General features: G+C 38.9%; 48 protein-coding genes, 4 tRNA genes, 2 rRNA genes and 1 pseudogene (1 of these 55 cut by a window edge). 25 read left to right on the forward strand and 30 right to left on the reverse strand.

The genetic code is table 11. The features are described 5' to 3' along the window. Window positions 1-27: 27 nt before the first annotated feature. The gene (ftsZ, locus tag J5F42_RS06000; protein WP_039092074.1) at window positions 28-1,185 is read left to right on the forward strand and encodes a cell division protein FtsZ; all 1,158 of its coding nucleotides are present in this window, start codon (window positions 28-30) and stop codon (window positions 1,183-1,185) included. A gap of 692 nt (window positions 1,186-1,877) precedes the next feature. Here the strand turns inward: ftsZ and J5F42_RS06005 are convergent. The 7 genes from J5F42_RS06005 to J5F42_RS06035 form a co-directional block, all read right to left on the reverse strand. Further along, window positions 1,878-2,405, reverse strand: coding sequence for a hypothetical protein (locus tag J5F42_RS06005; RefSeq protein WP_232262319.1), 528 nt, complete (start codon window positions 2,403-2,405; stop codon window positions 1,878-1,880). Beyond that, window positions 2,387-2,755, reverse strand: a complete 369-nt coding sequence (locus tag J5F42_RS06010; RefSeq protein ID WP_097699910.1) for a hypothetical protein — start codon at window positions 2,753-2,755, stop codon at window positions 2,387-2,389. Before J5F42_RS06010 ends, J5F42_RS06005 begins: the two co-directional genes overlap by 19 nt. Before the next feature lie 71 nt (window positions 2,756-2,826). Next, window positions 2,827-3,033, reverse strand: a complete 207-nt coding sequence (locus J5F42_RS06015; RefSeq protein ID WP_198973128.1) for a hypothetical protein — start codon at window positions 3,031-3,033, stop codon at window positions 2,827-2,829. Window positions 3,034-3,085: 52 nt separating this feature from the next. Further along, window positions 3,086-3,910: a small-conductance mechanosensitive channel MscS gene (gene mscS, locus J5F42_RS06020; RefSeq protein WP_078271622.1), complete on the reverse strand. Its 825-nt coding sequence runs from the start codon at window positions 3,908-3,910 to the stop codon at window positions 3,086-3,088. A 140-nt stretch (window positions 3,911-4,050) separates the two neighbouring features. After that, window positions 4,051-4,245, reverse strand: coding sequence for a hypothetical protein (locus J5F42_RS06025; protein ID WP_120957542.1), 195 nt, complete (start codon window positions 4,243-4,245; stop codon window positions 4,051-4,053). Between the two features lie 165 nt (window positions 4,246-4,410). Further along, window positions 4,411-4,528, reverse strand: a 5S ribosomal RNA gene (rrf, locus tag J5F42_RS06030). A 236-nt stretch (window positions 4,529-4,764) separates the two neighbouring features. Continuing rightward, window positions 4,765-7,651 (reverse strand): 23S ribosomal RNA (locus tag J5F42_RS06035). A 753-nt stretch (window positions 7,652-8,404) separates the two neighbouring features. Between J5F42_RS06035 and J5F42_RS06040 the strand changes: the two genes are divergently transcribed. The 7 genes and pseudogenes from J5F42_RS06040 to J5F42_RS06070 all read left to right on the forward strand — a co-directional run bounded on the left by J5F42_RS06040 (window position 8,405) and on the right by J5F42_RS06070 (window position 15,254). Beyond that, entirely contained in the window at window positions 8,405-8,566 is a 162-nt protein-coding gene (locus J5F42_RS06040) for a hypothetical protein (RefSeq protein WP_283491229.1), read from the forward strand. 188 nt (window positions 8,567-8,754) lie between these two features. Beyond that, a complete protein-coding gene (locus J5F42_RS06045; protein WP_283491230.1) occupies window positions 8,755-10,488 on the forward strand; it encodes a DUF262 domain-containing protein in 1,734 nt (577 codons plus the stop codon). A gap of 41 nt (window positions 10,489-10,529) precedes the next feature. Further along, window positions 10,530-11,783, forward strand: a complete 1,254-nt coding sequence (locus tag J5F42_RS06050) for a single-stranded-DNA-specific exonuclease RecJ (RefSeq protein WP_283491231.1) — start codon at window positions 10,530-10,532, stop codon at window positions 11,781-11,783. Between the two features lie 44 nt (window positions 11,784-11,827). After that, a pseudogene (locus J5F42_RS06055) lies at window positions 11,828-13,694 on the forward strand (hypothetical protein). A 109-nt stretch (window positions 13,695-13,803) separates the two neighbouring features. Beyond that, a complete protein-coding gene (locus J5F42_RS06060) occupies window positions 13,804-14,703 on the forward strand; it encodes a hypothetical protein (protein WP_283491232.1) in 900 nt (299 codons plus the stop codon). Window positions 14,704-14,848: 145 nt separating this feature from the next. After that, on the forward strand, window positions 14,849-15,067 hold the full coding sequence (locus tag J5F42_RS06065) for a type II toxin-antitoxin system HicB family antitoxin (RefSeq protein WP_000906664.1): 219 nt from the start codon (window positions 14,849-14,851) through the stop codon (window positions 15,065-15,067). Then, complete coding sequence (locus J5F42_RS06070) at window positions 15,060-15,254, forward strand: type II toxin-antitoxin system HicA family toxin (protein ID WP_001114660.1); 195 nt, start codon at window positions 15,060-15,062, stop codon at window positions 15,252-15,254. Before J5F42_RS06065 ends, J5F42_RS06070 begins: the two co-directional genes overlap by 8 nt. A gap of 73 nt (window positions 15,255-15,327) precedes the next feature. On the opposite strand, the gene speA is transcribed toward J5F42_RS06070, so the two are convergent. Genes speA through metG form a run of 6 tightly spaced genes read right to left on the reverse strand, consistent with a single transcriptional unit; the run spans window position 15,328 to window position 22,546 of the window. Beyond that, window positions 15,328-17,175 carry an arginine decarboxylase gene (gene speA, locus J5F42_RS06075; protein ID WP_001158589.1) on the reverse strand — a complete coding sequence of 616 codons (1,848 nt, stop codon included), beginning with the start codon at window positions 17,173-17,175 and terminating at the stop codon, window positions 15,328-15,330. Window positions 17,176-17,188: 13 nt separating this feature from the next. Continuing rightward, window positions 17,189-18,358 (reverse strand): glycosyltransferase family 4 protein, encoded by a 1,170-nt coding sequence (locus J5F42_RS06080; RefSeq protein WP_283491233.1) that lies wholly within the window; start codon window positions 18,356-18,358, stop codon window positions 17,189-17,191. Window positions 18,359-18,362: 4 nt separating this feature from the next. Further along, window positions 18,363-18,791: a hotdog domain-containing protein gene (locus J5F42_RS06085; RefSeq protein ID WP_180452698.1), complete on the reverse strand. Its 429-nt coding sequence runs from the start codon at window positions 18,789-18,791 to the stop codon at window positions 18,363-18,365. A gap of 14 nt (window positions 18,792-18,805) precedes the next feature. After that, window positions 18,806-19,591 (reverse strand): tRNA 5-methoxyuridine(34)/uridine 5-oxyacetic acid(34) synthase CmoB, encoded by a 786-nt coding sequence (cmoB, locus tag J5F42_RS06090; RefSeq protein ID WP_283491234.1) that lies wholly within the window; start codon window positions 19,589-19,591, stop codon window positions 18,806-18,808. Between the two features lie 3 nt (window positions 19,592-19,594). Beyond that, window positions 19,595-20,602: a ferrochelatase gene (locus J5F42_RS06095; protein WP_283491235.1), complete on the reverse strand. Its 1,008-nt coding sequence runs from the start codon at window positions 20,600-20,602 to the stop codon at window positions 19,595-19,597. After that, entirely contained in the window at window positions 20,603-22,546 is a 1,944-nt protein-coding gene (gene metG, locus J5F42_RS06100) for a methionine--tRNA ligase (protein WP_283491236.1), read from the reverse strand. It lies immediately after the preceding gene. Between the two features lie 168 nt (window positions 22,547-22,714). Here metG and cfaS point away from each other — a divergent pair, with 168 nt between their 5' ends. Continuing rightward, on the forward strand, window positions 22,715-23,884 hold the full coding sequence (cfaS, locus tag J5F42_RS06105; protein WP_000623800.1) for a cyclopropane fatty acid synthase: 1,170 nt from the start codon (window positions 22,715-22,717) through the stop codon (window positions 23,882-23,884). A 9-nt stretch (window positions 23,885-23,893) separates the two neighbouring features. On the opposite strand, the gene J5F42_RS06110 is transcribed toward cfaS, so the two are convergent. The 12 genes from J5F42_RS06110 to J5F42_RS06165 form a co-directional block, all read right to left on the reverse strand. Continuing rightward, a complete protein-coding gene (locus J5F42_RS06110; protein WP_283491237.1) occupies window positions 23,894-25,765 on the reverse strand; it encodes a mechanosensitive ion channel family protein in 1,872 nt (623 codons plus the stop codon). 589 nt (window positions 25,766-26,354) lie between these two features. Then, a tRNA-Arg gene (locus J5F42_RS06115) sits at window positions 26,355-26,431 on the reverse strand. Window positions 26,432-26,453: 22 nt separating this feature from the next. Further along, window positions 26,454-26,530, reverse strand: a tRNA-Arg gene (locus tag J5F42_RS06120). Between the two features lie 59 nt (window positions 26,531-26,589). Next, window positions 26,590-26,666 (reverse strand) — tRNA-His (locus J5F42_RS06125). 67 nt (window positions 26,667-26,733) lie between these two features. Further along, window positions 26,734-26,811 (reverse strand) — tRNA-Pro (locus J5F42_RS06130). A 184-nt stretch (window positions 26,812-26,995) separates the two neighbouring features. Beyond that, a complete protein-coding gene (hpaA2, locus tag J5F42_RS06135) occupies window positions 26,996-27,745 on the reverse strand; it encodes an HpaA2 protein (protein WP_283491238.1) in 750 nt (249 codons plus the stop codon). Between the two features lie 85 nt (window positions 27,746-27,830). After that, window positions 27,831-29,357 (reverse strand): glutamine-hydrolyzing GMP synthase, encoded by a 1,527-nt coding sequence (guaA, locus tag J5F42_RS06140; RefSeq protein ID WP_283491239.1) that lies wholly within the window; start codon window positions 29,355-29,357, stop codon window positions 27,831-27,833. A 10-nt stretch (window positions 29,358-29,367) separates the two neighbouring features. After that, the gene (locus J5F42_RS06145; RefSeq protein ID WP_097556136.1) at window positions 29,368-29,856 is read right to left on the reverse strand and encodes a hypothetical protein; all 489 of its coding nucleotides are present in this window, start codon (window positions 29,854-29,856) and stop codon (window positions 29,368-29,370) included. Window positions 29,857-30,017: 161 nt separating this feature from the next. Then, a complete protein-coding gene (locus J5F42_RS06150; protein WP_097699415.1) occupies window positions 30,018-32,408 on the reverse strand; it encodes a molybdopterin guanine dinucleotide-containing S/N-oxide reductase in 2,391 nt (796 codons plus the stop codon). Between the two features lie 104 nt (window positions 32,409-32,512). Then, a complete protein-coding gene (locus J5F42_RS06155; RefSeq protein WP_033588022.1) occupies window positions 32,513-33,103 on the reverse strand; it encodes a DUF3972 domain-containing protein in 591 nt (196 codons plus the stop codon). 25 nt (window positions 33,104-33,128) lie between these two features. Next, on the reverse strand, window positions 33,129-34,451 hold the full coding sequence (locus tag J5F42_RS06160) for an aminotransferase class V-fold PLP-dependent enzyme (RefSeq protein ID WP_097699414.1): 1,323 nt from the start codon (window positions 34,449-34,451) through the stop codon (window positions 33,129-33,131). Window positions 34,452-34,469: 18 nt separating this feature from the next. Then, entirely contained in the window at window positions 34,470-34,784 is a 315-nt protein-coding gene (locus J5F42_RS06165) for a histidine triad nucleotide-binding protein (protein ID WP_001100329.1), read from the reverse strand. 80 nt (window positions 34,785-34,864) lie between these two features. Between J5F42_RS06165 and pheS the strand changes: the two genes are divergently transcribed. From pheS to cheW, 13 genes are all read left to right on the forward strand, one after another. Further along, window positions 34,865-35,851 carry a phenylalanine--tRNA ligase subunit alpha gene (gene pheS, locus J5F42_RS06170; RefSeq protein ID WP_000557061.1) on the forward strand — a complete coding sequence of 329 codons (987 nt, stop codon included), beginning with the start codon at window positions 34,865-34,867 and terminating at the stop codon, window positions 35,849-35,851. After that, the gene (pheT, locus tag J5F42_RS06175; protein WP_283491240.1) at window positions 35,851-38,145 is read left to right on the forward strand and encodes a phenylalanine--tRNA ligase subunit beta; all 2,295 of its coding nucleotides are present in this window, start codon (window positions 35,851-35,853) and stop codon (window positions 38,143-38,145) included. Before pheS ends, pheT begins: the two co-directional genes overlap by 1 nt. Window positions 38,146-38,169: 24 nt before the next feature. After that, window positions 38,170-39,459 carry a 3-phosphoshikimate 1-carboxyvinyltransferase gene (gene aroA / locus J5F42_RS06180; protein WP_097699412.1) on the forward strand — a complete coding sequence of 430 codons (1,290 nt, stop codon included), beginning with the start codon at window positions 38,170-38,172 and terminating at the stop codon, window positions 39,457-39,459. Continuing rightward, window positions 39,449-40,273 carry a 4-hydroxy-3-methylbut-2-enyl diphosphate reductase gene (locus J5F42_RS06185; RefSeq protein ID WP_000403575.1) on the forward strand — a complete coding sequence of 275 codons (825 nt, stop codon included), beginning with the start codon at window positions 39,449-39,451 and terminating at the stop codon, window positions 40,271-40,273. The genes aroA and J5F42_RS06185 overlap by 11 nt, the downstream gene beginning before the upstream one ends. Before the next feature lie 120 nt (window positions 40,274-40,393). Beyond that, window positions 40,394-42,064, forward strand: a complete 1,671-nt coding sequence (locus tag J5F42_RS06190) for a 30S ribosomal protein S1 (protein ID WP_097699411.1) — start codon at window positions 40,394-40,396, stop codon at window positions 42,062-42,064. Between the two features lie 28 nt (window positions 42,065-42,092). Continuing rightward, entirely contained in the window at window positions 42,093-42,623 is a 531-nt protein-coding gene (locus J5F42_RS06195) for a hypothetical protein (RefSeq protein ID WP_097699410.1), read from the forward strand. Between the two features lie 15 nt (window positions 42,624-42,638). Continuing rightward, window positions 42,639-44,213: a phosphoglycerate dehydrogenase gene (gene serA, locus J5F42_RS06200; protein ID WP_097699409.1), complete on the forward strand. Its 1,575-nt coding sequence runs from the start codon at window positions 42,639-42,641 to the stop codon at window positions 44,211-44,213. Window positions 44,214-44,222: 9 nt separating this feature from the next. Continuing rightward, window positions 44,223-46,073 (forward strand): menaquinone biosynthesis decarboxylase, encoded by a 1,851-nt coding sequence (locus J5F42_RS06205; protein ID WP_283491241.1) that lies wholly within the window; start codon window positions 44,223-44,225, stop codon window positions 46,071-46,073. A gap of 22 nt (window positions 46,074-46,095) precedes the next feature. After that, entirely contained in the window at window positions 46,096-46,764 is a 669-nt protein-coding gene (locus J5F42_RS06210; protein ID WP_283491242.1) for a YggS family pyridoxal phosphate-dependent enzyme, read from the forward strand. A 1-nt stretch (window position 46,765) separates the two neighbouring features. Continuing rightward, a complete protein-coding gene (locus tag J5F42_RS06215) occupies window positions 46,766-47,524 on the forward strand; it encodes a UDP-2,3-diacylglucosamine diphosphatase (protein WP_283491243.1) in 759 nt (252 codons plus the stop codon). Window positions 47,525-47,528: 4 nt separating this feature from the next. Continuing rightward, window positions 47,529-48,467, forward strand: a complete 939-nt coding sequence (cheV3, locus tag J5F42_RS06220; protein ID WP_283491244.1) for a chemotaxis protein CheV3 — start codon at window positions 47,529-47,531, stop codon at window positions 48,465-48,467. Between the two features lie 56 nt (window positions 48,468-48,523). Further along, window positions 48,524-50,944: a chemotaxis histidine kinase/response regulator CheAY2 gene (gene cheAY2 / locus J5F42_RS06225; RefSeq protein ID WP_097699404.1), complete on the forward strand. Its 2,421-nt coding sequence runs from the start codon at window positions 48,524-48,526 to the stop codon at window positions 50,942-50,944. Then, window positions 50,941-51,438, forward strand: coding sequence for a chemotaxis protein CheW (gene cheW / locus J5F42_RS06230; RefSeq protein WP_000070759.1), 498 nt, complete (start codon window positions 50,941-50,943; stop codon window positions 51,436-51,438). The genes cheAY2 and cheW overlap by 4 nt, the downstream gene beginning before the upstream one ends. A 257-nt stretch (window positions 51,439-51,695) precedes the next feature. On the opposite strand, the gene tpx is transcribed toward cheW, so the two are convergent. Beyond that, window positions 51,696-52,196, reverse strand: coding sequence for a thiol peroxidase (tpx, locus tag J5F42_RS06235; RefSeq protein ID WP_001174691.1), 501 nt, complete (start codon window positions 52,194-52,196; stop codon window positions 51,696-51,698). A 222-nt stretch (window positions 52,197-52,418) separates the two neighbouring features. Here tpx and sodB point away from each other — a divergent pair, with 222 nt between their 5' ends. Beyond that, on the forward strand, window positions 52,419-53,060 hold the full coding sequence (sodB, locus tag J5F42_RS06240) for a superoxide dismutase [Fe] (RefSeq protein ID WP_000494630.1): 642 nt from the start codon (window positions 52,419-52,421) through the stop codon (window positions 53,058-53,060). Window positions 53,061-53,114: 54 nt separating this feature from the next. Next, a complete protein-coding gene (cmoA, locus tag J5F42_RS06245; protein WP_283491245.1) occupies window positions 53,115-53,846 on the forward strand; it encodes a carboxy-S-adenosyl-L-methionine synthase CmoA in 732 nt (243 codons plus the stop codon). 33 nt (window positions 53,847-53,879) lie between these two features. On the opposite strand, the gene J5F42_RS06250 is transcribed toward cmoA, so the two are convergent. From J5F42_RS06250 to zapB, 3 genes are read right to left on the reverse strand one after another with little or no spacing between them, the layout of a single operon-like run. Next, the gene (locus J5F42_RS06250; RefSeq protein WP_283491246.1) at window positions 53,880-55,739 is read right to left on the reverse strand and encodes a primosomal protein N'; all 1,860 of its coding nucleotides are present in this window, start codon (window positions 55,737-55,739) and stop codon (window positions 53,880-53,882) included. Then, entirely contained in the window at window positions 55,724-55,960 is a 237-nt protein-coding gene (locus J5F42_RS06255) for a hypothetical protein (RefSeq protein ID WP_000051174.1), read from the reverse strand. Before J5F42_RS06255 ends, J5F42_RS06250 begins: the two co-directional genes overlap by 16 nt. A gap of 12 nt (window positions 55,961-55,972) precedes the next feature. After that, window positions 55,973-56,200, reverse strand: a complete 228-nt coding sequence (gene zapB, locus J5F42_RS06260; protein WP_001191194.1) for a cell division protein ZapB — start codon at window positions 56,198-56,200, stop codon at window positions 55,973-55,975. Window positions 56,201-56,402: 202 nt separating this feature from the next. Between zapB and J5F42_RS06265 the strand changes: the two genes are divergently transcribed. After that, window positions 56,403-57,149, forward strand: coding sequence for an SPOR domain-containing protein (locus tag J5F42_RS06265; RefSeq protein WP_283491247.1), 747 nt, complete (start codon window positions 56,403-56,405; stop codon window positions 57,147-57,149). A gap of 39 nt (window positions 57,150-57,188) precedes the next feature. Here the strand turns inward: J5F42_RS06265 and J5F42_RS06270 are convergent, their stop codons facing one another. Further along, window positions 57,189-57,671, reverse strand: partial view of a hypothetical protein gene (locus J5F42_RS06270; RefSeq protein ID WP_115018773.1) — the 3' portion only. Its footprint extends 42 nt past the window's final position; only the last 483 of its 525 coding nucleotides appear in the window; its start codon lies beyond the right edge, outside the window; it ends in the stop codon at window positions 57,189-57,191.

Here is a 57,671-nt window from a genome sequence, read left to right on the forward strand (position 1 = left end):
AAATCGTATCTCAAGGGGAATGTGGCTATGGTTCATCAATCAGAGATGGAAAATTATAATATCGGTCAAGCGAGCATTGAAGAAGTAAGCGATCCAGCTTATAAAGGGGCTAAGATTGTCGTCATCGGTGTTGGAGGTGGGGGGTCTAACATGATTAAACACCTGGTTGAATACGGCGTGCATCAAGATGTTACCCCCATTGCAACGAACACTGATGGCCAACATCTCAAAAACAATCCCGCTCCGGTTAAAATCCTTTTAGGCAAAGAATCCACTGGAGGTTTAGGCGCTGGGGGGATTCCTGATATTGGTAGGAAAGCCGCTGAAGAAAGCGCTAATGAAATTAGAGAAGCGATTAAAGACGCCAAATTAGTCATTGTCTCTACAGGGCTTGGAGGAGGGACTGGGACTGGAGCCACCCCTACTATCGTTAAAATCGCAAAAGAAGTGGGAGCGCTCACGATTGCTATCGTTACTAAGCCTTTCAAATACGAAGGATCTCAAAAAAGCAAGAAAGCCGAAGAGGGGTTAAAGGAATTGGAGCAATCTAGCGATTCTATTTTGGTTATCCCTAATGATAAAATTCTTTTGACCATGAAAAAAAACGCCAGCACTAAAGAATGCTATAAGGAAGTTGATGATGTCTTGGTTAGGGCTGTGAGTGGCATTTCTACGATCATCACTAAACCCGGTGATATTAATGTTGATTTTTCCGATTTAAAAAGCGCTCTTGGTTTTAAAGGCTTTGCGTTAATGGGTATTGGTGAGGCCACTGGCGAAGAATCCGCTAAATTAGCAGTGGAAAATGCGATCCAATCGCCTCTTCTTGATGACGCTTCTATTGATGGGGCTAAGAGCATTATTGTCTTTTTTGAACACCACCCTGATTATCCTATGTATGCTTATTCTCAAGCTTGCATATCTATTCAAGAACGAGCCAATCAAGATGTTGATGTTAAGTTTGGTCAACACACGAGCGAGAGTATCCCCATTGATCATGTGCGCGTTACTATCATTGCAACCGGTGCTGAAAGAAACAGCGGTGGAGTGGGTTTGGAATCTATCGCTACGCCCTCTCAGCCTGTGGTGAAACAAACAAGAAAAGTGGGTAATAGCGATTTTTTAAGAATCCCCACTGAAGAAGAACTATCCACACCCACAGCCATAAGGATCCAGCAAGATTAATTGCAAATCTCGCTTTCCCCCCTATTTTTATAGGGCTATAATAAAGCGGTTTGTTGGGTTTGCTCTCATTTATTTTTTTAGAATAAAATTAAGAAGCTTTGATTTTAAAACTTTGATTTTTCGTTATGCTGATTTTTAGAGCGTTTAGAGAGATTTTAAAGCGCTTAAAGGGGAATATCCCAAAGCACCCCCTAGTCAATAAAACGCTAGAAACTCATTTGGCAAAAACCAAGAGCTTTCATGCTTGCGTAAATTCATAAACTCCGTTATAGATTTGGGAAGTCAATACATTTTTAATTTGATTGAGTTCTGCATTCTTAAGGGCTGATTGAGAAACTTCAATGACTAGATGATTGAACGCTTCACCGCTTTATCAATCTCAAAGATAAAATCATATAAGTGGTGTCTTTAATCAAAGCATAAACTAGGTCTATGTTTTCTGTTTGTCTTATCGCTAATAAGGTGTCGTGGGATAGTTTCGCGTTCACATTGATGAACTGATTGAGTAGGTCTTGTTTGTTAATGGAACAATACCCAGCGTTAGTATCAAATTGATTAGTTTTAAGGGGTTTGGGTTTGTATGTGTTATCTAGAACGCTATCCATAGTAAAGGAAGCGTTCAAGTCGTAGGAGTATCCAGGAACCCACTTGCTCCAATTTTCCCAACCACCCCTAGTTCCTCTTATTTTTCTCTATCCGTTCTCTATCAAATTGGCTTTTAATTTAGCAAGAACACTGTTAGCGGTAATGTCTTTTTGTTCGGTTACCTTATAAGTTCTTGCTATACTTTCATAGGTAGAGAACCCAAACCTAGCGGATTTAGATTTATCATCTCTTTTGATTTTATCTTTTTTAGTTTCGCTGTAGCTGTGTTTAGCAACGCTACGCATAAACTCCGTGAAAGCAATCAAAAAGTCAGGGTTTGACTGACCATTAGGTAAGGCTTCATCAGTGATAGAGTTCCTAAATTTAGGGTCTTTTAATTCAGCAAAGGGTTCTCTAAGTCTTGTTTTTTCCCCATCAAGCATCAAGTAGGGGTAAGGGGTAGTGCATATTAAAGTGAATACAGCCCCACGCTTATCTTTAGGGCTGTTGATAATAATGCTGTCTTGGTTGAACTCCCTACCCAAATTCACTATGATGTCTTTGAACTGATTTTTATTATGGAATGGTTTGAGTTCAAAACAAATGAAGCTAGTTTCTATGTTAGCTTGTGGCATACCTGCTTCTCTGTATAACCTTTAACAATTTTGTATCCTATGTAGCCCTTGTATAGGTCTAGCTTTTTTCTCAACCACTTGGTTCTTTTTTCGTTATCAGTGTTAGTGAGCATAAAGGGTTTTAAAAGGGCTTCAACTTCCTCTTTTTTCTCGCTCTCTGTTGTCGCATTCAGTTCTAAAATCTTGGTGGCTTCTTTTAATCCATAATCCGCAATAATGGCTTTATCGTTATAAGTCCTATAACCAGAGATAACCGCTACTGGGCAGTTTAGCATCCGATCGCATAATCGGCTCATAGATAAAGCGGTGGTATTCATTTTTTGAGCCATAGTCAAATCATCATAATACACCAGGTTATTGTCTCTTTTTGATCTTGTGTTTAAAACGGCTCGTAACGCTGACTTTTTCTTATCATACTCGTTTAATTGAACGGATAGGGGTTGGTTAGAATTGACAGAGATTTTGAAGAGAGGTATTTGCTTTTAGCTTCCTTATATTCCTTAAAGGCGAGCATCAATGAGAAATGATAACGAATGGGAATTGATAGGGTTTTTTTCGCTATTAAGTTAGATTTGGTGCGTTTAGAATTATCCGCACCGATGAAAAGGTTTTTGAAATCGCTTGACATAGGGTCTCCTTTAAAATTCAGGTATTACCACAATCAATGCGCCTCACACCAATCACTTAGAAGAGTCTTGATTTTTAATAGCAATATCTAGCTTGTTGAAAGGGATTTCAATGTGGTTAGCGTCTAGGGCGTTTTTGATGCGTTCAATGAGTTCGCTCCTCACATTAAAGATCCCATCTTCAATCTTTGCCCAAACCCTAATGGTGAAATTCAATGAACTTTGTCCAAAATCCGTGATCCCAATAAAAGTGGGCATGTTTTTATCAATTTTTTCCATTGAGTCAATAACATCTTTTATAGTCTTATGCACCAGTTCAATATCGCTCCCATACCCTACCCCACAGACCCATTCAATGCGCCGACACGCCGTGTTATTGCTATTAATAATATTAGAATTAGCGACACTTCTATTGGGTAAAACCGCCAAACGCCCGTCATGCAAGCGTAAAGAGGTGTTAAAAAAATTAAGCGCTTCTACTTTGCCCTCTAATCCAGAGATTTCAATGATGTCTCCTTTTTTGAACGGGTGCAAGATAATAAGGATTATCCCTCCAGCAATGCTTGAAAGGTAATCTTTTAAAGCCAACGCCACAGCGATCCCTACCGTTCCTAAAACAGTGATAATAGAAGTGGTTTGGACGCCTAGCGTGCTGAGCGCGATGATTGTAGTAATGATAAGGATTAAGATAAAAGTAACCTGCGCGACAAAATTCGCCAAAATCTCATCCTTTTTGGATAAGAGTTTCATGGTTTTGTTCCGTAAGAAAAACGAAAAATAAAAACCTATACAAAAGACAACAATAGCCTTGATTAAGACTATCCCAAAATGCTTTGCCTGCGGGAAAAAATCCACTAACAGCGTTTTAATTTCATCCATAAATCTTTCCTTGCAAATCACAAAATCGCTAACAGAGACAAGATAACTTATCCTTATGTAGCTAATTTGACATGTTATCATGTTTAGGACTAACCTTATTATCCACAACTCAAACGCCCAATCCAGCACTAGCGATAAATTCAGTGGCTTTTAAGATGCTGTCTAATGAAAAAGGGGTTTTTAGCGTTGAACCTAGAGATTACTTTATGCGCACCCCCAACTTGATGGCTACCACTCACTTTATGGTAATGATTACCCCCTAGTTTGGCTTTAATGGATTTTATCGTTACGCTATCAACAGATACCGCTCTATAAGATTTTCGCATAAAAGCCATGGTGTGTTTAAAAATCTCTGAGTAATTCTTTAGGAATTTAGGTGAGTTGGGGCTTTCTCAATTATAAAAGAATAAACCCCTAAAACCCCTAAACATAAACAAACAAAAACAAGCAATCAATAATGAAATTAAATAAAAAAGCAAGATTGAAAAAACATTTCCCTATCCCTGCACCGACCTACATTCCCACTCTTGAAAAGAGCAGTATTATCAGCGATGAAGAGCTTGACTTCCAGGTTCGGAATGGTTAACTGGGTAGTTCCTCTTCTCTAAAGGCACAAGGAAAAGGGAGCTAAAGATAAATCGCATTTACCCTTAACTCCCCTTTCTCTTTATAGGGAGCTGTTTTGTAACAAAGAAGATAGTTAATAGCCTTTAATTTTAAATCACTGAGATAATATCTCATTCCTCATCAAAGTTCAATCCTATAAAAGTCTTTATAAAACTCCAACTCTCTTACACTCAGTAAGGCAGTGGTAACTTATCCATGCTCTATTGTCGTTATCTTATCAAAAAGCAAAAAACAAGCCAAACGCTCTATTAGTAGTAGTCAGCTAAACGCATTACTGTGCTTACACATCTACCCTATCAAGCACATAGTCTTTGTGCGAGCTTCAGGGAAAGTTTATCTTGGAGTTGGCTTCCTGCTTAGATGCTTTCAGCAGTTATCACATCCGTGTGTAGCTACCCAGCGATGCTCTTGGCAGAACAACTGGTGCACCAGTGACACGTCCATCCCGGTCCTCTCGTACTAGGGACAGCTCTCCTCAACTTTCCTACGCCCACGGCAGATAGGGACCGAACTGTCTCACGACGTTCTGAACCCAGCTCGCGTACCGCTTTAAATGGCGAACAGCCATACCCTTGGGACCTGCTCCAGCCCCAGGATGCGATGAGCCGACATCGAGGTGCCAAACCTCCCCGTCGATGTGAGCTCTTGGGGGAGATCAGCCTGTTATCCCCGGGGTACCTTTTATCCTTTGAGCGATGGCCCTTCCACACAGAACCACCGGATCACTATGACCGACTTTCGTCTCTGCTTGACTTGTATGTCTTACAGTCAGGCTGGCTTGTGCCATTACACTCAACTTGCGATTTCCAACCGCAATGAGCCAACCTTTGCAAGCCTCCGTTACTTTTTAGGAGGCGACCGCCCCAGTCAAACTACCCACCAAGCATTGTCCTGCCTGTGGATAACACAGGCCAGTTAGCTAACAGAAACATCAAGGGTGGTATCTCAAGGATGGCTCCATAAGAGCCAAAGCCCTTACTTCAAAGCCTCCCACCTATCCTGCGCATGATATTCCCATTAGCAGTGCTAAGTTGTAGTAAAGGTCCACGGGGTCTTTCCGTCTTGCCGCGGGTAGGAGGAATTTTCACCTCCACTACAATTTCACTGAATCTCTGGTTGAGACAGCTCCCATCTCGTTACGCCATTCATGCAGGTCGGTATTTAACCGACAAGGAATTTCGCTACCTTAGGACCGTTATAGTTACGGCCGCCGTTTACTCGGGCTTCAATTCAACGCTTCATCTTGCGACTGACGCATCCTCTTAACCTTCGAGCACCGGGCAGGCGTCACACCTTATACTTCCTCTTACGAGTTGGCAAAGTGCTGTGTTTTTGGTAAACAGTCGGGAGGGACTCTTTGCTGAGACCACATCGCTGTGGCACACCTTATCGCGAACTTACGGTGCTAGTTTGCAGAGTTCCTTAACCAGAGTTCTTTCACGCGCCTTAGAATACTCATCTCATCTACCTGTGTCGGTTTGCGGTACGGACGACTATGGATATGCTTAGAGGCTTTTCTTGGCACGACGGTATCAGCGATTCTCCCTTTGTCCTAAAAGGACTCAAAGAGCCTGTTTGGGTTTCAAATACAGAGGTGGATTTGCCTTCCCTCCAATCTACGCCCTTAGACTAGCGCTTCCATCAGCTAGCTCGCTTAACCCTATGCGTCCCCCCATCACGCTCCATAGTCGGTATTGGAATATTAACCAATTTGCCATCACCTACCCCTTTCGGACTCGGCTTAGGACCCGACTAACCCTACGATGACGACCATCGCGTAGGAAACCTTAGATTTACGGCGGATACAATTCTCATATATCTTATCGTTACTCATTCCTGCATGCTCACTTCATACCGCTCCAGCACTCCTTACCGGTATACCTTCAACGCTGGTATGAACGCTCTTCTACCACTGTGTCAAACACAATCTACAAATTCGGTGTCTATCTTAGCCCCGTTATATTTTCAGCGCATGACCACTAGACCAGTGAGCTGTTACGCTTTCTTTAAAGGATGGCTGCTTCTAAGCCAACCTCCTGGTTGTTTGAGTAGCCACACATCTTTTTCCACTCAGAATAGAACTTAGGGACCTTATTTGGTAGTCTGGGTTGTTCCCCTTTTGACGATTGATTTTATCACCCACCGCCTGACTCCCAAGATACGATAAAAGGTATTCGAAGTTTGATAGGGTTTGGTACCGCGGCGAGCAGCCCTAGCCCAATCAGTGCTCTACCCCCTTTTATTATCACTTGAGGCTATACCTAAATATATTTCGAAGAGAACCAGCTATCACTAAGTTTGTTTGGCCTTTCACCCCTATCCACAGCTCATCCCAACCCGTTTCAATGGGTACGAGTTCAGTCCTCCACGCGCTATTACACGCGTTTCAACTTGGCCATGGATAGATCACTTAGCTTCGGGTCTGCAGCATCTGACTTGTTCGCCCTATTAAGACTCGCTTTCGCTACGGCTTCGCATTCGCTTAACCTTGCCAGATACCACAACTCGCAGGATCATTATGCAAAAGGCAGTCCATCACCCTGATAAATCATAGGGCTCTGAATGATTGTAAGCAGATGGTTTCAGGTTCTATTTCACTCCGCTCACTGCGGTTCTTTTCACCTTTCCCTCACGGTACTTGTTCGCTATCGCTCAAAGAGTAGTATTTAGGGTTGGAGAGTGGTCTCCCCGGCTTCAACCTGGATTTCTCGTGTCCTGGCCTACTCTGGATCCTGCTACCTAAGAACGCCTTGTCGCATACAAGGCTATCACTTTCTATGGCTTACCTTTCCAGGTAACTCTGCTAAAGCGTTCTCTTGGATGTTGCAGTCCTCAACCCCGAATGCAAGCACTCGGTTTGCCCTTCTCCCCGTTCGCTCGCCACTACTTAGGGAATCTCGTTGATTTCTTTTCCTCTAGTTACTGAGATGTTTCACTTCACTAGGTTCGCTCTCTAAATTAGAGTAACTAATATCTCTATTAGTTGGGTTGCCCCATTCGGACATCTACGCATCAAAGCTCCTTGACAGCTCCGCATAGCTTATCGCAGTCTAGTACGTCCTTCATCGCCTCTCTTTGGCAAGGCATCCGCCATCTGCTCTTAAAAGCTTGTTTTAAATTTTAAAATATCCTTTAAAACCCGCCCTTTTATAATGAATAACGACAATTGCACGAATATTCTTCAGCGCTACCACTGCCTTAATGAATATAAGACAGAGTTATTGTAGTTTTACTTTACTTTTACATAGGCTATTAACAATGTTAAATCAAATAACTTCGTTTTTCTTTAAAAACCCGCTATAATCACTCTTGAATGTTAAACCCTTTAAGAAGACTAAAAATGCTTGATCCCTAATCTTTTTATAACACTCAAGTTTTATCAGCTAGTGGGCTTTTATATTTTTATATTTAAAGCTTTTAGCTTTTATAACTTGTTTGAGTGGTTTCAATTAAAGAACTTTTTAAAGCTTGTCTTTAAAAACGAAATGTAATTATAGACATGCAATGCTTAAAGTTTGCTTAAATATTTTGGAATTTGAAAGAAAATTTAGAGTTTGAAAGAAATTTTAAAGTTTGAAAGGAATGGATACAAAGTTATTGGAAATGATTTTGAAATGATTGGAGATGATTGGAAAATGATGAAATTGATGGAAATGATTTTGAATGGGGGCTAAGAATAAAGCTTTAAAATCAAACACAAAGCTTTAAAATCAAACACAAAGCTTTAAAATCAAACACAAAGCTTTAAAATCAAACGCATCGTTATCAAACGCACCATTAAATTAAATCAAACGCACCATTAACCATTGATTAAATACCGCTAGATACAACACTCCAAGTCATCTTTCTTTCAAAAAAAGGGTAGAAATGGCATTCAACCATTCAATCATTCAATCATTCAATCATTCATTCATTCAATCATTCAATCATTCAATCATTCAATCATTCAATCATTCAATCATTCAAGCAATCAAGCAATCAAGCAATCAAGCAATCAAGCAATCAAGCAACGCTATCATGTTTTTATAACTATTTTTATCACTTTTACAAAAGATCGCTTAAAAATCCCTTACTTTTTATTATTCCCCCTTGCATTAACCCTTTTATTCCCTCTCTCATTAATCCGTGCCACAACATTTTTAAACCATTTGATTCCATAAGCCCCATTTTTAAATCAGTGGGGCTTACAGAGTTAAATTCAATACAAGGAGAAGACGATGGCAAAAGTAGATGTAGAGTTAAAAAAACTCCATAAAATTTTAGTGGATGATGATTATTTTTATCAAGTTCCCGATTACCAACGCCCTTATGTGTGGGATAAAGATCATTTAGGGGCTTTGATTGATGATCTGGTGGGGAGCTACACAAACAATAAAGAAGATGATTATTTTTGCGGCTCTATTGTGATCGCTGAAAACCAAAAAGATAACAGATGGGATGTTGTGGATGGCCAACAGCGATTAACGAGTTTTATTATCTTGGCTTGCACGATTTTAAGGCTTTATAAACACAGGTTAGGGCAAAAATCTAAAGATTTTATTGAAGGGAGTATTTATGATAAATACGATAAAGAAAAAGAGCGTCTGAAATTCTTAACCGCTCAAAATTACAACAGCATTTTTGAAAACACGGTGTTAAAGAATTTAGAGTTTGAAGACAACATTAAAACGAGCGAATTGAATAAGAAGTTTGATGAAAACACTTATTTGCGTAACGCTTATTATTTTAGAGAGCTATTGAATGAGAGCGTGGAAAATGGTTCAATAAGCGATATTGATGATTTTGTCAAGTGGTTTTATGAACACATTGTTGTGACCAGGATCATTTGTTTTGAGCAAGACAGCGCGATGCAAATCTTTCAAGTGTTAAACGACAGAGGCCAACCCTTAAGCCCTATTGATATTTTAAAATCCAGTTTGATGCAAGAAATCAAACAAGATAGTGAAAAGCGTAAGGATTTTATAACCACTTGGGACAAATTGGTTGAAGCTTGCAAGAGCATTGAAGGCATAGATATTGATTTGGAAGACTTTTTTAACATGTATTTAGAATACGCTGATCCTAGTTCTTCTAAAAAGAGAGCCGATAAGGGATTAAAAAAGGTGTTCAAAGACAGCAAAAAAGACGCTTGCGAGTTCATTTATGATGTGAGCGCTTTTATGAAATCTTATACCGATTTGTTAAAAAAACAAGACCGATACATTTATTTATTAAGATACCTTCCCTCTAGGTATTGGGCCAGCATTTTAACGACCGCCCTTTATGTCAAATACCCTGATTTTGACGCTTTGAAAAATCTTTTGGTGTCTTATTATTACCAAACTTGGATTGCAGGAGGCACGATCACGCGCATCAAGCAAACCAGTATCAACATTATCAAAAATGTTAAAAGCAATAAGGGCATTGAAACCATTCAAGAGCTTATACTGGACAACATAGAATCTTATAACACCTTTAACCAATACCGCTATAACTTATGGGATAGCCCTTCTGTTTATCCTAGCAAATGGTTACGCCCTGTCTTAGCCCTAGCTAATTATTTTATGACAGATGAAGAGAAACCCCATTTTATCGCTATGGATGCCGAAACCCAAGTGGAACATATTTTACCCCAAAATCCCAAAAGAGGCAGTCAATGGAACGCGGATTTTAACAAAGAAAAAAGAGAAGAATTGGTGAATAATATCGCGAATTTAACCCTTTTAAAGCGTAAAAAGAACGCAAAAGCCTTAAACATGGATTTTGATGAAAAAAGAAAAATTTATGGCGGCAAAGACCCAAGCAAAGTGATTAGCTGTTATGACATCACTAAAGAATTGTATAGCGATTATAGGAAGTGGGATGAGAAGTCTCTCCAAAAGCGATACGATTTTTTGTATGAAATTATCACGCCTGTTTTACACATAGAAGGGCAAGAAGAGGGATATGAAGATGATTTTGATCTAGAATGATTGAAAATCATCAAGCATAAAAATAACAAAGGGGATAATCAATGCCTAAAAAAGAGCTATTAAAGATGTCAAAGAAAAGGATTTTTAAAGACTTCTTAAAAGAAGCCAAACAACACCGCCCCATTATTTTCTATACAGATAATGATTGTGATGGCATGTTGGCTGGCAGCGTTTTAATGTCTATGTGTTACAGATTGGGTATTAAAGATTTCTTTTTCTTTAGCCCCTTAAGGAATGCGCATGGCTATGGTTTCACTGATTTATCCCTAAATGATTTATTGTCTCAACCTTGTATCTTTAACCCTAAAACCAATCAATTAGTCCGCCTAGATTGCATTAAAAACCAATTTCAAAAAGACCCCTTATTGTTTAGTGCTGATTTGGGGGCGGATTTGGCCGCTGATACACAATTGCAAGAAATCTTATTAGAGCGTTTTGAACAATGCATCATCACAGACCACCATAAGAGTTTTGAAGTTGATTTGATTGATGGAAATAAAATCGCCTACATTAACCTGAATGATGAAAAAGACGCTAACTATTATAGCGGGGCTTTCACAAGCGCTTTAGTGTTTAATCAAATCTTTCAAACGCAAACCACTCCTTTAGAAGAAGAATTGATCGCTATCACGCTTTTAAGCGATCGCATTGATTTGGATAACGGGGATAATTTGGATATGGTTTTGAATTTAGCACAAGCTAAACATGACCGCATTGAATGCTTTTTCAAAGATAAAGATCTTTCTTTAGCCCAAGACGATTTAGATGGAATTTCTAACTTATACGGCTTTAATTGCATCAATTATATCAACGCTTTAAGCCGTTTGAGCGGGGCTAGAGAGTTTAAGGGTTGTTATGATAGCTATTTGCATTATCTGGTTTTAAAGCATTTCAATCCCATAAGCGATCCGCGCTTAAGCGCCTTTAATGTTAAGGAATTCAAAAGATACAACGACATTAAAAAGAAAATAGTGAAAGAAAGCGAAGAAAACGCTCAAATTTTTTCTTGTAACAAAATATTAGTGGCTCTTTTAGATGAAAGCTGCTCTATTAAAGTGGGTGTCAGCGGTTTAGTGGCTAATAACTTTTTAAAAAAATACCCTTTCAATCATTCCCTTTGTATCTATAGAGACAATAAAGACGGGTATAGCGGTAGCGCTAGGGGTGATGGGACTTTTTTAAGCCAGATTAAAACCATTCCTCTAATACAAGCTGGCGGGCATGAGGAAGCTTTTGGGTTGAGCTTTGCAAAAGAGGATTTTGAAAAAGTAATCAAAAGCTTACAGGCCTTATAAAGTCAAATAACGCTAAGGCTGAATGTTAAAAAAGAGGACTTGACATGTTGTTGGATTATGATTTTTTATTGTTATTGAATGATGAGAGCGGGAATCCAACCAGATACTACTATTTGTTACAAGATTTTGAAAAGGATTTTGTGGCTAGTAAAGTGGCTCAAAATAGAGCGAAGAGATTCGTTAAGGAGATCATTGGGAGGGAGAAAGCCTCTAAAACTAAAAACAGCGCCATTGAAGTTTCTAACACGAAAGCTTCTGCTGTTAAGAACGAAACGATTGGAAGCGGCGATCTTAAAAAGGTGTGTGAGAAAATCAAAAGCGGACTACCCTTTGGGACTATCTCAGCCTTTAAACCCTTTAAAGACGCTTTTTATAGGGATTTCAATCATAATGAGCAAAAATTACTGATAGTGGCAGCTAAAAGCGGTTGCATTCAATCTAGTGCTGACAAACTGGCTCAGTTAAAAACGCGCTTACTCTATTGGCAGGACAAATCTGTTAAAGTGGATTGGGATAAACCCATTTTGATTAAGGACTTCTTTAAAGGCAATAATTACCTTTATAGGAGGTTGTGTTTTTTATTGGGGAAGCATTTTATGGACAGATTTTTTAAGAATAACGCTAAGGCGAGCGTGAAAGACTTTATATCCAGTAAGGAATTTGTCAGTAAATACCGATACACCCCCAAGCAAAATACAGAAAGAGCGAAAAAGCTGCAATCGTATTTAGAGAGTAAGCGTGATTTTATAGGGTTTGTTCAAACGCTTAACTCTTTGAAAGACAGCCCGCAAGATCCTTTTTTACCCGATGAAGAAATAAGCTTTTTGGTGTTCGCAAATGAGCCTACTATCATATTTAATTTAAGGGACTATTTATTGGTGTTAGCGCAAATATTTAACCAACAAGCGATCTGTTATTGTGATAGCAAATGCCCTATAGAATTAATCAACGCTTCACCGGGTAAGGACTTTAACAAGACACAAGACAGCTTTTCAGACATCAAATTCTCAACGCCCAATCAATTAGAACAATCTCTCAACGCTCTTAAAAACAAGCTAGCTGCATTCTTTTCAAAACACCCTGATAAAAACAATGGTATAGAGTTTAATGAAATCGTTAAGACTCAAATAAAAGCGCTTTATATGCCACAATCTAGCGATGATTTTGATGATTTTCGCAAGGATCTTGAAGATAGCGTTAAAAGTTTTATCAGAGCGAAAAAAAATCGTTATGGTTTTCCTAAAATCTTTGATGTTGCAGACATAGAACAAGAAGAGAGGGAAGTCATTGAATGGCGAGAAAAAAATAGAGCGTCAAAACAAAGCTATAAACAAAACCTTCAAATCAACGAAATCGCTAACGATTTAAAGCATGATAAGGTAGTGGATAAAAGAGCGATTTTAAGCGTGATAGACGCTGATTTAGAGCGTGGTTTTATCCCGCCTAAAGACTTGTTAAAACAATTAGAAAAAATCAGCGCTTCTCTTTCTAAAGACATCGTAATAGCGATAAAGCAAGTAGAAAAATTAGAGCTTAACTACGCGCTAATAGACAATATCCAACACAATACGCTTGATGACACGCTTGATTTTACCTTTATTATTGGGGATTCTTTGAGCGTTCAGTCGCTTTATGTTACCTTTGATCTTGTGATTGACATGGATAGGCCTATGAGCGAGCAGTTCCTCAACCATATTGGGAAATTGGGGAGTTTTGAATCTAGAGAGCGAGCGTTAGAGTGTGTGCGATTAACACAAGCTAAACTGATCATTGAAACGCCTAGGGAAGCGCTAAAAAATGCGGAATTATTGCAAATTGAAGAAATATTGACTGGCTGTATTTTTAATGGCGCTTACCGCCTTCAAAAACGATCTTAAAGGCAATAGACATGAAAACTTTAAGCAAAATTAAAACCACCACAAGGAGGAACAAGCCATGCCAAAAAGATAAAAACTACCAAAAAACATTGAACGACCGATTATAGCGGAATTTAAAACAAATTTTTACCAAGGAGTATTTTATGGGTTTTCAAAACGAAAATGAGTTAAAACTAGGCGCGTCAGTCAAAGCCACAATCAATAACAAAGTGGTGGAGGCTAAAGTCATTAGCATTGGGTTTAATCGTGTAACCTTAAGGAGCCAAAAAGGCAACGAAGCCACATACTTTTTCAATAGCGATAAGTTTTTAAAATGGTTTAAGGAAGTGCCTTTGAATGAAGTTGCGAAAAATCACGCTGAAAAAAGCGGAGAGGATTTGTTGAAAGGCGTTAAAATCGTTACGAGTGGTGCGAGTGTTAAGGACAGGACTTCTACTTCTAAAGAAAAAGAGGATAGGTTTAAACTCGCTTTTGGATTTAAGACTACCGATGATAAGACTAGCTTTGAGATTATTGCGGAGGATTATACTTTAAGCGAGAGAAAAAGTAGGCTCGGTTCGTTATTATCTCCGATGTTTTTTGAGGGGAGTGGTAATCAAGCGTCCGCTATCATTATAACCGCTCTCCATTATGCGAAAGGGCTAAACCGACATAGCGATGCGGAGTGGCGTGCTATGATTGATAACCGAGATGAGGAAAAATGCGAGCTTACGACACTTGATAATTTGGATAGAGTTGGAACGACTTTATTCTGTGGCGTGATTAAAGAGTATGCGGAGGGTAATAAGGAGTTTGAAAAAGAACTTAACGACTTTTCCCCTGATGGTTTTTGGGCTATGACTTTACCTAAAAACAAAAATGAGGCGTTGTTTATCGCTCAATTGCTCTGTGATGGCGGTATCAATAAATATGATTTAACATGCGCAGGTCTTACTGAAAATTTGCTAAAAGACATTTTTAATAATATTGGACTAGCGACTGCTAAAGAGGTTGATGAGCATTTAGCAAATTTAGATAAAGAGGAGGCGGAGTTAAAAGAATAACCCCCCTAGGGGGTCTCCTTTTTTTTAATCTTTTCTTTTATTCTTTTATTTTTTCTTTTTTCATTCCCTCTCTAATCTGTCCATTTAATTTTGTTTAAAATATATTATGTGTATAATCATAAGAAATTTAATCAAAGGTAGTGCCATGCTTATAAACGCTGTCATAGAAAAAGATGAGAATGGGTATTTTGCTTTTGTCCCCTTTCTAAAAGGCTGTGTATCACAGGGGAAAAGTTATGAAGAAGCCCTAAGAAATATTAAAGAAGCCATAGAGCTTTATTTGGGAGATTTAGAAGCCGATGAGTTAGCTTTTCTTTCTAAGAAAAATTCTGTAATAGCACCCATTGAGATAGCTTTTGCCTGAATTGCCACGACTCACAGCTAAAGAAGCGGAGAAGCTATTATTGCAGAATGGATTTGTTTTCTCTAGGCAAAAAGGCAGCCATAGAATTTATGTGAAAGATAAAATCAGGCAGGTTTTGCCTTTTCATTCTGGCGAAATCTTGCACCCTAAAATAGTGAAAGAAATCATGGAAAATATCCTTAAATGAAATCTAAAGAAGTCTTAAAGATCTTAAACAATATAAAAACCCAACAAAAAGCGTTTTTAGTGGGTTTTTGCGTTTAAGAAATCGTGCGCAAATACCCGTTTTCGCTCAGCATGACATACAAGCGCCCCATGATTTCTTTCTTTTCTTCCATGTCCAGTTGGTTGTTGTCTTCAATTTTTTGCTTTAAAAGGCGCTCGATCTCTTTAGTGTCATAGTCCAAATCGTCTAACACATCTAAAATCGTTTGGGCTTCGCAAATATCTTCCACTTCATAATCGCCTTTTTCATCAAAAACCACGCTAAATTCCGTAGGGTGCGTGAATAAATTGTGTTTCATGCCTAAAACTTCTTGATACGCTCCCACTAAAAAGAACGCTAAAAAGTATTCTTCTTCATCTATATCTATATCGTGCAAAAACAAGGGCTTCGTGGAATCAAAAGCGATTTCCCCATCGCTATCGCAAGTAATATCCCACAAGCTCGCGCTCCTGGTGGGCTTTTCATCTAATTTATTCAAGGGCATGACCGGGAAATTCTGTCTCAAGCCCCAATAATCCGGCAAGCTTTGGAAAAACGAGCAATTCAATAAATAGCGCTCTTGGACCTGCTCTTGAATGCGTAAAATATCGTTATGATCCTTAACATAAAGCAACTGCACCGCTTTTTTGACGATCAAATGGGCTAAAACTTCAGTATTGCTCCTGTCAATCAAATCAATATAGCCCAAATCAAAAAGCGTGAATAACGACTCGGTGTGATCAAAACTATCATGCAAGTATTCAATGGCGTTTTTTTCATTGATATTAGCGAGCAAGTCTAGCATTTCATCAATCAAGGGGGGGTTATTACTTTCTTTGATTTTTAGGGATTTTTCATTGTATTCATGCGAAAACAATTCTAACACCGGAGCCACTAAAACGGCATGGTTAGCGGAAATATAACGGCCTGATTCAATGAAAATGTCCGGCTCTATTTCTTGCTTATTTTTCACAATTTCCCTCAATAAAAACACCACATCAGCACTGAATTCCTCTAAAGTGTAGTTTTTATCTTGGTGGTGTTTGTGTTGGGTGTATTCTACGGCTAACCCCCCTCCAATATTCACGCTATTGAGATTTTTAGCGCCCATTTTACGCAATTCTGCATACAAGTTTCCCGCTTCTCTTAAGGCCTTTTTTAAGGGCGAAATATCGCTGATTTGAGAGCCTATGTGGAAATGTATCATGTGGAAATGCTCTAGTAAGTCGTTTTCTTCTAAAAGGCGCATCGCTTCTAAAACTTCCGTGCTGCTAAGGCCGAATTTAGAATTGATCCCCCCGCTCTTTGCCCAAACGCCAGTGCCAGCGCTGTGCAAACGGATACGAATGCCAATTTTAGGGCATGCTACAAAATCGTTTTGTTTAGCCACGGCGATAATGGTTTTTAATTCATTCAAACCCTCAATCGTTAAAGTGATCTCATGCTGCATGCTTTTAGCGATAAAGCCAAGCTCAATCATTTCTTTGTCTTTAAAGCCATTCACGGTGATAGGGGCTTTAGGGTTAGTGTAACTCATCGCAATGATGAGTTCGGATTTACTCCCGGCTTCTAAACCATAATCCAAGCCCTTAGCCCCCTGCACTAAAGGGAAAACAAACGAGGGCATTTGATTGACCTTTAAAGGGAAAACCGCCTTAAAAGCCCCGCTGTATTGATACTCTTTAATCGCTGAAGAAAACGCATCAAACAAGCTTTTGATTTGTTTTTGTACCAAATGGGGGAATCGCACCAACAAAGGCCCTCTATAGCCCTTATCGCGCACGCTTTGAACGATTTCTAAAAGCGAGGGGTTTTTGCCATGACAAACTTTAACCAAGCCTTTTTCTATCTTAAATTCGTTATTGCTCCAAAAATTAATCCCATAATCATGGACTTCTTGCATTTTTTATCCTTTATTACGATAAGGTTTTAAAGAGGTTGGGGTTGTTTTTAAAATCTTTGATCGCTTCTTCATAAACCTTTTCAATTTGAATGACTGAATTTTCTAAAGTGTAGTTTAAAGCGCTTTTAGCGTATTCGTTTTGCATTCTTTCTCTTTCAAGCTTGTTTTCTAACCACCAGTCTATTTTAGCGCTCAAATCTTTAGCGTTATTAGGCTCAAATAACGATCGTTCATCTAGCGCGAATTGCCTGGTCGCGCTTAAAGGGCTATTAGCGATAACAGGCACAATCCCCACGCTAATGGCTTCTAAACATGCAATCGCTTCGCTTTCCACATTGGCTGTGTGCACATAAAGGGTGCAAGTTTTTAAAATCTCTAACAATTCATTAGAATTGACAAACCCAAATTCCGTTTTTACGCCTAGTTTCTGGGCTAGAAGTTTGATTTTTTTCTCATCAGGCCCCTTGCCTTTGAGTAATAATACAATGTCTTGTTTGTATCGGCTTAAAGCAACCGCCTTAATGAGAACGCTTTGATTTTTTTCATTAGAATAGCGCCCTACCATAGCGATTTTAAAGGGCGTGGTGTCAAAAAGGCTTTTTTGCGGGTGTTCAAATCTAAACATGGGATCAAAGCCGTTAGAAATAGCGTATTTTTTCCCTCCATAGTTGTATTTTTCTAATTCTTCTACAATGAATTTTGATGGGCAATGGATATGGTGGATATAGCGGTAATGCGAAGATTTAAACCACGAAAAAAGCATCATGTTAAACCAAGAAAATTGCCCCAATTTCATGTTATAAGAAATATGCTCTGGCTGTAAATGGAAAGAGCCAATATAAGGCACTTGCATTTCTCGCGCGATTTTTACGGCTGTTTTTTCTAGCAAAAAAGGCAAGTAAGTATGGATCATATCCGCTCCCTTAAAAGCCTTCCTTAAAATTTTTTTATCCGGTTTAGCAAAAAGAATGTGTTGTTTGTGTGAAATTTCTGTAACTAGGGGGATATAGCGCTCTTTAAGGTTGTAATACCCTTCTTCTTCACTCCCTAAATTATCCACATGAGGGGCGACCACTCTCATCACATGCCCTCTTTTTTTCAGCGCTTCAAAAAAACGAAACGCTGTCATAGAAGTGCCATTACTGGTGTCTTTAAAGCTATCCACGACTAAAACAATAACCATTTAACTACTCTTCTTTAAAATTGAATTTAAAAGGCTTTTTATCAAACACAACGATTTCTATCATTCCCTCTAAAACCTGAATGTCTAACACAAACGCCTCTATTTTTATTTCAGCTTTTTTCACGCCATCTTGAATGACTTGCGCTTTAATGAGCGCTTCTTGATTCAATTCTAGGGGGGCGTAAAAATTGATGTTATTAGAAACCACCACGCTGTGCCTTTTATTCAACGCGCACAAGGCCGCATAATTGCACGCAATAAGCACAAACCCGGCATGCACAAAATTTTCTTCATACACCATGCTTTCATTACCCTTGAAACGCGCATGGGCTATATCTTTTTCTAAAACGACCAGTTCAGTGCCAACGCTTGGTTTGAAATTCTTACAAGTCTCTAAAGAGTCATAATCCACACGAACGACTAATTCTTGCACTATTTAATCCTTTATTAAAGCTTGCTTGGTTTAAGCATCTTAAAATACCCTCTCAAAGGAGCGTCATACCCCTCTAAAGTTTTAGAGTGATCCGTTTTATCCAAAAAATCTTCCAAACTCTGCCCCAAAATAAAATCCGTTTTACGCTGTTCTTTAGGCGTGGTCTTTAAAACGCTAATAATCTCAAAATTTTCAAACCCTACCCTTTCGCACCACCCTTTTAGCGCGCTAACGCTAGGGATAAAATAAACATTTTTCATTTTAGCATAAGTTTTTTTAGGGCAAAGGGCGATGTCTAGGGGCGAATCAATAATGAGCGTATCCAGCACCAACTCCCCTTTTATCTTTAAAGCATGATATAAGGCTTTTAAAGCTTCTAGCGGGCTTTTTCTGTGGTATAGCACCCCTAAGCAAAAAATGACATCAAAAGCGTTAGGGTATTTTTCATGCAGATCCTCTACCCCCAAAGACTCGTAAATGATTTTTTTTTCTTTATCAAAAAAGGGGGCTAAAAATTCAAATTGTTTTTTGACTAAAACGCCCGGATCAAACCCCACCAAACTTTTAGGTTTATATTCTAGTATCTTAAACAAGTAATAGCCGTTATTGCAACCCACATCAGCCACTATTTTGTCTTTTAAGGGAGTGGCGTTTTTGATTAGATCCCATTTAATAGAGCTATCCCATTCGCTATCAATCTTAATTTGAGAAATTTCAAAAGGGCCTTTACGCCATGGCCTTAACGCCATGATTTCTTCTAAAAGGGTTTTTGGATTGAATTTATCGTTACAAATGAGCATGACTTACCATAGCGTGGGGGTTTTTTTAAAAAGGGGGGGGTTTAAAAGGGATTCTAAATGATGGGAGCTAATCCCATAAATAAAAGCGAAATTAAACGCTAAGTTTTTTAATTGCTCTTTAAGGTTGTTATGAGTGGTGTAACAATAAGGGTTATTTTTTTCAAAGAAAGCCGCGCTGTTTTTACGACAAAACACGACAATTTTCCCCCACGACAAAGTCTCAAGGGCTTTTTGAAGCATCATTTCAAACAATTCTTTTGAAGTCTCAGCAACAACCACCCTTGCCGTTGTGCCATAAGGGGCTATTTCTAAATTTTTATTCACAAAAAAGGGTTTGCAATGATCTAAAGCAGGTTCTTTCTTGCTTAAAAGATTCAAATCAAATTCAATCTTTAATTTTTCGCACAATTGAATGACCCTTTTTAAAGGCTCTAAAAAGACGCATGGCATTTTTAATTCATACTCTTGTTTTTCATAGACTAAAGCGCTGCAAAAAAACGATTGGTTGAGAATCATTAAACGGCTTTCTTTTAGATCTTCTTTCAAGCGCTCTTGCTTATAAAACAAATGGAGCCACTCCAATTTATCAAAAAAGGCTATTTTACACCCCTCTATAATGAATAAATCTTCAAGGCTCTCTTTCAAGCACCACACAAAATTGCTCACCATGATTTTAGAAGCGATCTCTAATTCTATGGGGCTTAACAGCACTCCAACCACGCGCTCATTCAACAAACAAAATTTAAACAAATGATTCAAAGAATGCTCTATATCTTTAAGCTTGATCCATGCCACATCCCTATCGCTTAAAGGATATTCTCCTGTGTATAAAATCCCATAAGCCCCTAACTCTAAAGCTTTAGGAATGAGCGTGTGATCTTTGGCTACAAATAAAGAGCCTTTTTGGACTTTGTTTAAAGACAAAACGATAGAATTGAAATAGCTGATTGAGGGCGTGTTTTGCAATTCACCCAAACTCAATTCTACGGCTTCATTCACCCCTAATCGCATTTAGCTGATCAAACTTCCTGCAATTTTCTCTTTGGTAGGGCTGATTAAGGCTAGATTATCGCTATCTCGCACCGCTAAAATCATGCCCTCACTCATTTCGCCCATAAGCTTTGCAGGTTTTAAATTGGCCACCACGCACACCATTTGCCCCACCAAACTTTCAGGCTCATAATCCAAAGCGATCCCTGAGATGATCTGCCTCAAACGATTTTCGCCTAAATCCACTTTTAAGCGCAGTAATTTATTGGATTTTTCAATCCTTTGAGCTTCTTTGATAAGCCCCACTTTAATCTCTACTTTTTTGAAATCCTCAATACTAATATAGTTTTCTTGTGTTGGTGGGGCTTTTTCTTTTTCTTTTTTTTCTGCTTTTTCTGCTAGGGCTTCCTCCCCTTTTTCAATCTTTTCAATTTTCTCAATTTTGGAAAATAAAGGCTCGGTGTCTTGTAAAATCATATCTTGTAATTTTTTAGCTTTAAAAAAGCGTTCGTAATTATCGGGCGTGATTTCTGTATTGAAAGCGCTCGCTAATTTAGCCGCGCTCTTTGGCATGAACGCATAGAGCAAAAAGCTTGATTGCAACAGCGCGTTTGCGATCAAACTCAATAAGGCTTCTAGTTTTTCTGATTCGTTATTTTTGTGCAAAACCCATGGCTCTTCTTTAGCGATGAGTTTATTTAAAAAATCATAAATATTAAACAATTCCTCTAAAGCTTTATGCAACTGCATTTTAGGCACGAAAGAATTAGCGTTATCTAAAATTTGATGCGCTTTTTCTAGCTCTTTAGGATAATATGCGGTGATTTTGGCGCTTTTTAGAGAATAATTGAAATATTTTTTAGCCATGCCTAGCAAACGATTCAACAAATTCCCCAAATCGTTATTCAAATTCGCGTTGATCCTTTCTGTTAACGCTTTTTTAGAAAAATCCCCATCTTGCCCAAAAGGCACTTCACGCAATAAAAAATAACGTAATTCTTCAATCCCATACTCCATAGCGAGCTTTTGAGCGTCTAAAACATTACCCAAGCTCTTACTCATTTTCACGCCCTCTATCGTCCACCACCCATGCACGCAAAGCTGTTTGAATAAGGGCAGATTCAAACTCATCAAAAAAGCCGGCCAATAAATGGCATGGAAGCGTAAAATATCCTTACCCACAATATGCCTAGCGCATTCAAAATGCGCCATTTTATTGTCTAAATCATTCAAATACCCTAACGCGCTCGCATAATTCAATAAAGCGTCCAACCAAACATACACCACATGTTTAGGATCGTTCATTTTTTTAGGCAAAGGAATGCCCCATTCAAAGCTCGTGCGCGTGATAGACAGATCCAATAAACCCTGCTCAATAAAAGAAGTTACCTCATTTTTACGATAAATAGGCAAAATCGCTTCAGGATTTTTAGCGTAAAACTCCAATAAAGGCTTTTCATACGCACTCAATTTGAAAAAATAGCTCTCTTCTTCTAAAAGCGTGGTCTCTCTCAAGCAATCAGGGCATAGAACTTTATCGTTCGTATTGTCCGCTTTAGAAATCGCGCAATAACTCTCACAGCTCACGCAATAATACCCGCTATAAGTGCCTTTATAAATATCCCCTTTTTCAAACATGATTTCAAAGGCGTTTTGCACGCATTTTTGATGCTCGCTGTCTGTGGTGCGGATAAAACCATCATAATCTAAATTGAAAAAATCCCACTGGTTTTTAAAAATCGTGCTAATGCTATCGGCGTAAGCTTTAGGGCTTTGATTTCTCAATCTCGCACTTTGTTCGATCTTTTGCCCATGCTCATCGGTGCCGGTTAAAAAAAAGACTTCTTCGCCTTGAAGCGTGTAATATTTCTTTAAAGTATCCGCAATCAAAGTCGTATAGGCATGGCCAATATGAGGGATGTCATTCACATAATAAATGGGGGTTGTGATCAGTGATTTTTGCATCTTTATAATCGTGTTACCTTAAATTTGTTTAAATCTCTTAATTTTAACATGCTTTTAAAAATTTAGAGAATAGAGGTTGAATTTATGCTTATTTGTGGGGTGTTTTTAGCTTAAAATTCATTATAATTAACGCTCAAAAAATTGAAAAAGAGTTCAAGGAATAGACAGATGATTTCAAAATTTTTGCTCAAAAGCATGTTCAAGCAGTGGAAAAACGGCGATTATCAGGTCGTTTTTTGGGACAATAGCGTTTATAGGAATGGCGAACATTCGCCTAAATTCACCCTTAAAATCCATCGCCCCCTAAAATTTAGCGATATTAAAAAAGACATGTCTTTAACGATCGCTGAAGCTTATATGGACGGCGTGATTGATATTGAAGGCTCTATGGATGAGGTGATGCATTCTTTGTATTTGCAAACCAATTATGAGCATTTGCACAAACATGATAACGCTAAAGCTATCCAAAAACCCATCAAAGAAAGCTCCAACATTTCTAAACATTACGATCTAGGGAATGACTTTTATTCTATCTGGTTAGATGAAACCTTAAGCTATTCATGCGCGTATTTCAAAAAAGACGATGACACCCTCCATGCCGCCCAGCTCCAAAAATTAGATCACACTTTAAAAAAGCTCCACCTAAAGCCTGGCGAAAAACTGCTGGATATAGGCTGTGGTTGGGGCTATCTCTCTGTAAAAGCTGCACAAGAATACGGGGCGGAAGTGATGGGGATCACCATTTCTAGCGAGCAATACAAACAGGCTAACAAACGAGTCCAAGAGTTAGGGTTAGAGGATAAAGTAACGATCAAATTATTGAATTACCAGGATTTAGACGGGCGCTTATACCGCTTTGATAAGGTGGTGAGCGTGGGCATGTTTGAGCATGTGGGTAAGGATAATTTGCCCTTTTATTTCAAAAAAGTTAAAGAAGTGTTGAAAACGGGCGGGATGTTTTTGCTCCACTCCATTTTATGCTGTTTTGAAGGCAAGACTAATGCATGGGTGGATAAATACATCTTCCCGGGTGGCTACTTGCCCTCTTTAAGGGAAGTGATGAGCGTGATGAGCGAATGCGACTTCCACTTGCTCATGGCTGAAAGCTTACGCATCCATTACGCTAAGACTTTAGACATTTGGCGAGACAACTTCAACCACAATCTAGACCAAGTGAAAAGACTCGGCTATGACGAAAGATTTATCCGCATGTGGGATCTGTATTTAAGGACTTGCGCGTCCGCTTTCAGGGTGGGGAGCGCGGATTTATTCCAATTGCTTTTAACCAACAGCGTGGATAACACTTTCCCCTTAACCAAAGAATACATCTACCAGTAATTGCAAGTTTTAGATTTTAGCCCCTTCTTTCAGGCTAACTTCTGGCAAACTCTCCACATACAAACTCTGTGATGGGAAAGCAAAACTCAAATGGTGCTTTTCTACAATCCCCATGATTTTTAGCATCACGTCTTCTTTGACTTCTAGCCACTCTTCCCAAACCACTGTTTTAGAAAAGCAATACACTAAAATATTAATAGAGCTGTCCGCAAACTGGTCTAAAAAGACAAACAGATTGTTTTTATACCCTAAAAAATCGTCAATAGAAACAATATCTTTTTTAAACATGTAGCGGTAATCGCTCGCACTTTGCAAAGCGCTATCGGCTCCATTGGCGATTTTAGGGTGGTTTTCTAGCATTTCTTTAATGTCTTTCACGCAAAGCTGTAAAGCACTTTGGCTAGAGCTATAGGTTAAGCCTATTTCCATTTTAATACGCCTTCCTACTTTACGCCGGCTCCAATTCCTGATGGGTTTTCCGGCTAATTCTGAATTAGGCACGGATAAAAGAGCGTTATCAAAAGCCCTGATCGTGGTGCGCCTTAGCCCCATTTCCACCACCGTTCCCTCCACTTCACCGCACACGATCCAATCCCCTTGAGAAAACGAATTGTCTAACAATAAAATGACCGAAGCAAAAAAATTCGCCAACACATCTTTAACCGCCAAAGCCACCGCTAACCCCCCAATCCCTAAAGAAGCGATGATGGCTGAAACGTTAAATCCTAGTTGCTTCAAAACCCCTAAAAGCGTGACAATGAAGATCAAAAAATACACGACTTTTAAGATCAAGTTGATCACTTCTTTTCTAAAATTGTGCGTGCTTTTGGTAGCCATGTTGGTAACCAACGCTTCCCCATAGCCTTTAAAAAGCGCTATCACTAACCATGCTAAAAGCATGATATACACCGCGCCCACCCACATAGAAACTTTAGGAGGCGATGCGTTAGGGTAGTAGAAAATGTCCAAAGCCACATCGCAACTAAATAACGCTAAAAAGACAGAAACCGGCGAAACAATGCTGCTTTGCACATTGACATGCATTTTTTTATTGCGCTGCATGATTTCAAAAATACGATCTAACAATAAGGCTAAAAGCCAAGTGATCAACTTCCTTAAACCCAGCAATAAGGCTAAAATCATCAAAGCCAGCACGATCTTACTCACTTGCAAGCTATGGGTTGTGAAAGGCAAAACCTTACTGATTTTGTTTAACACAAAATCCATATTCACTTCCATGATCAAGTTTTTAGGAAGCACTTCTTTAGGGTGGTTTTTGATGTAACGCAAGACTTCGGTATAAGTGTTCAAACGCAATTCATAATCGCTAAACATCTGCTCTAATTCATGCATTTTGACATTGCCTAAATTTTTAGGGAAAGTGTAGAGTTTGAATTGCCCTAAACGCAAAAGAAAAGCATCGCTGATACTTTCCACGTCTTTTTGTTCGCTAAAAATATCAATACTGCTCCTGATTTTATCTATAAAACGATACAAAATTTCATCTATCAACAAAATATCTAAAGACAATCTATCTTTCATGAAAGTGTAGAAATCATCGCCCTTAATGCTTTTAGACAAACGCTTTTTGATTTTTTCCTGCTCTTTTAAATTTTGATTGATATCAATCCCGATCTTATCCCTTTCATTCAACACTTTAGAAGTCAAACTTTTAATCAAGTCATTCTTTTGGGTGTTATACAGAGAGATTTCAGCACTTCTTTCAGGGTTTTTTTTGTAAGTTTCAATGACTTGATTGAGCTGGTTGATTTGATTGAAAATCAAAAACAAATCCACCGCATCTGTTTCATGCTCTTCAACCGCTCTCAAAGGATTTAAAAAGAGCGATAATACCAATACCCACCACAATAATAAACGCATGCAAAACCCCACTCAAACAAGATAAAATCTTTCTCACAATTTCTAGCGATTATACCAAAAATTAGAAACGCTTCGCCCCATAAAGTTACCCATGCAATTTGAAAACGCTTTTTATTTAGCCCTAAAAAGCGGGCTTTATCCCAATTGTGAGCCTCTTTTCAGATCGCTATATTACTTGATGCGATGCTTGGAGTATTTTTACATTTTACAATTAAAGCAGAGCCTTAATTTTTAACAAATCTTGCTTTATTTAATATTTTTAATATTTTTATAGTAGGATTTCGCATAGGCCGTAGTCAAAAAGCTTTCCCTGTTCGGTGCGATAAAGTCACGGATAATGTGCATGTCTTTTATTCTTACATGTTTCACTTTTTATGTTTTTCGCTTTTATTGAATGTTTTCATATAAGATCTATGTTTTAGAGATTTCCAACCCTACCACTTGTCATTGGGCTATTTTGATGATCAATCTTTAGAAGAAAAAACCATAAAGATGTAGTATCCTATACCTATAAGAAAAACAAGAATTAAGAAAATGAGTAATCCCCACTCTAAAGAATCCATAACTCCTCTTTAAAGAATGTCAAAAGTGGTGCGCTTGGCAGGACTCGAACCTGCGACCTACGGCTTAGAAGGCTGTTGCTCTATCCAGCTGAGCTACAAGCGCATTGAATGGTATTAATGTTAGGTGGTACGCCCGAAGGGAGTCGAACCCCTAACCCCCAGATCCGAAGTCTGGTGCTCTATCCAATTGAGCTACGAACGCTTACAATTCAAATAAAGGAATGACTAACATAAACTCGGTAAAACGCTTACTTTATGAGATGGGGTGGAAGATGGGAATCGAACCCACGACCCTCAGGACCACAATCTGATGCTCTAACCGACTGAGCTACTCCCACCATTCAACGAAAGGAAGCGATATTCTACCAAAGAATCTTAAACAGAACAATAAACTACGCAAAAAAGTGGTCGGGGCGAAAGGATTCGAACCTTCGACCCCTTGGTCCCAAACCAAGTGCGCTAACCAGACTGCGCTACGCCCCGAAATTTCCACATGAAGCGTTATTATAGCTGAATTTTTTGATTTTTGAGCGTAATTTTTCAAAAATGCCACTAAAATCAAAAGTGGCACTCAAAAATGATACTAATCCAACTCCCCCACCCTTTTAAAAAGCTATTTTTTTAAAAACAGCTCTAAAGGATTTTTAAGCCTTTCGTTTCTTAAAAACTACTTTCGTTTTTTCATTTCACTAGAAACTTTTTCATAATGTTCCATGTGTTTTTTGCTTAACTCTTTGGTGATATTCACCATCACTTTGTGATAGGCTTGATTCATGATTTTTCTAATGGCTTGGTCACGGTCGGTTTCCTTAATCTTATGCACAAAAGTTTTGGGGACAAAACCTCCAGAATTGGTGCGCCGCAATTCCACCCTTTCAATCACAGCCTTAATCTTTGAAACATCAATACCAAAACTATGGATAATATCTTCACTTTTTGGCTCAACAAAATTCAAGTTCAAATACCCTGAAGACATGTCTATAACTCTTTCTTCGCTAAGCGCATCGCTCTCTTCTACAATATCTTCTAAGATAGCCACATTCCCATCCATGCGTAAAACAAGCAACGCTTTTTCTTTGATGTCTTGAGGGATTTCGCTAACATCTTTAAATTGCGAAACGCTATAGCCTTTCCTCTCTAAAAAACTGCTCAATTGGAGGAATAAAGACTTCTCAAACTCTTTTTGATAATTTTCAGGGATAACTTTATTGGCCTCTATCTTAGGATCAATTAAGACAACTAAATGGTTATTTTTAGGCTCTTGCTTGCCTTTAATAGGATAGTGGAAATGCAACTCCACGGACTCGCCCGTATTATTGTGCTGTTGCTTTGCAGGCATTCCATCAGCCAAAGCCGTATAAAACGCCCCACTCACTAATAACGATCCTAAAACTACCGCTAAACTACCTTTTTTCATTAAATTCCTTTCTTTCTTTTTCTTTAAAATCAATTTCTAATCTTACCCAAAAAATCCCACTTTTTATCTCTATTTTTACGGATAATCATTCCCATTCAATCGTTCCTGGTGGTTTAGAGGTAATATCATACACCACCCTATTGATACCGCTCACTTCATTAGTGATACGATTAGAAACCTTTTCTAAAAAAGAATGCTCCAAAAATGAAAAGCTCGCTGTCATGCCATCGCTCGCATTTACTGCCCTTAAACAAATAGCGTTCTCATAAGTGCGATTATCCCCCATAACCCCCACAGAATTGACATTCAACAGCACGCAAAAAGCTTGCCAAACCTTGTCATACAGATCCGCCTTTTTAAGCTCTTCTATAAAAATAAAATCCGCTTCTTGCAAGCATCTGATCTTACTCTCGCTGACTTCGCCTAAAATCCTTATCGCAAGCCCAGGCCCTGGAAAGGGGTGGTGCATTAAAAAATCCTGGCTAATGCCCAATTCCTTACCCAACAAACGGACCTCATCTTTAAACAATTCCCTTAAAGGCTCTATGAGTTTAAAGTCCATCCATTCAGGCAGTCCGCCCACATTATGGTGGGTTTTGATCACTTTTGAAGGCCCTTTAACGCTCACGGATTCAATCACATCAGGGTATAAAGTGCCTTGGGCTAAAAACTCAATTTTGCCTTTTAAATGGTGCTTCTTGGCTTCTTTTTCAAACACTTCAATAAAGGTTTCGCCGATGATTTTTCGTTTCAATTCAGGCTCGCTCACGCCCTTTAATTTAGACAAAAAGATTTCTTTAGCGTCTATCGTGTTTAAAGGGATTTGCAAGTCTTTAAACATCGCTTGAACTTTTTCTTTTTCATTTTTACGCAACAAGCCATGATCTACAAAAACAGCGATCAAATTATCCTTAATGGCTCTGTATAATAGCGTAGCGACCACCGTAGAATCCACGCCCCCACTCACCGCGCACAAAACCTTAGCGTTAGCAATTTTTTCTTTCAAGCGCGCCATTTCTTTTTGAGCGAAATGCTGCATCCCCCAAGTTTTTTCACAGCCGCAAACCAAAAGGGCAAAATTTTCTAAAATCTTACCCCCTTCTTCGCTTTGAATGACTTCTGGGTGGAATTGCAAGCCAAAAATCTTAGCGCTTTCAATCGCGCAATGGGGGGAATTAGGGCTTTTTGCAAGGGTAGTGAAGCCTTTAGGCAATTCTATGACTTTATCCATATGGCTCATCCACACAAGGCTTTTAATTTTCACGCCTTCAAAAATCACAGAATCTTGAATGATCTCTAAAACAGCCTTACCAAATTCTTGCTCGTTCGCGCAAGCCACTACCCCCCCAAAAAAATCCACCAAATACTGCATACCGTAGCAAATCCCTAAAATCGGCAAATCCAAATCAAAGATTTTTTCACTAGGCTTGTAAGCGTCTTTAGCATACACGCTCGCTGGCCCCCCACTCAAAACCAAACCTTTAGGGGCTTTTTTTTGAATGTTTTCTATGCTTTCAAAAAAAGGGACTATTTCTGCATAAATCCCGCTCTCTCTCAATCTTCTAGCAATCAGCTGTGTGTATTGGCTCCCAAAATCTAATACTAAAATCATCGCTCATTCTTTATTTTTGTGGGGTCTGTGTTTTATTGTATTGATTCTTGTAATTCACCCTATAGCTTTCAGCCAATGCGGGCACTTTTTGCACAAACCAGCGCTCTAATCTTTCTAATTCGTGTCTGTAATTTCCACCTTTTGAGCAATATTGAGAATCAATCAGCGAAAACGCATAAAGCGTCTTACTTTCTTTAGATTGGAATAAAAACTCTTTATTGAATAGCGCTTTTTTAGGCATATCTCTCATCAAAGCCTCGGGCAATAAAAAAGCGTCAAAATCACAAAGCACTTTTTTACTCAATTTGTTGCTTTTGGTAATCACAAAAATGATCTCTTTTTTCATGTCTTGTTTAAAAGCTAATGAAAGCACATTCAAAAAGGGCGGGGTTAAACTTTTATCCACCCTAACCTTAAAAGCTTTGGAGTCCCCTAATAAGACCCCCACAGACAAAACCAACCCCACGCAACATTTCAAACTCGTTTGAAAAATATTCATCTTTTATCCTTAATAAGCGTCAATATTGAAAACAGAAATTAAACGCATTGATTGGGTATTATAATATAAAAATTGAGAATTACGCTTTAGCTTGGCTAGCGCTCAAGTCTTTAGCTCTCAAGTCTTTCTAAAACACCCTCATGCTAGCATGTTCACTCTTTTTAAGCCCCAATAATGCTTGGTGTTGAAATGGAATGATAGGGCTTGACCAGTTCATACCTTCTAAGTCTTCTGATATTAACTAAGGCGGTATTGGCTGAAATGGCTTGTGTCATGCTGCTTGTGGAGCGTAAAGAAGTGAGCGTATTCACATGCCCTGCATTGCATCGTGGGTTTCTGACTCTCTCATCTTCTGGGTCATACCACGCCCCTTTTTGGATACTCAAAACCCCTTGACGGATATTCTTAGTTACAAACGCCCCTGCTAACAACCTCCCCCTAGCGTTAAACACTTCTACAATTTCACCATGCCTAATGCCTAATTTATTAGCGTCTAGTTCGTTGATCATTACAGGCTCTCTGCCTTGAATTTTATACACATTTCTAACCCAAGTGTTATCAAGCTGTGAATTGACACGGTATTTTGGGTGCGGAGAGATTAAATGGAATGGGTAAATCTCAGCCATTTTAGAGCCTAGCCACTCAGCTGGCTCAAACCAAGTAGGATGCCCTTTAAAATCGGCCAGTTTAAAATCCGCGCATTTTTGAGAAAAAATTTGAATTTTCCCGCTCTCTGTATCCAGCTTATTGTTAATAGGATCTTGCCTGAATTTCGCATGACGCACAAACTTTCTCGCATTTTCAGGAATTTCAAACTCCACAAAGCCATCCCTCCAAAACTGATCAAACGATTTCAAAGTAGGGCCATCGCTTTTTTCATAAAGGCCCTTAATCCATTCCATGTAACTCTTAGATTCAGTAAATCGCTGCTCTGTTTCATTGCCCCCAATGCGCAAGGCAAGTTGCCTGAAAATCTCATAATCGTCTTTAGATTCATAAACAGGCTCTACCACCTTACGCATGGCATAAACCACATTCTTAGAATAACTCCCTCCAAAAGTAATATCATCTCTTTCCATAGTGCTAGTGGAAGCAAAGACAATATCAGCAAATTTCGCTGTAGGCGTCCACCAAGGCTCATGCACGATCACGCAATCTAAGGTCCTTAAAGTGCGAATCAGCTCGTTTGTATCAGCTTCATGCCCTAACAAATCCGTCCCGCAATTGTAGATCATTTTGATTTTAGGTAATTTGAGTTTTTTACCCATAAAATCAATTTCTTTATCCGGATTTAAAATTGCTTCAGAAATTCTAGATGCTGGAATAACGCTTTTTACAGAATTATGCCCTTGTGAAATCATCGGAACAATTCTTGCCCCTGAGCTTGCTTGAGCGTTTCCTCCATAATGCATAGAAAAGCCAAAGCCCCCACCAGATAAGCCCACTTGACCAATCATGCTGGCTAAAACAATTAACGCCCAATCAGGTTGCTCGCCATACTGAGCTCTTTGCATGGCCCAATTACCCGCTAAAAAAGTGCGTTTAGAAACAAACAAATCCGCTAATTCTTTGATTTTTTCTGCGCTCACTCCAGTGATTTGAGACGCCCACTCCAAAGTCTTAGGCGCATTATCGCTCTCTCCTAGCAAATAGGGTAAGAACTTATCAAAGCCATCAGTGTATTTAGCGATAAACGCTTTATCGTATTGATTGCTCGTATAAAGATAATGCATCATGCCTAGCATTAACGCTACATCAGTATTAGGGCGAATGGGTATCCATTCAGCGCTAAAGGCTTGAGCGGTTTCGGTATAAATGGGATCGATACTAATGAATTTGATACCAGCTCTTTTATACTTAGGGTAGTAGCCATCATTGACATGGTTTGGCACAAAATAATCAATGCGGTTGCACTTGAACAAATCCGCCCCCCACATGACATACACCTTACAATTTTTAATCATCTCTTCATGCGTGGTTTGTTGCGAATAAACTTCCATATCCCCTACAATCATAGGGTTTATTCTTGCGGCCGCGCCATTACTATATTCCCCATCAGTGCCAATAGCCCCCCCTAAAGTCGTGTTAAAAAAACGCCATGTTAAATGATGGCAACGATGCAAGCTGCCCGCATGCCCCCAACCACCATAACTGGCATTATAAATGTTTTCTTTAGGGATTTCTTTAAGCTTTTTAGCCGCTAAATCCAACGCCACATCCCAACTCACGCGCACAAACTCTTCTCTCCCGCGCAATTCTTTGTGGTTTTTTTTGTTTTCTAAGAAACTCTTGCGCACGCAAGGATACTTCACCCTACTATCTGAATACACCCTATCAACCATCGCTTTTAACATCATGGTAGGGTTATAATCGCTCTTTTGAGGGACAATATCTTTAATCACTCCATTTTGAACCTTTGCGATAAAGGGGCCAAAATGCGTTGCATGCGGAATGGATTCTACTTTTTCAAAAACACCAACAGCTTTTAAACAATTAACGCTCGCTAGCGCGATTGGGATTTTTGTTAGGATACTTCTGCGTGAAATAGACATGGTTCTCCTTCAAGCTTGCATTCTGTTAAAATACCCCAAATTCTAACATATATTCACATAAATTACCGCTAATAAGCCCTCAAAGCCCGGGTGTTAATTTAAAACTACTTTTTATTCACGCTGCTCATGTCAGCGACTTTCCCCCACATCAAGCGGTATTTCCTCTTCATAAATTCAATTTCTTCTCTCGCTTGATTGAGTTCGTCTCGCAAAAGATCAATGGTTTTTTTATCTTCTTCATAGACTTCTTGCATAGAGATTAAAGCGTCTTTTAAAAACATGTTTTCATTTTTAAAGGCTGAAATCGTTTCGTCTTTAGCGCTAATGACTTTATCATGCAAATTCAAAATCGTGTTAATGGTCTTTTCCACAAACACAGGCTCTAAAGAACGCCCGTTCATATCCATAGAAATCAAATTATTTTCTACCTTTTTGATTAGAGCGTTTGTCCCGCTACTCGCATCAATTAAAAGCTTGTTGTGGCTTATTTTACTTTTAATCTTACCAAGATTCACTAATTCCAAAATCCTTTCTTTAGGAAGCCCTGAAAGGCGGCTAAACTCTTCTAATTCAAGCCATGCTAAAGCGCTCAAATCTTCTAAAACCACCGGCTCTTTAGACTCTTTTTCTTTATCCTCTACTTCTTGCTCATTTTGTTGTGTCGCTTGCGCTTTATTCAAATCTAAAATATCCAAATTTTTCCTTAAAAATAGTTTTAGCTTAACGCAATTTTTTAACCGCTTTTTTCAAGCTGTCTAGCAAATAATCAATATCGTTTATGGAATGCGTGAAGTGCAAACTCACCCTAAGCCATCCGGGTTTAGCGTTAAAATCGCTTGACTTTTGGGCGTTAAGATTCAATAAATCATGCCCATAAGGCCCCGCGCAAGAGCAACCTGCCCGGGTTTCAATAGCGTATTCATAGCTTAAGATTCTCGCTAAATCATAGGGCGAAATCCCTCCAATATTAAAAGCCACTACCCCCACACGACTCGCTGTTAAATTCCCATAAATATTAATAGCGGGCAAGTCTTTTAAGCCATGCATAAGCACTCTTAAAAGGTTGTTTTCTTTTTTATGGATAAAATCCAAACCGCATTCATCTCTCAATTGATACGCTAGAGCGCTCCTGTAAAATTGCAACAACCCTGGCGTGCCAAACTCTTCTCTCAAAGGCAATTCATCAATAAATTCATGCCGTGTGCGATTAGCGTATTTAATCACGCCCCCTGCACTAAAACTCGGGGCGATTTGCGTGTCAATCAAATCTTTAGAAATGCCTAAAAGACCGCACCCTCCAATACCCCCTAAAAGCTTATGAGGCGCATAAAAACCGGTTTGGTACTCGCAATCTTTAGGGTTAGCATGCGCGCTAAAATTCGCTAAATCCAAAGCCAAATCGGCCTTATATTTCTTACACAATAATGAAACTTCTTTTAAGGGCGTAAGCAGTCCGGTTACATTAGAAGCCGCGCTCATAGAAACCAGGCTGTTAGGGGATTTTTTTAAAGTTTGCTCTAAAATTTCTAAATCCAATAAACCATGTTCATTTAAGGGGATACGCACCACTTCACACAAGCCTTCACGCCAGCTGATTTCATTAGAATGATGCTCATAAGGCCCCACAATCACACGCTTTAAAGCCATATCTTTCAAATATGGCTCTAAATTTTTCTTCGTTTTTGAAGGGATACACACCCCTAAAATTTCTTGAAATTTCTTAATCGCTGAGCTCGCCCCATACCCTGCGCTCAAGACGCAATGATTAGCGCTCAAATTTAAAGAACGCTTCAACTTTTCTTGGCACTCTTTTAAAAGCATGCCCATTAAAATCGCATGCTTAGAAGCGATGGAATGAGCGTTCGCGTAATAAGGCAGTAAGGATTTCACGCGCTTTTCCACTAAAACGCTCGCTAAACCTGAAGCCCCCCAGTCAAAATAAGACACCCCTTTTTTTAAAATAATACTGGATTTAACTTGCTCTAAAGGACTTTCATTAGGATTGAGTAAGGGAGCAAAACTCCTGTTTAAAAACGCTTGCACGAAATACCACCAACGCTTTTAATGTTTGTCTCCGCTTAAAATATGAAAATGCAAATGCATCACCTCTTGCCCTGCGTTTTTACCCACATTCGTTAAAAGCTTGTAACCCTTCTCTTTGATGCCTAATTTTTCCACCACTTCAAAAATAAAACTTGTCATTTGAGCCATAAGCTCTGGAGTGATGCCATTAAAATCCTGAATGCTTTGCTTAGGGATCACTAACGCATGCACTTTAGCTTTAGGGTTAATGTCATAAAAGGATAAAAAACGATCGTTTTCTAAAATCTTAGAACAAGGGATTTCGCCTTTGATTATTTTTTCAAACACATTCATGCTTTTTTGCTCCCTTTTAAGGTTTTTCTTTTATTAAAGTTGTATTATAGCTTTTTAAAAATAAAATATAAGGATCGTTATTGCACACCTTAATAGAGCGATTAGAAAAGGTTACTAATAGCAAAGAATTAGAAGAAGCGCGTTTGAATGCTTTGGGTAAAAAAGGGGTTTTTGCGGATAAATTCAACCAGCTCAAAAACCTGAACGGCGAAGAAAAAAACGCCTTTGCTAAAGAAATCCACCACTATAAGCAAGCGTTTGAAAAAGCCTTTGAATGGAAAAAAAAGGCTATTTTAGAGCTTGAATTAGAAGAACGCTTGAAAAAAGAAAAAATTGATGTGAGTTTGTTTAACGCTATCAAAACAAGCTCTTCTCACCCTTTGAATTATACTAAAAATAAAATCATTGAATTTTTTACCCCATTAGGATACAAGCTTGAAATCGGCTCTTTAGTGGAAGATGATTTCCATAATTTCAGCGCTTTAAACTTGCCCCCTTACCACCCTGCAAGAGACATGCAAGACACTTTTTATTTTAAAGATCACAAGCTTTTAAGGACCCACACTTCGCCTGTTCAAATCCACACCATGCAAGAACAAACCCCACCCATTAAGATGATTTGTTTAGGCGAAACCTTTAGGCGCGATTATGATTTGACCCACACGCCCATGTTCCATCAAATTGAAGGGCTTGTCGTGGATCAAAAAGGGAATATCCGTTTCACGCACTTAAAGGGCGTGATCGAAGACTTTTTGCATTATTTCTTTGGCGGCGTGAAATTAAGGTGGCGCTCTAGCTTTTTCCCTTTCACAGAGCCAAGCGCTGAAGTGGATATTAGTTGCGTGTTTTGCAAGCAGGAAGGCTGTAGGGTTTGCTCGCACACAGGTTGGCTGGAAGTGTTGGGTTGTGGCATGGTCAATAATGCGGTGTTTGAAGCCATAGGGTATGAGAATGTGAGCGGGTTTGCCTTTGGCATGGGGATTGAAAGATTAGCCATGCTGACTTGTCAAATCAATGATTTACGCAGTTTCTTTGAAACTGATTTGAGAGTGTTGGAGAGTTTTTAATGAAACTAAGCGTTAATGATTTGAATGTTTTTGTCAATACGCCTAAAGATATAGCCAAAATCTGTGAGGATTTGAGCCGCTTAGGCTTAGAAGTGGAGAGCTGTATCCCTTATATCGCTCCTAAAAATGTGGTTGTGGGTAAGGTTTTAGAAAAAGCCCCCCATAAAAACGCTGAAAAACTCAGCGTGTGTCAAGTGGATGTGGGTAAAGAAGTGTTGCAAATCGTGTGTGGGGCTAAAAATGTCGCAAAAAACCAATTTGCACCAGTCGCCCTCAAAGGAGCGATCATAGGCTCAACCACAATCGCTAAAACCGAGCTTAGGGGGGTTGAAAGCCATGGCATGATTTGCTCTAGCATTGAATTAGGCTTCCCCAAAATCAATGATGGCATCTTGGAATTAGATGAGAGCGTTGGGGAGTTGGTTTTAGGGAAGGAATTACATGAATACGCCCCTTTCAACACGCATGTTTTAGAAATTTCATTGACTCCTAATCGTGGGGATTGCTTGAGCGTTTTAGGTATTGCCAGAGAAATTAGCGCCTTTTATCACACGCCCCTAAAACCTATCAAGGCTTTAAATTTTACGCCAAAAAGCGATTCAATTGCGCTTCATGCGGATGAAAATATTGAATCGCATCTGGCTTATTATTTAATTTGCAACCATTCTTTAAAAACCCCTTTAAATATCAAGCTTTCGCTCGCTCACAATAATGCCTTAAGCGAGAACGAACTGAACAATTTCATAGAATTTAGCGCGCATTTTAGTGGGGTAATATTGAACGCTTATAGCCTGAATACAACCCCTGTTGATTTGAGCGTGAAAAACGATGAAAACAACCTTGAAAGCGTTTATATCAACCATCAAAAACGCTCCACTATCGCTATCAAGCATCAAGATCAAAAAGATTTGAGCGAGTGTTTGCTTTTAGAGGCAAGTTATACTGATCCTGTAAGCCTGTCTTTAAAATTACACGCCCTAAAAGATAAAACGCTTCAAAAAGACAACGCCCTTATTTATAGGAGCACTAGGGGGAGTAACCCTAATCTATCAGACGGCTTGAATTTTTTAAGCGCTCATTTGAAAGCCACGATTTTAGAAAGCAAACAAACTAAGCATTCTTTAAAAGATCGCACCCTTACATTCCAACTTGAAGACATTACTGAAATTTTGGGGCTTGCTGTAGAAAAAGAAAAAATTCAAGGCATTTTAAAAAATTTAGGCTTTAAAGTTAGTGCAAAAGAGCCAAACTCAAAACCCCCAATTTTAGAGGTTATTGCGCCAAATTTCAGGCATGACATTAAAACGATCCAAGATATTGCTGAAGAAATCTTGCGCTTTGTAGGGATTGATAATTTGATCTCAAAGCCCCTTCATTGTGTCAGCAGTAAAAATTCAAACCCCCATTATGACACGCACCGCTTTTTTGAAAACCTTAAACACAAGGCTCTCGCTTGCGGTTTTAAAGAAGTCATTCATTATGTGTTTTATTCTAAAGAAAAACAGCAAAAACTAGGCTTTGAAGTCTTAGAAGATTCTCTAGAATTGCAAAATCCTATCACAACGGATCTCAACACCCTGAGAACGAGCCTTGTTTGCGGGCTTTTAGACGCCAGTTTAAGGAATAAAAATTTAGGGTTTAAAAGCATAGCCCTTTATGAAAAAGGGAGCGTGTATAACTCTAAAAGAGAAGAGATCCAAAAACTAGGCTTTTTAGCGAGCGGCTTGCAAAAAAAAGAAAGCTACCCTTACGCTAAGGGCAAGGCTTGGGATTTTTATTCTTTCGCTGAATGCGTTTCAAAAGTTATAGGGGATTTTAGCCTAGAAAAACTAAACGCTCAAACCCCCATTAACCACCCCTACCAGAGCGCTAAAATCATTCAAAACAATGAAATCATAGGCACAATCGCTAAAATCCACCCTAAAGTGATCCAGGAATTGGATTTGTTTGAAAGCTATTACGCTGAGATAGACGCTTTTAAACTCAAACGCCCTGCCATGCTATTAAAGCCCTTTAGCATTTACCCTAGCAGTGTGAGGGATTTGACTCTCATCATTGATGAAAATACCGCTTTTAGCAAGATTAAAAAAGCCCTAAAAGACGCTCAAATCCCTAATTTAAGCGAGATTCTACCCCTTGATATTTTCAAAGAAAGTAATAATTCCATAGCCTTAAGCGTGCGTTGCGTGATCCATTCTTTAGAAAAAACCTTAAATGATGAAGAGGTCAATTCAGCCGTGCAAAAAGCGCTTGAAATTTTAGAAAAAGAATTTAACGCCCGCCTTAAGGGATAATATAAAGATAGCAAAGGATAATATGTGATAGAGCTTGACATTAACGCTAGCGATAAATCGCTCTCGCACAGAGCCGTTATTTTTAGCTTGCTCGCTCAAAAACCTTGTTTCGTGCGGAATTTTTTGATGGGAGAGGATTGTTTAAGCTCTTTAGAAATCGCTCAAAATTTAGGGGCTAAAGTGGAAAATACCGCCAAAAATTCTTTTAAAATCACGCCCCCAACGGCTATAAAAGAGCCTAACAAGATTTTAAATTGCAACAATTCTGGCACCAGTATGCGTTTATACAGCGGGCTTTTAAGCGCTCAAAAAGGGCTTTTTGTTTTAAGCGGAGACAATTCCCTAAACTCACGCCCCATGAAAAGAATCATTGAGCCTTTGAAAGCTTTTGGGGCAAGGATTTTAGGGAGAGAGGATAACCATTTCGCCCCCTTAGCGATTGTAGGGAGTCCTTTAAAAGCTTGCCATTATGAAAGCCCTATCGCTTCAGCTCAAGTCAAAAGCACTTTTATTTTAAGCGCCTTGCAAGCTCAAGGCATAAGCGCCTATAAAGAAAATGAGCTTAGCCGTAACCACACAGAAATCATGCTTAAAAGTTTGGGAGCTAAGATTCACAATCAAGACGGCGTTTTAAAAATTTCACCCCTAGAAAAACCCCTAGAAGCTTTTGATTTTACCATAGCTAATGATCCGTCTAGCGCGTTTTTTTTCGCCCTCGCTTGTGCGATTACGCCAAAAAGCCACCTTCTTTTAAAAAATGTCTTGCTCAACCCCACTCGCATAGAAGCTTTTGAAGTTTTGAAAAAAATGGGCGCTCATATAGAGTATGCGATTCAATCCAAAGATTTAGAAATCATTGGCGATATTTACATAGAACATGCCCCTTTAAAAGCGATCAGTATTGATCAGAATATCGCCAGCCTTATTGATGAAATCCCCGCTTTGAGTATCGCTATGCTTTTTGCAAAAGGCAAAAGCATGGTGAGAAACGCTAAAGATTTACGAGCTAAAGAAAGCGATAGGATTAAAGCGGTTGTTTCTAATTTCAAAGCTTTAGGGATTGAGTGCGAAGAATTTGAAGATGGGTTTTATGTAGAGGGATTAGAAGATATAAGCCCATTAAAACAGCACCTTTCTCAAAAAAAACCCCCCCTTATCAAAAGCTTTAATGATCACAGGATTGCGATGAGTTTCGCTGTTTTAACTTTAGCGTTGCCTTTAGAAATTGATAATTTAGAATGCGCAAACATTTCTTTCCCAACCTTTCAGCTTTGGCTCAATCTATTCAAAAAAGGGAGTTTTAATGGAAATTAAAATGGCTAAGGATTATGGTTTTTGTTTTGGCGTCAAAAGAGCGATACAAATCGCTGAAAAAAATCAAAACAGCTTGATTTTTGGCTCGCTCATTCATAACGCTAAAGAAATCAATCGTTTGGAAAAAAACTTCAATGTGAAAATTGAAGAAGATCCTAAAAAAATCCCTAAAAATAAGAGCGTGATCATAAGAACTCATGGCATTCCTAAGCAGGATTTAGAATACTTGAAAAACAAGGGGGTCAAAATCACTGATGCGACTTGCCCGTATGTGATCAAACCTCAGCAAATTGTGGAATCCATGAGCAAAGAAGGGTATCAAATCGTACTTTTTGGGGATATTAACCACCCTGAAGTCAAGGGCGTGATAAGCTATGCCACTAACCAGGCTTTAGTTGTCAATTCTTTAGAAGAATTGCAAGAAAAAAAGCTCCAACGGAAAGTGGCTTTAGTCTCCCAAACCACCAAACAAACCCCAAAACTCTTGCAAATCGCTTCTTATTTGGTGGAAAGATGCACTGAAGTGCGTATTTTTAACACGATTTGCAACGCTACTTCTTACAACCAAAAAGCCGCTTTGGATTTGAGTAAGGAAGTGGATATTATGATAGTCGTGGGCGGTAAAACTTCTTCAAACACCAAACAGCTCCTAAGCATCGCCAAACAGCATTGCAAAGACAGCTACTTGGTAGAAGATGAAAACGAATTAGAGTTGGCGTGGTTTAAGGATAAAAAATTGTGCGGGATTACCGCTGGGGCTTCCACGCCGGATTGGATTATAGAAAATGTCAAGCAAAAAATCAGCACGATTTAACACATTTTGAAAATTTTCTTTAAAAAAACCGCTAATTGTTAGTTTTTAAACGATTTTGTAAGCCAAAAAAGGATACAATGCCCCTAAGGATTTTATATTTATTTTATAGTAAGGCAGTCAATGAGCAAGATAGCAGATGATCAGAACTTTAATGACGAGGAGGAAAACTTCGCAAAACTCTTTAAAAAACAATTAGAAAAAGAAGAAACCCTAGAAAAAGGCACTATCAAAGAAGGGCTAATCGTTTCCATCAATGAGAATGATGGTTATGCCATGGTGAGCGTGGGCGGTAAGACAGAAGGCCGTTTGGCTTTAAGCGAGATCACCGATGAAAAGGGGCAGTTGCTGTATCAAAAAAATGACCCCATTGTCGTGCATGTGTCCGAAAAAGGTGAACACCCTAGCGTTTCCTACAAAAAGGCCATTTCCCAACAAAAGATTCAGGCTAAAATTGAAGAATTGGGCGAAAACTATGAAAACGCCATTATTGAGGGCAAGATTGTAGGCAAGAATAAAGGGGGCTATATCGTGGAGTCTCAAGGCGTGGAGTATTTCCTCTCCCGCTCGCACTCTTCTTTAAAGAATGACGCAAACCATATCGGCAAACGCATTAAAGCGTGTATCATTCGTGTGGATAAGGAAAACCATTCTATCAATATTTCTCGCAAACGATTCTTTGAAGTCAATGACAAACGGCAACTTGAGGTTTCTAAAGAATTGTTAGAAGCTACAGAGCCGGTATTGGGGGTTGTACGCCAGATCACCCCTTTTGGCATTTTTGTAGAAGCTAAGGGGATTGAGGGCTTGGTCCATTATTCTGAAATCAGCCATAAAGGACCAGTCAATCCTGAAAAATACTACAAAGAGGGCGATGAAGTCTATGTCAAAGCCATCGCTTATGATGCAGAAAAAAGACGCCTTTCACTCTCCATAAAAGCGACCATAGAAGACCCATGGGAAGAGATCCAAGACAAACTAAAGCCCGGATACGCCATTAAGGTGGTGGTGAGCAACATTGAACATTATGGGGTGTTTGTGGATATTGGTAATGATATTGAAGGCTTTTTGCATGTTTCTGAAATCTCTTGGGATAAAAATGTCAGCCACCCTAGCCATTACTTGAGCGTGGGGCAAGAAATTGATGTGAAGATCATTGACATTGATCCTAAAAACCGCCGCTTAAGGGTTTCTTTAAAACAACTCACTAACAGGCCTTTTGATGTTTTTGAATCCAAACACCAAGTGGGGGATATTGTAGAGGGCAAAGTGGCGACTTTAACGGATTTTGGAGCGTTTTTGAATCTGGGTGGGGTGGATGGTTTGCTCCACAATCATGACGCTTTTTGGGATAAAGATAAAAAGTGCAAAGACCACTATAAAATTGGCGATGTGATCAAAGTCAAAATCCTTAAAATCAACAAAAAAGATAAAAAGATTTCTTTGAGTGCGAAGCACTTGGTGACTTCCCCCACAGAAGAATTCGCTCAAAAGCATAAAACAGACAGCGTGATTCAAGGCAAAGTGGTGAGTATCAAGGATTTTGGCGTTTTCATTCATGCTGATGGCATTGACATGCTGATCAAAAACGAAGATTTAAGCCCCTTGAAAAAAGATGAAATCAAAATGGGGCAGGAAATCACTTGCGTGGTTGTTGCGATTGAAAAGTCTAACAACAAAGTGCGTGCTTCTGTGCATAGGTTAGAGCGTAAAAAAGAAAAAGAAGAATTGCAAGCCTTTAACACGAGCGATGATAAAATGACTTTAGGGGATATTCTTAAAGAAAAACTCTAAAGAGTGATTTTAAAAGCATGAGAATGGCATGAGATTTAAGGGTGTTGTTGCTTTTATTTCCCTAGCTGTCGCTCTTGGCGTTTTAGCCTATTTGTTTTTAAGCGTTAAAAAAGAAATGCCTGTTGCTTCTCATGCGATCCCTCAAACCAATGCGATCCCTCAAACCAATGAAAAAAGCCATGAAATCAACCTAGAAGAAAGCCCCAATAATCCTAATACCCCTAACGATGAAAAAGCCCCCCATAACGAAGAAGATCATAGTAACACCCTTTTTCAAAACCTTGATGCACAAGAATCTATCAATTACCCCGTTGTGGAGCATTATTTTGAAATCCCTTTTGAAGAAAAAAAAAGAGAGTATTCAAAGCTTATCATTAAGGATTTAAAGGACTATCAATGGTGGTGCTTAAAAGAAATCCTTAAAAAAGAACAAATTGATTACGCTTACGATAACACCAAAAACCAACCCAACCTCATCATCTATTTAGATGAAAATAAAAAAGAACGCTTGTTGGCTGATTTAGACTATTATAAAATACGCTATCATGCTGTTTTTTAAATTCAAAGGATAAAAATGTATCAAGTAGCCATTTGCGACCCCATCCATGCTAAAGGCATTCAAATTTTAGAAGCTCAAAAAGACATTGTTTTGCATGATTATTCCAAATGCCCCAAAAAGGAGCTTTTAGAGAAACTCATCCCCATGGATGCGCTCATCACTCGTAGCATGACCCCTATCACAAGCGATTTTTTAAAGCCCTTAACCCACTTAAAATCCATTGTGAGAGCGGGCGTGGGAGTGGATAATATTGATTTAGAAAGCTGCTCTCAAAAAGGCATTGTGGTGATGAATATCCCTACCGCTAACACGATTGCCGCTGTGGAATTAACGATGGCGCATTTGATCAATGCAGTGCGTTCGTTCCCTTGCGCGAACGATCAAATCAAACACCAAAGGTTATGGAAAAGAGAAGATTGGTATGGCACGGAATTGAAAAATAAAAAACTAGGAATCATTGGTTTTGGGAATATTGGCTCTAGGGTGGGCATTAGGGCAAAAGCTTTTGAAATGGAAGTCCTAGCCTATGATCCTTATATCCCTTCTTCAAAAGCCACTGATTTAGGGGTCATTTACACGAAAAATTTTGAAGACATTTTGCAATGCGATATGATCACTATCCACACCCCCAAAAATAAAGAAACCATTAACATGATAGGCGCTAAAGAGATTGAGCGCATGAAAAAAGGGGTTATTTTGATCAATTGCGCTAGGGGTGGGCTTTATAATGAAGACGCTCTTTATGAAGCTTTAGAAAACAAAAAAGTGCGTTGGCTTGGCATTGATGTCTTTTCTAAAGAGCCTGGCATTCATAACAAACTTTTAGATTTGCCTAATGTGTATGCGACCCCCCATATTGGCGCGAACACTTTAGAATCTCAAGAAGAAATTTCCAAACAGGCCGCTCAAGGGGTTATGGAATCTTTAAGGGGTTCAAGCCACCCGCATGCTCTAAATTTACCCATGCAAGCTTTTGATGCAAGCGCGAAAGCCTACTTGAATTTAGCGCAAAAACTGGGTTATTTTTCCAGTCAAATCCATAAGGGCGTGTGCCAAAAAATTGAACTCAGTCTTTGTGGGGAGATCAACCAATTCAAAGACGCCCTTGTAGCCTTTACGCTAGTAGGGGTGTTAAAACCCGTTGTAGGGGATAAAATCAATTACATTAACGCCCCCTTTGTGGCCAAAGAAAGAGGCATTGAGATTAAAGTTAGCCTTAAAGAAAGCGCTTCGCCCTATAAAAACATGCTCTCTTTAACCCTCAATGCGGCTAATGGCGCAATCAGTGTGAGCGGCACGGTGTTTGAAGAAGATATTTTAAAACTCACTGAGATCGATGGGTTTCATATTGATATAGAGCCAAAAGGTAAAATGCTTCTATTTAGGAATACGGATATTCCAGGCGTTATTGGGAGCGTGGGGAATGCGTTCGCTAGGCATGGTATTAACATCGCTGATTTTCGTTTGGGGCGCAACACGCAAAAAGAAGCTTTAGCGCTCATTATTGTAGATGAAGAAGTTTCTTTGGAAGTTTTAGAAGAGCTTAAAAACATTCCTGCATGCTTAAGCGTTCATTATGTGGTTATTTAAGGTAGTTGGATGCGAGATTTTTTAAAGCTTTTAAAAAAGCATAATGAATTAGAAGTCATTGACACCCCCCTTGAAGTGGATTTAGAAATCGCTCATCTGGCCTATATAGAAGCGAAAAAACCTAATGGGGGCAAAGCCCTTTTATTCACGCAACCCATAAGAAAAGAGCATGACCAAATCAAAACCTTTGGCATGCCGGTTTTAATGAACGCTTTTGGCTCTTTCAAACGCTTGGAGCTTTTGTTAAAAACCCCCATAGAAAGCCTGCAACAACGCATGCAAGCTTTCTTGCACTTTAACGCTCCTAAAAATTTCACTGAGGGTTTGAAAGTCTTAAAAGATTTATGGGATTTAAGACACATTTTCCCTAAAAAAACCACTCGCCCTAAAGATCTCATTATCAAGCAAGATAAAGAAGTCAATTTGTTGGATCTACCCGTTTTAAAAACTTGGGAAAAAGATGGCGGGTCTTTTATCACTATGGGGCAAGTCTATACCCAAAGCTTGGATCATAAAAAAAAGAATTTAGGCATGTACCGCTTGCAAGTTTATGATAAAAACCATTTAGGCTTGCACTGGCAAATCCATAAAGACTCCCAACTCTTTTTCCACGAATACGCTAAGGCTAAAGTCAAAATGCCTGTCAGTATCGCTATTGGCGGGGATTTGCTCTACACATGGTGCGCGACAGCCCCCTTACCTTATGGGGTTTATGAACTCATGCTTTATGGGTTTATGAGAGAAAAAAAAGTGCGCGTGATGCCATGCTTGAGCAATCCTTTGAGCGTGCCAAGCGACTGCGACATTGTGATAGAAGGGTTTGTGGATTGCGAAAAGTTAGAGCTTGAAGGGCCTTTTGGGGATCACACTGGCTATTACACCCCTATTGAGCCTTACCCTGTTTTAGAAGTCAAAACCATTAGCTATAAAAAAGATTCCATTTACCTAGCCACTGTGGTGGGTAAGCCTCCTTTAGAAGACAAATACATGGGGTATTTGACTGAACGCTTGTTCTTGCCTTTGCTCCAAATGAACGCTCCCAATCTCATAGATTATTACATGCCAGAAAATGGGGTGTTTCATAATTTGATTTTAGCCAAAATACACACGCGCTATAACGCTCATGCCAAACAAGTCATGCATGCTTTTTGGGGCGTGGGGCAGATGAGCTTTGTCAAGCATGCGATTTTTGTCAATGAAGACGCTCCTAATCTAAGGGACACCAACGCTATCATTGAGTATATACTAGAGAATTTTTCTAAAGAAAACGCGCTCATCTCTCAAGGCATATGCGACGCCTTAGATCATGCAAGCCCTGAATACGCTATGGGGGGGAAACTCGGTATTGATGCGACTTCTAAAAGCAATACCCCCTACCCCACGCTTTTAAACGATAGTGCCTTATTAGCGCTTTTACAAGATAAAATGCAAAATATCGTTCTTTTGAAGCAATATTACCCGCACACTCGTAACCCCATTTGCGTCATTAGCGTGGAAAAGAAAGACAAAAGCGTCATTGAATTGGCTAAAAACTTGCTCGGTTTTGAAGAGCATTTACGCATTGTCATCTTTGTAGAGCATACCAGCAACGATTTGAACAACCCTTACATGCTGTTATGGCGCATCGTTAATAATATTGATGCCAAGCGCGATATTCTCACCTCTAAACATTGTTTTTTTATAAACGCTACCAATAAGGGCGTTATGGACAAACATTTTAGAGAATGGCCCACCGAAACCAATTGCTCCATGGAAGTCATAGAAAATTTGAAAAAGAAAGGGCTTTTAAAAGATTTTGAAACTTTAAATCAAAAATTCCACCTCACGCATTCTTTCAGCACGCACAAAGAAGATCTATAAAGAATAGCCATAAAGAAGGATTATGTTAGATTATCGCCAAAGGATTGATGCTCTCATCACCAAAATAGAAAAGGCTCGCACCGCCTATTCAAGACACCACATTGTCAAAATCGTGGCTGTTTCAAAAAACGCTTCCCTAGAAGCTATCCAACATTACTACAACTGCTCTCAAAGGGCTTTTGGAGAAAATAAAGTTCAAGATTTAAAAATTAAAATGCATTCTTTAGAGCATTTGCCCCTTGAATGGCACATGATAGGCTCTTTACAAGAAAATAAAATCAATGCGCTTTTGAGTTTAAAGCCCGCTCTTTTGCATTCTTTAGACTCTTTAAAACTCGCTTTGAAGATAGAAAAGCGTTGCGAAATATTGGGCGTCAATTTAAACGCTCTTTTACAGGTTAATAGCGCATATGAGAAAAGTAAAAGCGGGGTAATGCCTGAAGAAACGCTAGAAACTTATTCTCAAATCAGTGAAACTTGCAAGCACCTCAAGCTTAAGGGGCTGATGTGTATAGGGGCGCACACCGATGATGAAAAGAAAATTGAAAAATCCTTTATCACCACCAAAAAGCTTTTTGACCAAATAAAAAATGCGAGCGTTCTTTCAATGGGCATGAGTTGTGATTTTGAATTAGCGATTGCTTGCGGGGCGAATCTTTTAAGGATTGGCTCTTTTTTGTTCAAAGAGTAAGATGCTAGAAACTTATGCGCTTAAAAATGGGGCTGTTTTTATCTCTGATGCGCATTTTTTGCCTGAAAGCCCTCATTTAATCCATACGCTTCAAGAACTTTTAAGCGCCAAACCTCCACAAGTCTTTTTCATGGGCGATATTTTCCATGTTCTTGTGGGCTATTTACCCCTAGATAAAGAGCAGCAAAAAATCATTGATCTAATCCATGCGTTAAGCGAAATTTCACAAGTCTTTTATTTTGAAGGCAACCATGATTTTTCCATGCGTTTTGTATTCAATTCCAAAGTAGTAGTTTTTGAGCGCCAAAACCAACCCGTATTATTCCAATACGATAACAAACGCTTTTTACTAGCCCATGGGGATTTATTCACTACTAAGGCGTATGAATTTTACATCACGCAACTCACTTCCACTTGGGCTAGATTTTTTCTAACTTTTTTAAATTTATTAAGTTTTAAAACCTTATACCCTTTTTTGAAAAAACTCATTTATCAAAAACCCGTCCGCCTTTGGGAATTAGAGCCAAAAGAATTAAAAGCCTTTATTGAAAAGCGCCTAAAAGCCTATCAAAACTATATTAAAGATCTCAACATTGATAGCATTGACGGCATTATAGAGGGGCATTTTCATCTCAAAAGCGGTGTAAAAATCCCCTTGAATGCGCCGATTTATTGCCCACTGCCTTCCTTTTATTACGAACAAAGCCTTTTTAAGGTATCATCAAGCGTTTTAGAACCATCTCAAAATAAGGACGCCTAAATCTATGGCAGAAAAAACAGCTAACGATTTAAAATTGAGTGAGATAGAACTCGTGGATTTTCGTATTTATGGCATGCAAGAGGGCGTCCCTTATGAGGGGATTTATGGCATCAATGTGGCTAAAGTCCAAGAAATCATCCCCATGCCCACCCTTTTTGAATACCCCACGAATTTGGATTACATCATCGGCGTGTTTGATTTGCGCTCCATAATCATTCCGCTTATTGATTTGGCTAAATGGATAGGGATTGTCCCGGATAAAAGCAAAGAAAATGAAAAAATCGTCATTATCACTGAATTTAACAACGTTAAAATGGGCTTTTTAGTCCATTCGGCTAGGCGTATCAGGCGCATTAGCTGGAAAGATGTGGAGCCTGCATCCTTTAGCGCATCCAATAACATCAATAAAGAAAATATCACCGGCACCACGCGCATTGAAAACGATCAAACCCTACTCATTTTGGATTTAGAAAGCATTTTAGACGATTTAAAGCTTAATGAAGACGCTAAAAGCGCTAAGGAAGCCACCACCAAACAGCATTTTGAAGGCGAAGTGTTGTTTTTAGACGATAGCAGAACGGCGAGGAAAACCTTAAAAAACCATTTAAGCAAATTGGGTTTTAGCATCACGGAAGCTGTGGATGGGGAAGATGGGTTGAACAAATTAGAAATGCTATTCAAAAAATACGGGGACGATTTGAGGAAGCATTTGAAATTCATTATTTCAGATGTTGAAATGCCTAAAATGGATGGCTATCATTTCTTATTCAAGCTCCAAAAAGACCCTAGGTTCGCTTATATTCCTGTGATTTTCAATTCTTCTATTTGCGATAATTACAGCGCTGAAAGGGCTAAAGAAATGGGGGCTGTAGCGTATTTAGTCAAGTTTGACGCAGAAAAATTCACCGAAGAAATTTCTAAGATTTTAGACAAGAATGCGTAATTTTTTTTATAAAATTGTAAAATACTCTTATCTCAAACGCTAAAAAGGGGTTTTAAATGGATGATTTGCAAGAAATAATGGAAGACTTCTTGATTGAAGCCTTTGAAATGAACGAGCAGTTGGATCAGGATCTGGTGGAATTAGAGCATAACCCTGAAGATTTGGACTTGCTCAATCGCATTTTTAGAGTCGCCCACACCATTAAAGGCTCTAGCTCGTTTTTGAATCTTAATATTCTCACGCACCTCACGCACAACATGGAAGATGTCTTAAATCGCGCCAGAAAGGGCGAAATCAAAATCACGCCGGATATTATGGATGTCGTGTTGCGCTCCATTGATTTGATGAAAACTTTACTCGTAACGATTAGAGATACCGGCTCGGATACCAATAACGGCAAGGAAAACGAGATTGAAGAAGCGGTCAAACAGCTTCAAGCCATTACGAGCCAAAATTTAGAGGGCGCTAAAGAAAGGACTAAAGAAGCCCCCAAAAAAGAAAATAAAGAAGAAGTGAAAGAAGAAGCGAAAGAAGAAATTAAAGAAAACAAGGCAAAAGCCCCTACTGCAGAAAACACATCAAGCGATAACCCGCTAGCCGATGAGCCGGATTTGGATTACGCTAACATGAGCGCTGAAGAAGTGGAAGCGGAAATTGAACGCCTGCTGAACAAACGCCAAGAAGCCGATAAAGAGCGAAGAGCTCAAAAAAAACAAGAAGCCAAACAAGAAGTTACCCCAACAAAAGAAGCCCCTAAAACAGAAACCCCCAAAGCCCCTAAAACCGAAACTAAAGCTAAGGCTAAAGCCGATACTGAAGAAAATAAAGCCCCCTCTATTGGCGTGGAGCAAACCGTTAGGGTGGATGTGCGCCGCTTGGATCACTTGATGAATTTAATCGGTGAGCTTGTGTTAGGCAAGAATCGCTTGATTAGAATCTATAGCGATGTGGAAGAACGCTATGATGGGGAAAAGTTTTTAGAGGAATTAAACCAGGTGGTCTCTTCTATTTCAGCGGTAACGACAGACTTGCAACTTGCGGTGATGAAAACCCGGATGCAACCAGTGGGCAAAGTGTTCAATAAATTCCCTCGCATGGTAAGGGATTTGAGCCGGGAATTAGGCAAGAGCATTGAATTAATCATTGAAGGCGAAGAAACCGAATTAGACAAATCCATTGTAGAAGAGATTGGCGATCCGCTCATTCACATTATCCGCAACTCATGCGATCATGGGATTGAGCCTTTAGAAGAAAGAAGAAGGCTTAACAAGCCTGAAACCGGTAAAGTGCAATTGAGCGCGTATAATGAGGGTAACCACATTGTGATTAAAATCTCTGATGATGGCAAGGGGTTAGACCCTGTGATGCTTAAAGAAAAAGCGATTGAAAAAGGGGTGATTAGCGAAAGAGACGCTGAAGGCATGAGCGATAGGGAAGCGTTTAACCTCATTTTCAAGCCAGGCTTTTCTACCGCAAAAGTCGTTTCCAATGTTTCAGGCAGGGGTGTTGGCATGGATGTGGTGAAAACCAATATTGAAAAGCTCAATGGGATCATTGAAATTGATTCAGAAGTGGGGGTAGGCACGACTCAAAAGCTTAAAATCCCTCTCACTTTGGCTATCATTCAAGCTTTACTCGTGGGCGTTCAAGAAGAATATTACGCTATCCCGCTTTCTTCGGTTTTAGAAACCGTGCGTATCAGCCAAGATGAAATCTACACCGTTGATGGCAAGAGCGTGTTGCGCTTGAGAGATGAGGTGCTTTCTTTGGTGCGCCTTTCTGATATTTTTAAAGTGGATGCTATTTTGGAATCCAACTCAGATGTGTATGTGGTCATCATTGGCTTGGCTGATCAAAAAATTGGCGTGATCGTGGATTATTTAATCGGTCAAGAAGAAGTGGTCATTAAATCTTTAGGTTACTATCTTAAAAACACTAGAGGCATTGCTGGCGCTACGGTGAGAGGCGATGGGAAAATCACTCTTATTGTAGATGTGGGAGCGATGATGGATATGGCAAAAAGCATCAAGGTCAATATCACTACCTTGATGAACGAATCCGAAAACACGAAGAGCAAAAATTCCCCTAGCGATTATATTGTCTTAGCGATTGATGACAGCAGCACGGATAGAGCGATTATCCGCAAATGTTTAAAACCATTAGGCATCACGCTTTTAGAGGCCACTAACGGGTTAGAGGGCTTAGAAATGCTTAAAAATGGCGATAAGATTCCGGACGCTATTTTAGTGGATATTGAAATGCCTAAAATGGACGGCTACACTTTCGCTTCTGAAGTGCGCAAATACAATAAATTCAAAAACCTGCCTTTGATTGCAGTAACCAGTCGGGTAACTAAAACCGATAGGATGCGCGGCGTTGAATCCGGCATGACTGAATACATCACCAAACCTTATAGCGGCGAGTATTTAACCACCGTAGTGAAGCGCAGTATTAAATTAGAAGGAGACCAATCGTGAGCAACCAATTAAAAGATTTATTTGAAAGACAAAAAGAAGCTAATGCAGGTTCTAAACAAGAAGACAATGAAGAAATTTTGCAATTCATTGGCTTTATTATTGGCGATGAAGAATACGCCATTCCTATTTTGAATATTTTAGAAATCGTCAAACCCATTGGTTACACACGAGTCCCTGAGACCCCAAACTATGTGCTTGGCGTGTTCAATTTAAGGGGTAATGTCTTCCCGTTGATCAGCTTGCGCCTAAAATTCGGCTTGAAAGCTGAAAAGCAAAACAAAGACACTCGTTATTTGGTGGTGCGCCATAACGATCAGATCGCTGGGTTTTTCATAGATCGCTTAACTGAAGCCATTCGCATCAAGCAAACGGATATTGACCCGGTGCCAGAAACTTTGAGCGATAACAACAATCTAACTTATGGCATTGGGAAACAAAACGACAGACTCGTAACCATTTTAAGAGTGGAAGAAATCTTAAAAAAAGACTTTTAAAACCTTTTCTATCAAACCCTTATAGGCTTTGAGAAAGACTTATTCCATTAAAAAGCTTGATTTTAGTCAAGCGTCTCTTATAATGCACTAAAAACAGAGTCTTTTTTAATCTTTTCTTTTAAAAATAGCGTGAAAATTTTTTAAGTGGATTAAAAAGAATCTCTCATTTTTTAGTTTTTATCACTAACGCTTTTTAACAAGTGGGGCTTTTTGCGTTGAGATTCACTAAATTGTAGCCCCCTCCTTTTAAGGATCTCCTATTTCAACACTTTTAAAAGCGCTTCATAATTGGGCTCTTCTAAAATGTTTTGAACGATTTCTTTATAGATAACCACTCCCTTATCATCAAGAACAAACACCGATCGAGCGAGTAAGCCTTGAAAAGAGCCTTTGCCCAACAACACGCCGTAATTTTCCCCAAAAGCCTTATACCTAAAATCGCTTAAGATTCTTAAGTCCTTAATGCCTTCAGCACCGCAAATTTGCCCTTGAGAAAAAGGTAAGTCCATAGAAATAACGCTAAAACTCACAGAAGGCAGTTTACCGGCTTGCTCATTGAAGTGTTTGGCTTGGAGCAAGCAAACCGATCCGGTTAGACTAGGAAGCGCGCTAACGACTTGAAAACGCACGCCTTGCTTCAACAAATTGACTTCTTGCAAATCGCCATTGACCAATTTCACATCAGGGGCTTTATCGCCCACTTTTAAGGTTTTCCCTTCTAATTGATATGTTTCTTCTTTAAAAGTAACTTTTTGCATGGTTAAATCCTTTCTAATGAATTGCTATATTGCGTTAGAATAATAGTCCATTAAGATTAACTTTCAAAAAATTTAAAAAAAATTTGTTTAAAAAGTCGTTTTCATTTTAAAAAACCCCTTAAAATCTACAAAATTTGCATAACGATCCATTTTTAAGAAAAGATTTACCAAAAAGTATTAAAAAATGATTACAATACGGCTATCTGATCACAAGGAGAAAACATGTTTACATTACGAGAGTTGCCTTTTGCTAAAGACAGCATGGGAGATTTTTTAAGCCCTGTGGCGTTTGATTTCCACCATGGGAAACACCATCAAACTTATGTGAATAATTTGAACAATCTCATCAAAGGCACGGATTTTGAGAAAAGTTCTTTGTTTGATATTTTGACGAAGTCTAGCGGAGGCGTGTTCAATAACGCCGCTCAAATTTACAACCACGATTTTTATTGGGATTGCTTAAGCCCGAAAGCGACTGCTTTAAGCGATGAGTTAAAAGGGGCTTTAGAAAAAGATTTTGGCTCACTAGAAAAATTTAAAGAAGACTTCATTAAGAGTGCGACCACTTTGTTTGGCTCCGGTTGGAATTGGGCGGCGTATAATTTAGACACTCAAAAAATTGAAATCATTCAAACCAGCAACGCTCAAACCCCAGTCACGGATAAAAAAGTGCCGCTTTTAGTGGTGGATGTGTGGGAGCATGCTTATTACATTGATCACAAAAACGCACGCCCTGTGTATTTGGAAAAATTCTATGGGCATGTCAATTGGCATTTCGTTTCTCAATGCTATGAGTGGGCGAAAAAAGAAGGCTTAGGATCAGTGGATTACTACATCAATGAGTTGGTGCATAAAAAAGCTTAAGCGTTATTTTGCATAGAGTGGTTTAAAGGTTTTTAAACCACGCTTCTTTTTTGAATGAAAGACACTCTGTTTAATCAATCCCTAAACAAACGCTTTTGTTTTGATGAGAAAGTCGCCCATGTTTTTGACGACATGCTGGAGCGTTCCATCCCCTATTATCATGAAATGTTGGATTTGGGAGCGTATTTTATCGCTCAAAACTTAAAAGAAAATATCTATCCTAAGCCCTTGCCTAAGCCCTTGATTTATGATTTGGGCTGTTCTACCGGAAACTTTTTCATTGCACTTAACCAACAAATCCAACAAGATATTGAGCTTGTAGGGATTGACAATTCCATGCCCATGCTCAAAAAAGCGCAAGAAAAATTAAAAGATTTTAACAATGTCCGTTTTGAATGCATGGATTTTTTAGAGGTTGAGTTTAAAGAAGCGAGCGCGTTTTCATTGCTTTTTGTGTTGCAATTTGTCCGCCCCATGCAAAGAGAAGTGTTGCTCAAAAAGATTTATAACAGCCTTGCGTTGAATGGGGTTTTATTGGTGGGCGAAAAGATCATGAGCGAAGATCGGATATTAGACAAGCAAATGATAGAGCTATACTACCTTTATAAACAAAATCAGGGTTATAGCCACAATGAAATCGCTTTCAAAAGGGAAGCGTTAGAAAATGTGCTTGTGCCTTATAGTTTAAAAGAAAATGTCGCTCTTTTAGAAAGCGTGGGGTTTAAGCATGTGGAAGCGCTGTTTAAATGGGTGAATTTCACGCTGTTAGTTGCCAGAAAAACATGAGTTTTTTGAAATAATATATAAAAACATGAGTTTTTAAAAAATATCCACAGGATCCATATTCACGCTACAAGGGATATTGGGGGCGGTTTTTAAAAACGCATGCACGCTTTTGATTAGGCTTAAAGGGTTTTTGGAACGCAACAAAATAAGGTAGCGATAAGAAGAGGCGATTTTTTCAATGGGGGCTTTGAAATTAGAGAGCGTTACGCCCTTTTCTAAACACGAAGAAAGGGTTTGGGAGGCTTTTAGGCTCAATTGTTGGGCTTTTTCTTCGTTTTTATGCTTAAACTCTAACAAACACAGCCTTGAAAAAGGCGGATAGAGTTCGCACCTTTCTTGCAATTCGTATTGTAAAAAATCTTCATAATCTTCTAAGAAATTTTCTAATAGATCCGTTTCGGTGCTTTGAATGAACACTTGGCCAGAAATTTGCCTACCACTCCTCCCAGCGATTTGATAAAGTAACGACACGCCTTCTTCTAAAGCCCTGTAACTATTAGATTTAATGATATTGTCTATGCCTAAAACAACCGCTAAACTCACTTTAGCGTAATCATGCCCCTTGCTTATCATTTGAGTGCCGATTAAGATATTGGTTTTTTGAGCGTTGAAATCGTTTAAAATATTGTGGAGTTTTTTTTGCGTGCTGGTGTGATCTTTATCTAAGATCGCTATTTTAGCCCCCTCTAAAAGGCTCTCTAATTCCTTTAATACTTGCATGGTGCCTATCCTTTTACCCACTAAAACTTCGCTTTGGCATGCGCTGCAAATTTTAGGGATAGGGCTTGAAAAATGGCAATAATGGCACATGAGTTTGTTGGTTTTTAAATGCAAACTCATATTCACGCTGCAAAAAGGGCATTGAACGCTTTTATAGCAATTTTGGCACAGCAAGGTTTTAAAATTAGCCCTTGTAGGCACAAAAATAATGGCTTGCTCGTTTTTGTCTATCACTTGTTGCAGTGCTTCTAGGAGTTTGGGCGTGATAAAACGCTCGGTTTTTTCAAAAATAATGTTTTTTTGCGTGGGGGTGTAGCGCCCCTTTAAGCGCACTAAAGCCTTATCTTTAAAGCGTTTATAACTACTCAAACTTGGCGTAGCAGAGCCTAAGATCACTTGAATAGGGAATTTATGGGATAAATACAAGCATAAATCCCTAGCGTTATACATAGGGCTTTGATGGGATTTATAAGAAAAGTCATGCTCTTCATCTACAACGATTAAACCCAACTCCTTAAGGGGTAAAAACAACGCGCTTCGTGTACCTACCACTAATTTGATTTCTTGCGAATAAAGCTTTTCTAAAAATTGTTTTTTTTGGGTTTGAGAGAGTTTGCTATGCCACAAGCCTAAATTTTCTTTAAAGACCCTTTTAAGGCGTTGTTGCATTTGAGGGGTGAGAGCGATTTCTGGCACTAACAATAAAGCGCTTTTTTTTTGCTCTAAAGTTTGAGCGATTGCATGCATATAAATTTCGGTTTTCCCGCTGCCCGTATCGCCAAAGAGCAAGCTTGCTGGATGTTTTTGCAATTCTTTTAAAGCGTTGGTTTGCGTTTGGCTTAATATATTAAGAACAGGCTCAATTTTTTCTAACCCCACTAAATCGCATTCTTTAAAAGGGGCAAAAAGGCTTAAGACTGAAGAAAGATTGGCCGAGTAATATTGAGCGATAAAAATAGCGAGCTCCATTTGAAAAGGGAGTAAAAAATAAGGGGTTTTTTCCAATTCTAGGCATTCAAAAGAGGGTTTTGAAACTTCTTCAAGAACGACGCCCAAAAGCGTTTTATTCCTTAAATGGATATTGACTAACGCCCCTTTAAGGTGTCGCTCTTTAGAAAAGTAAGTTAAAGGGGGGGTTTTATTTTTTAAGGGAGCGATTAAGTGATAGAACATGATGAGATTTTTTCTAAAAGCTTTTTGAGTTCATTGTGCAAATACTCGTTTTGACAACTTTCATGCAAATAATCCTTTAAAAGCTCTAAAGCGTTTAATTCTTGGTTATGGAAACGCTCCTTTAGGGTGCGTTTCATCTCATCGCTAAAGGTGTTATTGAGAGAGATTTTATAGCGTTTGCCTGAATAAGTGATTTCTAAGCTATCGTTTTCTAAAGACATGTTTTTAATGGTTTATGACAATAAATCAGAGATTTTGTCATAAAGACCTTGAATGCCCTTATCTTTAGCGCTCAATTCATCGTATAAAATAGCGATTTGAATGTCTTTTTCTTCATTTTGCGCATTCAAGGTGGTGTTTGCTTGGCGTAAAGCGTTCAACTCTTCTTCTTGTTTTTGGATTTTTTCAATCAATTCATCAATTTTAGCGCCCAACTGGTTTAACAAACTTAAAGATTGCATCATAAGCCTTTCATGGTTTTTAAAAGTTATTATATCAAAGCTATTAAATTATCGCAAAATACCCCTATCCCCTTAAGGTAATGGCTTTTACTATAAAATAAAGTAACTAAAACCCCATGTTTTAAACCATTCTTATGGCGGTATTTGGTATTTTTGATTACCATAAAGCAACAAGACAGAAAGCTTGACATGGGAGTGGTGAATGCAAAAAAGTATATTAAAAATGACTCTGTTGTTGGTTTTCCTCTTTTTAAGAAACGCTGTTGGTTTAGAGGATAAAAAAGCCGATCCTAAAAGCGTTCAAAATACGCCCAAAAATTTACCCCCTATCCAATTAAGACTCAATGAAGTCCATGAAGAACTTATAGAAATGTTAGAAAATATGGGGAAAGGCACGCAGTATGAGTTCCCCAAAATCAAAGAAATCCTGGAGCAAAGCGAAGAAGAATGGCTCAAAGTCGCCCATGAAGAATGCGTGGCGTTAGTCATGCTAATAAGCCCTAAGGCTTCTATTGAAAACAGCCCGATTTATAAGAATTGCTATGAAGCTTATGTGAAGCAAAGAATCCATGATTTATATGATTTTTATATAGAAAGCAAAAAGGTGAAAAGAAAAATCAAAAAAGCCCATAAGCAAGAGACCGCTATTAATCAATCCCAGCCTTTAAAAAAAGAACCGCCTAAAAGCGAGAATAAAAAGAGCTTAGTAAAACCTAGCTTAAAAGATGCGAGTGTCCCTAAAGGGTATTACTTGCAAATTGGAGCTTTTTTGAACGCGCCCAGTAAGGATTTTTTGCAAACGCTCAAAACTTTCCCTTACCAAATAAAGAAAAAAGACTCCCTCACGCATTATTTGATTGGCCCTTATAAAACGAAAGAAGAAGCCCTAAAACAGCTTGAAAATGCGGCTAAAAGTTTTAAAAATAAGCCTGTGTTGGTGGAAAAGTAATCGTTTTAACTATCCTTATTTGAAAATAAATTTATAGTTTTATTGGATTTGATAAAGCCACATGGCTATTAGCGCGACAAACAAACTCGCACCCAAAAACGCATAGCCTATCATTTTATAAAGGGGGATAAAATTTTTTTGAATTTCTTCTTCTGCGATAATGATTTTAGAAACCCCTAAGCGGTTAGTTGGGGCGCTGTCTGTGAGATAAAAGCCCTGTTTTTTAAGCGCGAAATAAGGGGTTTTGATCAAGGCGTCATTTTTAAAAGAGGCCACAAACGCCCCGATATTAGAAAACTTGACTTTGTTATCCGCATCTAATAAGACAAAGGGGGTGTTTTTGAATCGTTCTTCTAAGATTTTTAAAGGCTCTAAAGAAGAGGCATTATTTAATTCTAAAAGGCTTTTAGCGATCGCATCAGCGGTGTATTGCATGCGTATTTGGGTGTTTTCTAAAAGGTTATTTTTCGCATAAAAGAAAAATAACGCTAACAAAACCCCCACTAAAAGCAAGGTAGAAAG

This window comes from Helicobacter pylori (assembly GCF_030062585.1).
GTDB lineage: Bacteria > Campylobacterota > Campylobacteria > Campylobacterales > Helicobacteraceae > Helicobacter > Helicobacter pylori_CN.

Excerpts from the sequence above, each read along its gene's own strand:
- ftsZ (WP_039092074.1), top strand. The coding sequence starts at position 28 with ATGGTTCATCAATCAGAGATGGAAAATTATAATATCGGTCAAGCGAGC.
- J5F42_RS06005 (WP_232262319.1), bottom strand. The coding sequence starts at position 2,405 with ATGCCACAAGCTAACATAGAAACTAGCTTCATTTGTTTTGAACTCAAA.
- J5F42_RS06015 (WP_198973128.1), bottom strand. The coding sequence starts at position 3,033 with ATGTCAAGCGATTTCAAAAACCTTTTCATCGGTGCGGATAATTCTAAA.
- mscS (WP_078271622.1), bottom strand. The coding sequence starts at position 3,910 with ATGGATGAAATTAAAACGCTGTTAGTGGATTTTTTCCCGCAGGCAAAG.
- J5F42_RS06025 (WP_120957542.1), bottom strand. The coding sequence starts at position 4,245 with ATGGCTTTTATGCGAAAATCTTATAGAGCGGTATCTGTTGATAGCGTA.
- J5F42_RS06040 (WP_283491229.1), top strand. The coding sequence starts at position 8,405 with ATGGCATTCAACCATTCAATCATTCAATCATTCAATCATTCATTCATT.
- J5F42_RS06045 (WP_283491230.1), top strand. The coding sequence starts at position 8,755 with ATGGCAAAAGTAGATGTAGAGTTAAAAAAACTCCATAAAATTTTAGTG.
- J5F42_RS06050 (WP_283491231.1), top strand. The coding sequence starts at position 10,530 with ATGCCTAAAAAAGAGCTATTAAAGATGTCAAAGAAAAGGATTTTTAAA.
- J5F42_RS06060 (WP_283491232.1), top strand. The coding sequence starts at position 13,804 with ATGGGTTTTCAAAACGAAAATGAGTTAAAACTAGGCGCGTCAGTCAAA.
- J5F42_RS06065 (WP_000906664.1), top strand. The coding sequence starts at position 14,849 with ATGCTTATAAACGCTGTCATAGAAAAAGATGAGAATGGGTATTTTGCT.
- speA (WP_001158589.1), bottom strand. The coding sequence starts at position 17,175 with ATGCAAGAAGTCCATGATTATGGGATTAATTTTTGGAGCAATAACGAA.
- J5F42_RS06080 (WP_283491233.1), bottom strand. The coding sequence starts at position 18,358 with ATGGTTATTGTTTTAGTCGTGGATAGCTTTAAAGACACCAGTAATGGC.
- cmoB (WP_283491234.1), bottom strand. The coding sequence starts at position 19,591 with ATGCTCATTTGTAACGATAAATTCAATCCAAAAACCCTTTTAGAAGAA.
- J5F42_RS06095 (WP_283491235.1), bottom strand. The coding sequence starts at position 20,602 with ATGCGATTAGGGGTGAATGAAGCCGTAGAATTGAGTTTGGGTGAATTG.
- metG (WP_283491236.1), bottom strand. The coding sequence starts at position 22,546 with ATGCAAAAATCACTGATCACAACCCCCATTTATTATGTGAATGACATC.
- cfaS (WP_000623800.1), top strand. The coding sequence starts at position 22,715 with ATGATTTCAAAATTTTTGCTCAAAAGCATGTTCAAGCAGTGGAAAAAC.
- J5F42_RS06110 (WP_283491237.1), bottom strand. The coding sequence starts at position 25,765 with ATGCGTTTATTATTGTGGTGGGTATTGGTATTATCGCTCTTTTTAAAT.
- hpaA2 (WP_283491238.1), bottom strand. The coding sequence starts at position 27,745 with ATGAAAAAAGGTAGTTTAGCGGTAGTTTTAGGATCGTTATTAGTGAGT.
- guaA (WP_283491239.1), bottom strand. The coding sequence starts at position 29,357 with ATGATTTTAGTATTAGATTTTGGGAGCCAATACACACAGCTGATTGCT.
- J5F42_RS06145 (WP_097556136.1), bottom strand. The coding sequence starts at position 29,856 with ATGAATATTTTTCAAACGAGTTTGAAATGTTGCGTGGGGTTGGTTTTG.
- J5F42_RS06150 (WP_097699415.1), bottom strand. The coding sequence starts at position 32,408 with ATGTCTATTTCACGCAGAAGTATCCTAACAAAAATCCCAATCGCGCTA.
- J5F42_RS06165 (WP_001100329.1), bottom strand. The coding sequence starts at position 34,784 with ATGAATGTGTTTGAAAAAATAATCAAAGGCGAAATCCCTTGTTCTAAG.
- pheT (WP_283491240.1), top strand. The coding sequence starts at position 35,851 with ATGAAACTAAGCGTTAATGATTTGAATGTTTTTGTCAATACGCCTAAA.
- J5F42_RS06185 (WP_000403575.1), top strand. The coding sequence starts at position 39,449 with ATGGAAATTAAAATGGCTAAGGATTATGGTTTTTGTTTTGGCGTCAAA.
- J5F42_RS06190 (WP_097699411.1), top strand. The coding sequence starts at position 40,394 with ATGAGCAAGATAGCAGATGATCAGAACTTTAATGACGAGGAGGAAAAC.
- J5F42_RS06195 (WP_097699410.1), top strand. The coding sequence starts at position 42,093 with ATGAGATTTAAGGGTGTTGTTGCTTTTATTTCCCTAGCTGTCGCTCTT.
- serA (WP_097699409.1), top strand. The coding sequence starts at position 42,639 with ATGTATCAAGTAGCCATTTGCGACCCCATCCATGCTAAAGGCATTCAA.
- J5F42_RS06205 (WP_283491241.1), top strand. The coding sequence starts at position 44,223 with ATGCGAGATTTTTTAAAGCTTTTAAAAAAGCATAATGAATTAGAAGTC.
- J5F42_RS06210 (WP_283491242.1), top strand. The coding sequence starts at position 46,096 with ATGTTAGATTATCGCCAAAGGATTGATGCTCTCATCACCAAAATAGAA.
- J5F42_RS06215 (WP_283491243.1), top strand. The coding sequence starts at position 46,766 with ATGCTAGAAACTTATGCGCTTAAAAATGGGGCTGTTTTTATCTCTGAT.
- cheV3 (WP_283491244.1), top strand. The coding sequence starts at position 47,529 with ATGGCAGAAAAAACAGCTAACGATTTAAAATTGAGTGAGATAGAACTC.
- cheAY2 (WP_097699404.1), top strand. The coding sequence starts at position 48,524 with ATGGATGATTTGCAAGAAATAATGGAAGACTTCTTGATTGAAGCCTTT.
- tpx (WP_001174691.1), bottom strand. The coding sequence starts at position 52,196 with ATGCAAAAAGTTACTTTTAAAGAAGAAACATATCAATTAGAAGGGAAA.
- sodB (WP_000494630.1), top strand. The coding sequence starts at position 52,419 with ATGTTTACATTACGAGAGTTGCCTTTTGCTAAAGACAGCATGGGAGAT.
- cmoA (WP_283491245.1), top strand. The coding sequence starts at position 53,115 with ATGAAAGACACTCTGTTTAATCAATCCCTAAACAAACGCTTTTGTTTT.
- J5F42_RS06250 (WP_283491246.1), bottom strand. The coding sequence starts at position 55,739 with ATGTTCTATCACTTAATCGCTCCCTTAAAAAATAAAACCCCCCCTTTA.
- J5F42_RS06255 (WP_000051174.1), bottom strand. The coding sequence starts at position 55,960 with ATGTCTTTAGAAAACGATAGCTTAGAAATCACTTATTCAGGCAAACGC.
- zapB (WP_001191194.1), bottom strand. The coding sequence starts at position 56,200 with ATGCAATCTTTAAGTTTGTTAAACCAGTTGGGCGCTAAAATTGATGAA.
- J5F42_RS06265 (WP_283491247.1), top strand. The coding sequence starts at position 56,403 with ATGCAAAAAAGTATATTAAAAATGACTCTGTTGTTGGTTTTCCTCTTT.